59 protein-coding genes, 1 tRNA gene and 1 pseudogene (1 of these 61 cut by a window edge) are annotated in these 56,434 nt (G+C 66.8%); 33 read left to right on the forward strand and 28 right to left on the reverse strand.

What is annotated here, in order from left to right; translation table 11 throughout:
* From ACZY0B_RS17975 to ACZY0B_RS17990, 4 genes and pseudogenes are all read left to right on the forward strand, one after another.
* Positions 1-594 (forward strand): DUF1214 domain-containing protein (locus ACZY0B_RS17975; RefSeq protein ID WP_463765541.1); only part of this gene is annotated, 594 nt, incomplete at its 5' end.
* A gap of 113 nt (positions 595-707) precedes the next feature.
* Positions 708-2,021, forward strand: a complete 1,314-nt coding sequence (locus ACZY0B_RS17980; RefSeq protein WP_463765543.1) for a hypothetical protein — start codon at positions 708-710, stop codon at positions 2,019-2,021.
* Between the two features lie 74 nt (positions 2,022-2,095).
* Positions 2,096-3,457 (forward strand): annotated as a pseudogene (locus ACZY0B_RS17985) (molybdopterin-dependent oxidoreductase); the annotation flags it as partial.
* Between the two features lie 310 nt (positions 3,458-3,767).
* On the forward strand, positions 3,768-4,082 hold the full coding sequence (locus ACZY0B_RS17990) for a molybdopterin dinucleotide binding domain-containing protein (protein WP_463765635.1): 315 nt from the start codon (positions 3,768-3,770) through the stop codon (positions 4,080-4,082).
* A 4-nt stretch (positions 4,083-4,086) separates the two neighbouring features.
* On the opposite strand, the gene ACZY0B_RS17995 is transcribed toward ACZY0B_RS17990, so the two are convergent.
* Positions 4,087-4,956, reverse strand: coding sequence for an FkbM family methyltransferase (locus tag ACZY0B_RS17995; RefSeq protein ID WP_463765545.1), 870 nt, complete (start codon positions 4,954-4,956; stop codon positions 4,087-4,089).
* Between the two features lie 639 nt (positions 4,957-5,595).
* Here ACZY0B_RS17995 and ACZY0B_RS18000 point away from each other — a divergent pair.
* From ACZY0B_RS18000 to ACZY0B_RS18015, 4 genes are all read left to right on the forward strand, one after another.
* Positions 5,596-6,189: a TetR/AcrR family transcriptional regulator gene (locus ACZY0B_RS18000; RefSeq protein WP_463765546.1), complete on the forward strand. Its 594-nt coding sequence runs from the start codon at positions 5,596-5,598 to the stop codon at positions 6,187-6,189.
* A gap of 94 nt (positions 6,190-6,283) precedes the next feature.
* Complete coding sequence (locus ACZY0B_RS18005; protein WP_463765548.1) at positions 6,284-7,015, forward strand: cysteine hydrolase family protein; 732 nt, start codon at positions 6,284-6,286, stop codon at positions 7,013-7,015.
* A 27-nt stretch (positions 7,016-7,042) separates the two neighbouring features.
* The gene (locus ACZY0B_RS18010) at positions 7,043-7,987 is read left to right on the forward strand and encodes an aldo/keto reductase (protein WP_463765550.1); all 945 of its coding nucleotides are present in this window, start codon (positions 7,043-7,045) and stop codon (positions 7,985-7,987) included.
* A 65-nt stretch (positions 7,988-8,052) separates the two neighbouring features.
* Positions 8,053-9,057: a zinc-binding dehydrogenase gene (locus tag ACZY0B_RS18015; protein WP_463765552.1), complete on the forward strand. Its 1,005-nt coding sequence runs from the start codon at positions 8,053-8,055 to the stop codon at positions 9,055-9,057.
* Positions 9,058-9,068: 11 nt separating this feature from the next.
* Here ACZY0B_RS18015 and ACZY0B_RS18020 read toward each other — a convergent pair.
* Positions 9,069-9,154: transfer RNA gene (locus tag ACZY0B_RS18020), tRNA-Tyr, on the reverse strand.
* 69 nt (positions 9,155-9,223) lie between these two features.
* On the opposite strand from ACZY0B_RS18020, the gene ACZY0B_RS18025 reads away from it, so the two are divergent.
* From ACZY0B_RS18025 to ACZY0B_RS18040, 4 genes are all read left to right on the forward strand, one after another.
* Complete coding sequence (locus tag ACZY0B_RS18025) at positions 9,224-9,715, forward strand: YajQ family cyclic di-GMP-binding protein (protein WP_463765553.1); 492 nt, start codon at positions 9,224-9,226, stop codon at positions 9,713-9,715.
* A gap of 147 nt (positions 9,716-9,862) precedes the next feature.
* Entirely contained in the window at positions 9,863-10,372 is a 510-nt protein-coding gene (locus tag ACZY0B_RS18030) for a hypothetical protein (RefSeq protein WP_463765555.1), read from the forward strand.
* Positions 10,369-10,983, forward strand: a complete 615-nt coding sequence (locus ACZY0B_RS18035; RefSeq protein ID WP_463765557.1) for an RES family NAD+ phosphorylase — start codon at positions 10,369-10,371, stop codon at positions 10,981-10,983. Before ACZY0B_RS18030 ends, ACZY0B_RS18035 begins: the two co-directional genes overlap by 4 nt.
* Positions 10,984-11,067: 84 nt before the next feature.
* A complete protein-coding gene (locus tag ACZY0B_RS18040) occupies positions 11,068-12,579 on the forward strand; it encodes a flavin-containing monooxygenase (protein WP_463765558.1) in 1,512 nt (503 codons plus the stop codon).
* 28 nt (positions 12,580-12,607) lie between these two features.
* Here the strand turns inward: ACZY0B_RS18040 and ACZY0B_RS18045 are convergent, their stop codons facing one another.
* The 3 genes from ACZY0B_RS18045 to ACZY0B_RS18055 form a co-directional block, all read right to left on the reverse strand.
* A complete protein-coding gene (locus ACZY0B_RS18045; RefSeq protein WP_463765559.1) occupies positions 12,608-14,071 on the reverse strand; it encodes a trypsin-like peptidase domain-containing protein in 1,464 nt (487 codons plus the stop codon).
* A gap of 135 nt (positions 14,072-14,206) precedes the next feature.
* The gene (locus tag ACZY0B_RS18050) at positions 14,207-15,394 is read right to left on the reverse strand and encodes a PPE family protein (RefSeq protein WP_463765561.1); all 1,188 of its coding nucleotides are present in this window, start codon (positions 15,392-15,394) and stop codon (positions 14,207-14,209) included.
* A gap of 18 nt (positions 15,395-15,412) precedes the next feature.
* Positions 15,413-15,715, reverse strand: a complete 303-nt coding sequence (locus ACZY0B_RS18055) for a PE family protein (protein ID WP_463765562.1) — start codon at positions 15,713-15,715, stop codon at positions 15,413-15,415.
* A 471-nt stretch (positions 15,716-16,186) separates the two neighbouring features.
* Between ACZY0B_RS18055 and ACZY0B_RS18060 the strand changes: the two genes are divergently transcribed.
* Positions 16,187-17,212 carry an NAD(P)H-dependent glycerol-3-phosphate dehydrogenase gene (locus ACZY0B_RS18060; protein ID WP_463765563.1) on the forward strand — a complete coding sequence of 342 codons (1,026 nt, stop codon included), beginning with the start codon at positions 16,187-16,189 and terminating at the stop codon, positions 17,210-17,212.
* A gap of 9 nt (positions 17,213-17,221) precedes the next feature.
* Here ACZY0B_RS18060 and ACZY0B_RS18065 read toward each other — a convergent pair whose 3' ends face one another.
* From ACZY0B_RS18065 to grcC1, 3 genes are all read right to left on the reverse strand, one after another.
* Complete coding sequence (locus tag ACZY0B_RS18065) at positions 17,222-17,578, reverse strand: type II toxin-antitoxin system HicB family antitoxin (RefSeq protein WP_463765565.1); 357 nt, start codon at positions 17,576-17,578, stop codon at positions 17,222-17,224.
* Positions 17,579-17,739: 161 nt separating this feature from the next.
* Positions 17,740-18,600: a zinc metalloprotease HtpX gene (gene htpX / locus ACZY0B_RS18070; RefSeq protein WP_463765566.1), complete on the reverse strand. Its 861-nt coding sequence runs from the start codon at positions 18,598-18,600 to the stop codon at positions 17,740-17,742.
* Positions 18,601-18,717: 117 nt separating this feature from the next.
* A complete protein-coding gene (gene grcC1 / locus ACZY0B_RS18075; RefSeq protein WP_463765636.1) occupies positions 18,718-19,734 on the reverse strand; it encodes a nonaprenyl/(2E,6E)-farnesyl/geranylgeranyl diphosphat synthase in 1,017 nt (338 codons plus the stop codon).
* 51 nt (positions 19,735-19,785) lie between these two features.
* Here grcC1 and menJ point away from each other — a divergent pair, with 51 nt between their 5' ends.
* From menJ to ACZY0B_RS18090, 3 genes are all read left to right on the forward strand, one after another.
* The gene (menJ, locus tag ACZY0B_RS18080; RefSeq protein WP_463765568.1) at positions 19,786-21,015 is read left to right on the forward strand and encodes a menaquinone reductase; all 1,230 of its coding nucleotides are present in this window, start codon (positions 19,786-19,788) and stop codon (positions 21,013-21,015) included.
* Between the two features lie 85 nt (positions 21,016-21,100).
* Complete coding sequence (locus ACZY0B_RS18085; protein WP_463765569.1) at positions 21,101-21,775, forward strand: class I SAM-dependent methyltransferase; 675 nt, start codon at positions 21,101-21,103, stop codon at positions 21,773-21,775.
* A gap of 44 nt (positions 21,776-21,819) precedes the next feature.
* Positions 21,820-22,227, forward strand: coding sequence for a DUF732 domain-containing protein (locus tag ACZY0B_RS18090; protein WP_463765570.1), 408 nt, complete (start codon positions 21,820-21,822; stop codon positions 22,225-22,227).
* Here the strand turns inward: ACZY0B_RS18090 and ACZY0B_RS18095 are convergent, their stop codons facing one another.
* Positions 22,228-22,920, reverse strand: coding sequence for a demethylmenaquinone methyltransferase (locus ACZY0B_RS18095; protein WP_463765571.1), 693 nt, complete (start codon positions 22,918-22,920; stop codon positions 22,228-22,230).
* A gap of 71 nt (positions 22,921-22,991) precedes the next feature.
* On the opposite strand from ACZY0B_RS18095, the gene ACZY0B_RS18100 reads away from it, so the two are divergent.
* The gene (locus tag ACZY0B_RS18100; protein ID WP_463765572.1) at positions 22,992-23,816 is read left to right on the forward strand and encodes an SDR family oxidoreductase; all 825 of its coding nucleotides are present in this window, start codon (positions 22,992-22,994) and stop codon (positions 23,814-23,816) included.
* A gap of 10 nt (positions 23,817-23,826) precedes the next feature.
* Here ACZY0B_RS18100 and ACZY0B_RS18105 read toward each other — a convergent pair whose 3' ends face one another.
* From ACZY0B_RS18105 to ACZY0B_RS18130, 6 genes are all read right to left on the reverse strand, one after another.
* Entirely contained in the window at positions 23,827-24,987 is a 1,161-nt protein-coding gene (locus ACZY0B_RS18105) for a glycosyltransferase family 4 protein (RefSeq protein ID WP_463765573.1), read from the reverse strand.
* Between the two features lie 77 nt (positions 24,988-25,064).
* Positions 25,065-25,589: a DUF3592 domain-containing protein gene (locus ACZY0B_RS18110; protein ID WP_463765574.1), complete on the reverse strand. Its 525-nt coding sequence runs from the start codon at positions 25,587-25,589 to the stop codon at positions 25,065-25,067.
* Positions 25,586-27,244, reverse strand: a complete 1,659-nt coding sequence (gene menD, locus ACZY0B_RS18115) for a 2-succinyl-5-enolpyruvyl-6-hydroxy-3-cyclohexene-1-carboxylic-acid synthase (RefSeq protein ID WP_463765575.1) — start codon at positions 27,242-27,244, stop codon at positions 25,586-25,588. Before menD ends, ACZY0B_RS18110 begins: the two co-directional genes overlap by 4 nt.
* A 98-nt stretch (positions 27,245-27,342) precedes the next feature.
* On the reverse strand, positions 27,343-28,125 hold the full coding sequence (locus ACZY0B_RS18120) for an alpha/beta fold hydrolase (RefSeq protein ID WP_463765576.1): 783 nt from the start codon (positions 28,123-28,125) through the stop codon (positions 27,343-27,345).
* Complete coding sequence (locus ACZY0B_RS18125; protein ID WP_463765637.1) at positions 28,122-29,039, reverse strand: o-succinylbenzoate synthase; 918 nt, start codon at positions 29,037-29,039, stop codon at positions 28,122-28,124. The genes ACZY0B_RS18120 and ACZY0B_RS18125 overlap by 4 nt, the downstream gene beginning before the upstream one ends.
* 62 nt (positions 29,040-29,101) lie before the next feature.
* Positions 29,102-30,718: an amidohydrolase gene (locus ACZY0B_RS18130; protein ID WP_463765577.1), complete on the reverse strand. Its 1,617-nt coding sequence runs from the start codon at positions 30,716-30,718 to the stop codon at positions 29,102-29,104.
* Between the two features lie 77 nt (positions 30,719-30,795).
* Between ACZY0B_RS18130 and fadD8 the strand changes: the two genes are divergently transcribed.
* A complete protein-coding gene (fadD8, locus tag ACZY0B_RS18135) occupies positions 30,796-32,397 on the forward strand; it encodes a fatty-acid--CoA ligase FadD8 (protein ID WP_463765578.1) in 1,602 nt (533 codons plus the stop codon).
* Positions 32,398-32,515: 118 nt separating this feature from the next.
* On the opposite strand, the gene ACZY0B_RS18140 is transcribed toward fadD8, so the two are convergent.
* Positions 32,516-32,941 (reverse strand): nuclear transport factor 2 family protein, encoded by a 426-nt coding sequence (locus ACZY0B_RS18140; protein WP_463765579.1) that lies wholly within the window; start codon positions 32,939-32,941, stop codon positions 32,516-32,518.
* 169 nt (positions 32,942-33,110) lie between these two features.
* The gene (locus ACZY0B_RS18145; RefSeq protein ID WP_463765580.1) at positions 33,111-33,845 is read right to left on the reverse strand and encodes an SDR family NAD(P)-dependent oxidoreductase; all 735 of its coding nucleotides are present in this window, start codon (positions 33,843-33,845) and stop codon (positions 33,111-33,113) included.
* A gap of 126 nt (positions 33,846-33,971) precedes the next feature.
* On the opposite strand from ACZY0B_RS18145, the gene ACZY0B_RS18150 reads away from it, so the two are divergent.
* Complete coding sequence (locus tag ACZY0B_RS18150; protein WP_463765581.1) at positions 33,972-34,622, forward strand: TetR/AcrR family transcriptional regulator; 651 nt, start codon at positions 33,972-33,974, stop codon at positions 34,620-34,622.
* A gap of 97 nt (positions 34,623-34,719) precedes the next feature.
* On the opposite strand, the gene ACZY0B_RS18155 is transcribed toward ACZY0B_RS18150, so the two are convergent.
* The 5 genes from ACZY0B_RS18155 to ACZY0B_RS18175 form a co-directional block, all read right to left on the reverse strand.
* Positions 34,720-35,910 (reverse strand): YceI family protein, encoded by a 1,191-nt coding sequence (locus tag ACZY0B_RS18155; RefSeq protein WP_463765582.1) that lies wholly within the window; start codon positions 35,908-35,910, stop codon positions 34,720-34,722.
* The gene (locus ACZY0B_RS18160; protein WP_463765583.1) at positions 35,907-36,287 is read right to left on the reverse strand and encodes a DoxX family protein; all 381 of its coding nucleotides are present in this window, start codon (positions 36,285-36,287) and stop codon (positions 35,907-35,909) included. Before ACZY0B_RS18160 ends, ACZY0B_RS18155 begins: the two co-directional genes overlap by 4 nt.
* A 265-nt stretch (positions 36,288-36,552) precedes the next feature.
* Positions 36,553-36,978, reverse strand: a complete 426-nt coding sequence (locus tag ACZY0B_RS18165; protein ID WP_463765584.1) for a nuclear transport factor 2-like protein — start codon at positions 36,976-36,978, stop codon at positions 36,553-36,555.
* A 46-nt stretch (positions 36,979-37,024) separates the two neighbouring features.
* A complete protein-coding gene (locus ACZY0B_RS18170) occupies positions 37,025-37,960 on the reverse strand; it encodes an SDR family oxidoreductase (RefSeq protein ID WP_463765585.1) in 936 nt (311 codons plus the stop codon).
* Between the two features lie 96 nt (positions 37,961-38,056).
* Positions 38,057-38,680 carry an NADPH-dependent F420 reductase gene (locus ACZY0B_RS18175; protein ID WP_463765586.1) on the reverse strand — a complete coding sequence of 208 codons (624 nt, stop codon included), beginning with the start codon at positions 38,678-38,680 and terminating at the stop codon, positions 38,057-38,059.
* A 96-nt stretch (positions 38,681-38,776) separates the two neighbouring features.
* On the opposite strand from ACZY0B_RS18175, the gene ACZY0B_RS18180 reads away from it, so the two are divergent.
* A complete protein-coding gene (locus ACZY0B_RS18180; protein WP_463765587.1) occupies positions 38,777-39,244 on the forward strand; it encodes a MarR family winged helix-turn-helix transcriptional regulator in 468 nt (155 codons plus the stop codon).
* A gap of 88 nt (positions 39,245-39,332) precedes the next feature.
* On the opposite strand, the gene ACZY0B_RS18185 is transcribed toward ACZY0B_RS18180, so the two are convergent.
* Positions 39,333-39,875, reverse strand: a complete 543-nt coding sequence (locus tag ACZY0B_RS18185) for a TetR/AcrR family transcriptional regulator (RefSeq protein ID WP_463765588.1) — start codon at positions 39,873-39,875, stop codon at positions 39,333-39,335.
* 81 nt (positions 39,876-39,956) lie between these two features.
* Here ACZY0B_RS18185 and ACZY0B_RS18190 point away from each other — a divergent pair, with 81 nt between their 5' ends.
* The 12 genes from ACZY0B_RS18190 to ACZY0B_RS18245 all read left to right on the forward strand — a co-directional run bounded on the left by ACZY0B_RS18190 (position 39,957) and on the right by ACZY0B_RS18245 (position 50,059).
* Positions 39,957-40,898: an aldo/keto reductase gene (locus ACZY0B_RS18190; RefSeq protein WP_463765590.1), complete on the forward strand. Its 942-nt coding sequence runs from the start codon at positions 39,957-39,959 to the stop codon at positions 40,896-40,898.
* Positions 40,899-40,912: 14 nt separating this feature from the next.
* Positions 40,913-41,362 carry a nitroreductase family deazaflavin-dependent oxidoreductase gene (locus tag ACZY0B_RS18195; RefSeq protein WP_463765591.1) on the forward strand — a complete coding sequence of 150 codons (450 nt, stop codon included), beginning with the start codon at positions 40,913-40,915 and terminating at the stop codon, positions 41,360-41,362.
* Between the two features lie 13 nt (positions 41,363-41,375).
* The gene (locus tag ACZY0B_RS18200; RefSeq protein WP_463765592.1) at positions 41,376-42,278 is read left to right on the forward strand and encodes a 1,4-dihydroxy-2-naphthoyl-CoA synthase; all 903 of its coding nucleotides are present in this window, start codon (positions 41,376-41,378) and stop codon (positions 42,276-42,278) included.
* A gap of 32 nt (positions 42,279-42,310) precedes the next feature.
* Positions 42,311-43,207, forward strand: coding sequence for an SDR family oxidoreductase (locus tag ACZY0B_RS18205; protein ID WP_463765593.1), 897 nt, complete (start codon positions 42,311-42,313; stop codon positions 43,205-43,207).
* Positions 43,208-43,259: 52 nt separating this feature from the next.
* Positions 43,260-43,895: a maleylpyruvate isomerase family mycothiol-dependent enzyme gene (locus tag ACZY0B_RS18210; protein WP_463765594.1), complete on the forward strand. Its 636-nt coding sequence runs from the start codon at positions 43,260-43,262 to the stop codon at positions 43,893-43,895.
* Between the two features lie 21 nt (positions 43,896-43,916).
* Positions 43,917-44,324 (forward strand): VOC family protein, encoded by a 408-nt coding sequence (locus ACZY0B_RS18215; RefSeq protein WP_463765595.1) that lies wholly within the window; start codon positions 43,917-43,919, stop codon positions 44,322-44,324.
* A gap of 97 nt (positions 44,325-44,421) precedes the next feature.
* Positions 44,422-45,636 carry an anion permease gene (locus tag ACZY0B_RS18220; RefSeq protein ID WP_463765596.1) on the forward strand — a complete coding sequence of 405 codons (1,215 nt, stop codon included), beginning with the start codon at positions 44,422-44,424 and terminating at the stop codon, positions 45,634-45,636.
* A complete protein-coding gene (locus ACZY0B_RS18225; protein WP_463765597.1) occupies positions 45,633-45,932 on the forward strand; it encodes a hypothetical protein in 300 nt (99 codons plus the stop codon). Before ACZY0B_RS18220 ends, ACZY0B_RS18225 begins: the two co-directional genes overlap by 4 nt.
* 52 nt (positions 45,933-45,984) lie before the next feature.
* Positions 45,985-46,308 (forward strand): DUF3349 domain-containing protein, encoded by a 324-nt coding sequence (locus ACZY0B_RS18230; RefSeq protein WP_463765598.1) that lies wholly within the window; start codon positions 45,985-45,987, stop codon positions 46,306-46,308.
* 44 nt (positions 46,309-46,352) lie between these two features.
* Entirely contained in the window at positions 46,353-47,453 is a 1,101-nt protein-coding gene (gene menE, locus ACZY0B_RS18235) for an o-succinylbenzoate--CoA ligase (RefSeq protein ID WP_463765599.1), read from the forward strand.
* Between the two features lie 11 nt (positions 47,454-47,464).
* On the forward strand, positions 47,465-48,817 hold the full coding sequence (locus ACZY0B_RS18240) for a hypothetical protein (RefSeq protein ID WP_463765600.1): 1,353 nt from the start codon (positions 47,465-47,467) through the stop codon (positions 48,815-48,817).
* 6 nt (positions 48,818-48,823) lie between these two features.
* Complete coding sequence (locus ACZY0B_RS18245; RefSeq protein ID WP_463765601.1) at positions 48,824-50,059, forward strand: APC family permease; 1,236 nt, start codon at positions 48,824-48,826, stop codon at positions 50,057-50,059.
* 66 nt (positions 50,060-50,125) lie between these two features.
* Here ACZY0B_RS18245 and ACZY0B_RS18250 read toward each other — a convergent pair whose 3' ends face one another.
* The 3 genes from ACZY0B_RS18250 to ACZY0B_RS18260 are packed head-to-tail and all read right to left on the reverse strand — an operon-like array spanning position 50,126 to position 53,193.
* Positions 50,126-50,788 carry a TIGR04282 family arsenosugar biosynthesis glycosyltransferase gene (locus ACZY0B_RS18250; RefSeq protein WP_463765602.1) on the reverse strand — a complete coding sequence of 221 codons (663 nt, stop codon included), beginning with the start codon at positions 50,786-50,788 and terminating at the stop codon, positions 50,126-50,128.
* Positions 50,785-51,441, reverse strand: a complete 657-nt coding sequence (locus ACZY0B_RS18255) for a glycosyltransferase family 2 protein (protein ID WP_463765603.1) — start codon at positions 51,439-51,441, stop codon at positions 50,785-50,787. Before ACZY0B_RS18255 ends, ACZY0B_RS18250 begins: the two co-directional genes overlap by 4 nt.
* A 15-nt stretch (positions 51,442-51,456) precedes the next feature.
* Complete coding sequence (locus ACZY0B_RS18260) at positions 51,457-53,193, reverse strand: DUF7159 family protein (RefSeq protein ID WP_463765604.1); 1,737 nt, start codon at positions 53,191-53,193, stop codon at positions 51,457-51,459.
* A 315-nt stretch (positions 53,194-53,508) separates the two neighbouring features.
* Here ACZY0B_RS18260 and ACZY0B_RS18265 point away from each other — a divergent pair, with 315 nt between their 5' ends.
* On the forward strand, positions 53,509-55,050 hold the full coding sequence (locus ACZY0B_RS18265; RefSeq protein WP_463765638.1) for a DUF7937 domain-containing protein: 1,542 nt from the start codon (positions 53,509-53,511) through the stop codon (positions 55,048-55,050).
* A 6-nt stretch (positions 55,051-55,056) separates the two neighbouring features.
* On the opposite strand, the gene ACZY0B_RS18270 is transcribed toward ACZY0B_RS18265, so the two are convergent.
* Both ACZY0B_RS18270 and ACZY0B_RS18275 read right to left on the reverse strand, forming a co-directional pair.
* The gene (locus ACZY0B_RS18270; protein WP_463765605.1) at positions 55,057-56,097 is read right to left on the reverse strand and encodes an NAD-dependent epimerase/dehydratase family protein; all 1,041 of its coding nucleotides are present in this window, start codon (positions 56,095-56,097) and stop codon (positions 55,057-55,059) included.
* Positions 56,094-56,434, reverse strand: the final stretch of a protein-coding gene (locus ACZY0B_RS18275; protein WP_463765606.1) for an S-methyl-5'-thioadenosine phosphorylase. The gene runs 436 nt beyond the window's last position; 341 of the gene's 777 nt are visible here — the last part of the coding sequence; its start codon lies off the right edge, out of view; the stop codon is at positions 56,094-56,096. The genes ACZY0B_RS18270 and ACZY0B_RS18275 overlap by 4 nt, the downstream gene beginning before the upstream one ends.

The following is a 56,434-nucleotide window of genomic DNA, read 5'->3' on the forward strand; positions in this document are numbered from 1 at the left end:
GATCCCAACGACGATGCCGACGTGAAGATTGTTCATCAGCTACAGGACGCCGTCGCGGTGAGTCAGGACAACGCCGGCACTTTCGAGATTCCGCAGTGGGATCCCGTCAGCCAGAAGACAGTGCGGGATGCTCTATTGCACCTGTCGGCCACGTTGCCCGACTCCCACCGGATGTTCGGCACCCGCGCTGACACCGACCCGGTGCGCCACCTGGCGGGCTCGGCGTCGGGATGGGGTGGCAATCCCGAAAGAGACGCCATGTATTTCGGCGCTCACCCGCCCAGAAACGACGGCAGCACGGTCTATCGGCTGACCGTGGGCGAGGTGCCGGTCGACGGGTTCTGGTCGGTCACCGTCTACAACAACGACGGCTATTTCACGCCGAACCCACAAAACTCCTATTCGCTGAACAACATCACCGCGCACCGCGACACCGATGGCACAATCACCATTCAATTCGGCGGCTGCGATGCCGGCACATCCAACTGCCTGCCGATCACTCCGGGATGGAACTATTTGGTCCGGCTTTACCGACCGCGCGAACAGATTCTCAATGGCGATTGGATATTCCCTCAGGCCCAACCGGTTTCGTGATCGGTATTGTGAGAAAGACCGCACGAGTCGCGGTCGCACCGAACCCGCCTTACGCTCATTGGTTACACGAAGTTAACGGGGGTTTGCTGATGCGTGCGGTCCAGGGGCGACGTATGCCCGGACACCGGCTTGCCCTGCTCGGGCCGGCCCTCTGCCTGGTCATCGCGTCCTGTTCGGAGACGGCGTCTCCCCCGGCGGTCACAACGACGACCTCGACGTCTACCTCGACGACCGCCACCAGTTCGGCTCCCCCACCGCCGCCGGTGACCGGTCCCTTGGAGAAGGATTGGAAAAGCTACGGCGGAACAGCCTACTTCGGTTGTCCCGAGGAATTCTCGGTCAGTAAATCCGCGCTCGAGGACATTCGCCCCAAAATATTCGATACCAGAACAGGACAATACGTAGCTCCGTCCCTACCCACGATTCCCGTCGGCGAGAACGTCACCGGCGCCATCTGCGCGCTGGCGGGCACGGCGGACGACATGAAGGTCGTCTATGTCGTCACGACCGTCAAACCGGCGCAGGCACCGGCGCCCGAAGTCGCCAAGGCCACCGCGTACGCCTTCGACTTCAAGACGGGACAGCAGGTGGCGACGAAAGAACTGCAGCCACCGGTTCCCGAGTTGCGACTGAACGAGGCGAAGCAATGGCGGCTCGGCGCAACGACATCCGGTGCGGCATGGCTCAACGCTTTCACCGACGGACATGCCACTGCCTCACCGCCACGAACGGTTATTCTTTCCGGTAGTGATTTGGCCATGGCGTGGAACGACCCTGCGCCCGCACGCGTCTGGCAGGACGTGCTGTCATTTCAGCGAAACACACAGCCAGGCAAGTCCTCTGGAGCGGAGCTGCGCCGCCCGTCGGGGGAAGCGATCTACCAGGACAACGATGTAGTCACGGTGGACGCCGAATTATCCGACGGGCCAGACAAATTGGTAAAAATCACCCATCGAGACTCACCCACCGTCGTGTCGACGATGTTTTTCGACCTGAACGCCAAGGCCATCATCAAGGTGGGTGACTCCGACCGGATCTCCGGCGGTGGACTGACCACAACGTTGTCGGACGGAAAGCTATTCATCGATGGTCGCGACTCGGCCGATTCGCAGTTCGGATTCGGAGTGTGGAACCTGCGCACCCAGCACTGGGACTTGCTGAAGAATCGAGAGGAAGCCAAGAAGCTGCCGATCTCCAAAATGGCGTTCTTCGGCGATCATCTCTACACCACGAACATCGGCGGAACCTATTCGGTGCTCGCCTTGCCCGCTCCCGATCCGGTCGCGACGAACTGGTCCATCCGGCCCTTCGAGCGGATATCGGGATGGACGCTGGTCTGCCGCGGCGAAACCACCGCCGGCGGCGACTGCAAGGAAATCGTGATGGTGCAAGACCAGGACGGGCACTACCCCGGCCCCTGGTTCTAGGGCCTGCGCCCGGGAAATGCCATTACCAAAAAGGTGATAGTGCTTCTCCGATTGCGAGAGTACGTTACCGATGTATGAAAACGGTGCGCAGCTTCTGCCGCATTTGCACGTCGGTATGCGGCATTCTCGTCGACGTCGACGGGGACCAGGTGGTCCGCGTTCGCGGCGACCAAGACCACCCGTTTTCGCACGGTTACTGCTGCCCAAAGGGCCGGGCGCTTCCGGAGCTGCACCACCACCCGGACCGGCTGGAACGACCGCGGATTCGGGTGGAAGGCCGGCTGCAAGACACCACCTGGGACGCCTGCCTCGACGACCTGGGCACCCGGCTGAAGCACATCATCGACCGCCACGGGCCCCAGTCGGTCGGGTTCTACTTCAGCACCATGGAGAGCGCCGGGTTCCGGATGGCCGAAGCCTTACACGCCGCGATCGGCACGCCGGCGAAGTTCAGCCCGCTGACCATTGACGGCACCGCCAAGCCGCTGGTCTCCGATTTGGTGGGCGGATTCATGGGCCTGTCCGGCCGAACCGATTTGGACGAGTGCGATTTTCTGATGCTCGTCGGCGTCAACCCGGTCGTCTCGCATGGCCACGCGATCTCGATGCCCAACCCGACCGGCACCGTGCGCGAGATCGCCAGGCGCGGGCAGGTCTGGGTGATCGACCCGCGGCGCACCGAGACCGCGCGGCTCGCTTCGGGCCATCTGGCGCCGCGCCCCAGCACCGACCACGCGGTGCTGGCCTTTCTGGTCCGCGAGATTCTGCGCGACGGCAGGAAAACGGATGTGCCGGTTCAAGGTATCGACGAACTGACCGCCGCGGTCGAACCGTTCACCCTCGAACACACCGCGGCGTTCGCCGACGTACCGGCGGCGGAACTGACGCGGCTGGGTGAGGCGGTACGCGCCGCCAACTGCGTCGCGGTCGAGACCGGCACCGGCGTCACCATGACGGCCGAACGGGCCAATGTCACCCAGTGGCTGGCCTGGGTGCTGATGATCCTCACCGGAGCGATGAACCGTCCCGGCGGCACCTGGTTCCATCCCGGATTCGCTTACCAGCTAGAAACTTTCGGCGAGTTACTGCCGATCACACCAATCGAGGGATCGTTCGGCCCCGGGCCACGCAGCCGTCCCGAGGCCCAGGCATTCATCAACGAATGGCCGTGCGCGGTACTGCCCGACGAGATCGCGGCCGGAAACATCCGCGCCCTGATCAACGTCGGCGGCAGCCTGGTCACGTCGTTTCCCGAAACGGGCAAGTTGATCCCGGCGCTGCAGAACCTCGAGGTGTTCGCGACCACCGAGATCATCAACAACGAGACCACCGAGTTGGCGACCCACGTGCTGCCGACCAAGGATCCCCTGGAACGCCCCGACATCACCATTCACGACATCCTGAGCTCGCAGGTATCCGTGCAATACAGTCCTGCGGTCGTCGAGCCGGTTGGCGAGCGGCGATCGATGTGGTGGGTCTTCGCCGAACTCGGCCGGCGGCTCGGCTACGACCTTGGCAACCTCGGAAACCCGGACAGCAGCACCGACGACGACGTGCTCGCCGTCCTGCTCGCCGGGGCCCGCACCAAGTACGACGAAGTGGCCGCCACGGGTTGGGCAGAAGTGCCCCGCGAGCTGCCGGCGGCGTGGGTCGACGACCACATCGGGCGGATGGGCGGCTGGCGGCTGGCCCCACCGCTGCTCGTCGATCAACTCGCCGCGCTCGAGCCGCCCCCCGCCCCTGGTAATGGTGCCGCGCCGGCAACGTCGAAAGCTGAACGGGCAACTCGACTTTCTCGGCGAAGCCGCGGAGATCCTGATCAACCCCGAGGACGGCGCCGCCGCGGGCGTCGTCAGCGGTCGGCGCGTGACCGTACGCAGCGCCAACGGAGAACTGACCGGCATCGCGAAGGTCGACGAAGCGATGCGGCGCGGAGCGGTGTCTATTCCGCACGGCCACCACGAGGCCAACGTCAACAGACTGACCAACAAGGACGACATCGACGTGGTGACCGGCATGGTGCGCTACTCCGGCATAGCCGTCAGCCTGCACCCGGCCTGAAAAATCAACCGGCCGCCAAAATGTCCAGATAGCGTTGCTGGATCCCGGGCTCCACCGCTAGCCGGTACTCCAGCAGCAGCGCGCAGCGCAATGCCAGGTCGAATGATCGATAGCAGTAGTGCGCGATCAGGGCCAGGTGTTTAAGTTGCTCATTGCTCATCGAGTCCGGGTGGGTGAAGTCACGCACGTAGACAAGGTCGGCCTCCAGGACCTGGTTGGTGGGCTGGCGCGGATCCACGAACGGCGAAATCGGCCAGAGCTTGATCTCGGGGAAACAGTGCGGAAGGAATCCCTGGCTGCGCAGCTCAGAGTCGATGTCGCCCAGCGTTGGCTGATCCTTGTACAGCGTCACGAAGGAAACCTCAGTCTGGATCGCGACCGCTTCGGCGAGTTTGGCTGTGCCGCCTCGAAATACCGCGAGTTCGCCCCCTTGAATGTCGATCTTCAGGAAGTCGACGTGGTGAATCTCGGCAATGTCATCGAGCCTGCGGGCTTGCACGGGTACGCGTTCGACCACCTGCCCCGGCAGCTTGAGGTACTCGAACACGTCCAGCGCCGCCGGGTCCAGTTCGAACAGGCTTGTCATTCCGGATCCGCGACACACGTTGAGCGTGTGCGCGTCGCCATCGCCCACCACATATGGCAGATAACGCTCGTGTGGGCCTTCGTTCTCCTGCAGCTTATGCAGCGCCTCGTGCTGAGGCTCGAACCCCGTCACATGACATAGTCCAACGGCAAGCATGGACGTGTAGGGCGGCTCGGTATCGATCGGATTCGCACCGACGTCAACGATCTCGGTGAGGCGCTGCGGGGACACAAGGTTCCAGAAGTCGGCGATTTTGCCGGCGCCATCTGGAAGGTCCGCCGCCACCACGAAATCAAGTATAGGTCTCCGACGTTTGCTGCCTCGAAAAAGCGAATCGCTCGATGATTTCCCAACGCGACACGATCCGGCGCCAATCTCTCTGGACTGCAGGATGATTCGAGGCGCCGACGCTGTGGACGCCGGCATTCGGCGGCGGCGTCCACAGCGTCAACGTCACCTCTTTTTGACGAACCGTCAGCAGGACGGGAAGGAACGCGTTACGACATCGACGCTAACCGCGCACCATTCGCGCGACCTTTTCGCAAGCTATGTATCGATTATGTTGCGACTGGGCTGCGGCAATGTCGCACCGTGTTTAAAGTGAATAACTGTTGGCGTGGGAAAGCGCCGCATGAAAAATGCTCATGTAATTTTGATTAAGTCGCCCAACGTTGGACGATTCCCCCGACTCCCCAGGATGGAGGAATCCAATGTACAAACGTGAAACCGAACAATGCCGGAAGTGCCAGGGGCTGGCCGATGCCCTCGTCTGGTACCAGTACTCCTCGCGAGGAGACACGGTCGGACGGATCATCCACCGTATCCGCTGCCGCAGCAATTGCATGGGACTGGTCGTACAGGGACCTGGCGCACGCGGTTAGACCAGCAGAAATGTAGATAGGCGACCGGTCGGCTAACATTGTCGGCATGCCCCGGCCGCCAAACCCCGATGTGCGCCGCCGCCTGCTTGCGGCGGGACTCGAACTCGTACACGCGCGTGGCTTCTCCGCCAGTGGCGTCAAAGACATCACCGATGCGGCCGGTGTGCCGAAAGGCTCCTTCTACGCTTACTTTCCGAGCAAAGAGGCTTTCGCGGCCGCGATCCTCGACTGCTACTGGTCCGACATCGAAATGCGGCTGCTGCCGATCCTTGACGCGGACGGATTGGCTCAGCAACGCATCACTCGCTTCTTCCATGCACTCGCCGATGAACATGAAAAGGGCGAATTCCTGCTCGGCTGCCTGGTCGGCAACCTGTCGCTCGAGCTCGGCGGTTCCAGCGAGCCGGTTCGCGCCGAGCTCGTTCGCATTCTCGACCGCTGGGACGCGGCCCTGACGGCGTGTGTGCGTTCCGGCCAGGCCGGCGACTCCGGCGACATCCGCGCAGATCTCGATGCGGCCGAGCTCGCCTCGCTACTGATCGAATCGTGGGAGGGCGCGGCCCTGCGCGGGAAGGTGACCCGCAGTCGCGCACCCTACGAACGGTTCGAAACGGTCACCGTGCCGGCGCTGCTGCGCTGATCCGGCTACGACCAAAACACGGGTCCGATACCTCTTGATTAATAGACGACTGGTCATCTATTATGATGAAATCACGAGCGTAAGGATGACCTCGATGACAGACCTGCCCGGGTACGCCGAGCCGCAGAACCCCGCGCTGCCGAGCGCCAACTTCAAGCTCGACCATCAGCGTGCCGCACTCGTCGTTACCGATCCGCAGGTCGATTTCCTTAGCCCCGAAGGAGTTTCGTGGCCGGTGTTCGGTGAGAGCATCCGCGACAACGACACCGTCGCCCACATCGGTGAACTGTTCGACGCTGCGAAGCTTGCGGGAATCACCGTCGCGGTCTCGCCGCACTACTTCTATCCGACGGACAGCCAGTGGCGGTTCGGTGATCCGCTCGAACAGTTCATGACCAGTGTCAGCATGTTCGAGCGCCGGGGCGCATACACGACTGACGGCTTCGCCGGCTCCGGTGCCGACTTCCTGCCTACCTACCAGCACCAGATTCACGACGGGCAGACCGTGATCACCTCTCCGCACAAGATCGTCGGCCCCGAGTCCAACGACCTGGTGCTGCAGTTGCGTAAGCGCGGCGTCAGCCAGGTCGTCCTGGCGGGCATGGCCGCCAATCTGTGCGTCGAAGGCCACCTGCGCGAACTCATCGAGCAGGGCTTCGAGGTCGCCGTCGTCAAGGACGCCACGGCGGGCCCGCGCCTGCCCGAAGGCGACGGTTACCAGGCCGCGCTGGTGAACTTCCGGTTCCTCGCCAGCGCGGTCTGGACTACCGCCGAAGCCGTCGACTGGCTAAAGAAATCCATTGTCGCCGAGAACCTTTCGCGCTGAGTATGATCAACGAGGAGGCCGAACAACATGGAAGCCATTGAGAAGCTGTATCAGCACAAATTCGCATTGAACAACGGTGGCCAGATTCCGGCGCTGGGGTTTGGGACGTCGCTGTCCGATAACCGGAAGACGCGCGACGCCGTCAAGGCCGCGGTCGAGGTAGGGTTCCGCCATCTCGACGCCGCCGAACGGTATCGCAACGAAGCGGAGGTCGGCGCGGCGCTCAGGGAGTTGTTCGCCGCGGGAACGGTCCGCCGTGAAGACCTTTTTGTGACCACAAAGCTGTGGAACAACAACCACCGACCCGAGCGGGTCCGGCCCGCGCTGCGGGCCAGTTTGAACAGACTCGGGATCGACGCCGTCGATCTGTATCTGGTGCACACGCCGTTCGCGTTCCAGCCGGGCGACGACCAAGATCCCCGCGACGCGCACGGAGCCGTCATCTACGACCACGGGATCACGCTGGAGGAGACCTGGGGCGCAATGGAGGACCTCGTCGGCGATGGGCTCACCCGAGCGATCGGGCTGTCCGACATCGACGTCGAAGGCACCCGAAAGATCATCGACGCCGCCCGAATCAAGCCGGCCGTCGTCGAAGTCGAGTCGCACCCCTATCACCCGCAGTGGGAATTGCATGAGTTGTGCAAGACCCACGGCATCGTGCTGCTGGCCTTCGCCTCACTGGGGCATGCGCTGGAGCCGCGGCTGCTCGATGACCCACTGATCGTCGACATCGCTGCGCGTTACGGCAAGACTCCCGCACAAGTGTTGCTGGCCTGGGGAATTCAACGCGGCAGCGCAGTTCTGACGGGATCCGTCACTCCGTCACGCATCCGCGAGAACTTCGATGTCACCGCGCTGCCCCAGAGTGCGATCGACGAGATCAACGAGCGGCTCAACACTCGCATTCGATTCAATTCCGTTGCGGACGCCGGAGTTCCGGGATTCGCTGAAGTGCCTTTGGACAAGTGAGACGAAGGGGCCAGTCTTGAGGTAACCCCGGGGCAACCCGTCGGGTACACCGCTAAGGTGGGATCGTGAAGGCTTGGCAGGTCCGCGGAATCGGTGAGCCGGCCGATGTTCTACTCCAATTAGACCGGGAGCTGCCGAACCCGGGCGCGGAGCAAGTGAGAATCGAGGTCGCGGCGGCGGGACTCGGATTACCCGATGTGCTGATGTGTCGAGGCACCTATCCGCTCACACCCCCGCTGCCGTTTACGCCCGGGCAGGAGTTGGTCGGCACCGTCACGGCGGTCGGACCGGGGGTCGATATCGCGATCGGCACCCGCGTGCTGGGCGTCAGTGACTTCGTCAGCGGCAACGGGTCATTCGCCGCCGAAGCTCTCGCGCACACGGGCAGCGTCTTCCCCGCTCCCCCCGGCCTGGACGACTCCGCCGCGGCCGGATTCTGGATCCCCAACATGACCGCGTGGATCGGTCTGGTCGATCGCGGCGGACTCAAAGCGGGACAACGCCTGGCGGTGCTGGGAGCCGCGGGCGGCAGCGGAATCGCGGCAGTCCAACTCGGGAAGGCTCGGTACGCGGAGGTGCTTGCCGTCGTCAGCGACGAACAAAGGGCCGAATTCTGTCGGTCACTGGGCGCCGACCACGTTGTCATCGCCAAGGGCGACACCGCCGCTGACGGAACACCACTCGCGCACGCACTGCGAGAAGCAACCGACTGGGTTGGTGTCGACATGATCTTCGATCCGGTCGGCGGTGCGCAGGGCACCGCCGCCATGGGCGCGCTGGCTCGCGATGGCCGGCATCTGGCCGTCGGATTCGCCAGTGGTACCTGGGTAACGCCCGACGTCCAAATGATGGTCATGACGAACACGACGTTGGTTGGTGTGCTTGCGGCGGGTTACAGCCGTGAGCATCTCGAAGGAATCCTGCGCAGCCTCTCGGAATTGGTCGACACCGGTGCCATCCGACCCGTGGTAAGCGAGACGGTCTCGTTCAAGGACATCCCCGAAGCGCTCACGCGACTTGGCGAACGAAAAGTCCTCGGCAAGATCGTCGCGGAAATCGACGGCACCTGACTTATGAACTGTGGTGGCAGGTACTGGATTCGAACCAGTGTAGGCGTAAGCCGACGGATTTACAGTCCGCTCCCATTGGCCGCTCGGGCAACCTGCCGCCTAGCAGGGTACAACGAGCGGGTAGACATTTCACAAACGGCTAGCAGCAACGAGGAAGGACGATCGCATGGCGGACTCATCGTTCGACATCGTCAGTAAGTTCGATCGGCAAGAGGTGGACAACGCGCTTAACCAGGCCGCCAAGGAGCTGGCCACCCGCTTCGACTTCCGCGGCACCGACACCACGATCGCCTGGAAGGGCGACGAGGGCGTCGAGCTGATCTCGTCGACCGAGGAGCGCCTCAAGGCCGCCGTCGACGTGTTCAAGGAAAAGCTGATTCGCCGTGACATCTCGATGAAGGCCTTCGACGCCGGCGAGCCGCAGGCCTCCGGCAAGACCTTCAAGGTCACCGGGACGCTCAAGCAAGGCATCGACAGCGAGAACGCCAAGAAGATCACCAAGCTCATCCGCGACGAGGGGCCCAAGGGCGTCAAGTCACAGATCCAGGGCGACGAAATACGAGTCTCCAGCAAGAAGCGTGACGATCTGCAGGCGGTCCAATCGCTGCTGCGCAGCGCCGACCTGGATGTGGCAGTGCAGTTCGTGAACTACCGCTAGCTCGGTCGTCTTGGCCCGCGCCGAGCGTGACGGCACTGCGAAATTGGGTTCGGTTTTTCGCACTGGCGTTACGCTCGCGCCCAGGGAGGTCTTTCGTGCGGCTCGTGCAGTAAACTGGCCTGCACGAACCGAACGCAGGAGCTGGCCATGACACCCACGGTCGCCGAGCTGGACGCCGCGAACCGGCGGCTGCGCGAGAGCGCCCACGCCGTGGGCGTCGCCCTATCGTCGGTCACGACGTATACCGAGCCCGCCGTCGCGCGGGCCGTGCAGGCCGAGCTCAACCTCTACGCCCGCATCGAGGCCGAGTTCGGGATGCTGACCAGCACCGAAGCGGGCAAGCGGATGGGGTCGCGGTCCAGCGCGCCGCGGAACCTGGCCACCACCGCGCGCCGCAACAAGACGCTCGTCGCGGTCCGCCAGGGCAATTACCTCTCCTACCCCGGCTTCCAGTTCGGCCCGGACGGAAAGCCGTTGGTCGTGATCGCCCGCTTGCTCCAGGTTGCCGACGACAGCGGCTGGTCGGAAGCGGGTCTGGTCCAGTGGCTGTGCTCACCCACCACTTACCTGGACGGGGACCGGCCCGTCGACCACCTCATCACTGATCCGGACCGCGTCGTCGCGGTCGCCGGGGAGGCCCTGGCCGTGTCGTGGTGAATCGACCGCCTGATCCCTTCGAAGCGGCCATTGACACCCTGCCGGAGGGGCATCTGCTCTACCGGGTCCTATCGGCCACCCGAACCGCCACCGACTTCAACCCCGGCTACGGGGCGCGGACCCGATTCGGCTTCTTCGGCAAGCCAGTGGTGCCGATCATGTACGCGGCGGACACCGAGGACGCGGCTATCGCCGAGACGCTGCTGCACGACATCCCGGCCGAGGGCGGCCTGCTCCCCTACGACCAGTACGCCACCAAGGTGCTGGTCCGGCTGAGAGCCGAGCAGCAACTCCGCGTCGCCGTTCTGCACGGCACCGCGCTGCGTCGCCTGAAGGCCACCGCCGGCGAACTCACCTCGAGCCCGGCATCCAGCTACGCCACCACGGTGCGCTGGGCCCAGGTCGCCCACGACGCCGGGTTTGACGGGTTGGTGTGGATGTCCCGGCAATGCAACGACACCAAGGCATACGTCTTCTTCGGCGACAGGTGCGCGCAAGCGTTTACCCAGGACCCGTCGCACGCCCGTATCTTCGCCAGCCCGGCCGACCAAATCTGGCTGATCGACCGGTGCGCGCCCTGGCACGTCGACGTGCTGATGGAGCCGTCGTAACACGGACGTGTCGGGCCTGCTCGTCCCACCAATCGGTCGGTGCCTAATGTAGTGACGAGTCCCACACCCCAAGCGAGGTTCACGATGACCGTGACTCCCCAGAAAGCCACCGGTGGCGCGCCGGCCGCGGCCGGCTACTACGACGTCGTCATCATCGGTGCCGGGATCTCCGGCATCGGCGCGGCCTACCGGATCGCCGAGCGCAATCCCCACATGACCTACGCCGTGCTGGAGCGCCGCGAGCAGATCGGCGGCACCTGGGATCTGTTCCGGTATCCCGGTGTGCGCTCGGATAGCAGCATCTTCACGCTGTCGTTTCCCTTCGAGCCCTGGACCCGGAAGGAAGGCGTCGCCGACGGCGTGCACATCCGCGAGTACCTGGCGGCCACCGCGCACAAGTACGGCATCGACCGGCACATCAAGTTCAACAGCTATGTCCGTTCCGCCGATTGGGATTCGTCGACCGACACCTGGACGATCACCGTCGAGCAAGCCGGCGTGCCCACGATTTACCGCAGCCGGTTCGTGTTCTTCGGCTCCGGCTACTACAACTACGACGAGGGCTACACCCCGGAGTTTCCCGGCATCGAGCGGTTTGGTGGCACCGTCGTCCATCCCCAGCAGTGGCCGGAAGACCTGGACTACGCGGGCAAGAAGGTCGTGGTGATCGGCAGCGGCGCTACCGCGGTCACCCTGCTCCCCTCGCTGTCGGACCGGGCCGCGAAAGTGACCATGCTGCAGCGCTCGCCGACCTATCTGATCTCGGCGTCAAAGTACCGCAAGCTCGACGATATCATTCGTTTCCTGTTGCCGCCCAAGGCTTCTCATCTAGCCATCCGGATCTACACCGCCTTCACCGAGGCCGTGTTCTTCTTCATCTCGCGCAAGATGCCGGGCTTGGTCAAGTCGCTGTTGCGGCGCAAGGCAATCGAAAGTCTGCCCGACGGCTACGAGGTCGACGTCCACTTCAAGCCGCGATACAACCCGTGGGACCAGCGGATGTGCCTGATCCCCGACGCCGACCTGTACAACTCGATCGCCGAGGGCCGCGCCGACGTCGCCACCGATCAGATCGACCATTTCGACGCCACCGGTATCGCGCTGAAATCCGGCACGCACCTCGACGCCGACATCATCGTCACCGCCACCGGCCTGCAACTGCAGGCGCTGGGCGGAGCCGCGATCAGCATCGACGGCGAAAAGGTCGACCACCGAGAGCGTTTCGTCTACAAGGCACACATGCTCGAAGACGTCCCCAACCTGTTCTGGTGCGTCGGCTACACGAACGCGTCCTGGACGCTGCGAGCCGACATCACGGCCCGTGCCACCGCAAAACTGATGGCACACATGGCTTCTCACGGCTACACCCACGCCTACCCACACCTTGGAAACGAGCCGATGGCCGAGAAGCCGGCCTGGGACATCGCGGCCAACTATGTGAAGCGGTCGGCGCATCAGCTGCCCAAGTCGGGCACCAAGCGGCCGTGGAATGTGCGCCAGAACTACCTCGCCGACGCCCTCGATTACCGGTTCGACCGCATCGAGGAGTCGATGGAATTCGGCCGCGTCGCCGACCGGGCACCCGTAGCAGGCTAAGTTGACCCCCCACCAGAGAGTCTGAGCGTCAAGATATTTGACCGGTTTCCGGCTCGGGTTCTAAAAGAGAAATGTGCCTACCGCAGTTGGGGCAGAAGTTCTCGGCAGGATGGTGCTGCGCTCCACAATTGGCACAATAGTGAGGCTCCGCGGCAGCCAAAGGCGGTTCGGCGGCAGCGCCGTTCCCGGGCTCGGGACCACCGGAAACCTCTGGCGGGCCGGTAGCGCGCACTTCGGCGAGCCGCTGCCGACGGATTTTGAGCACCATGAACGCCACCCAGCCGCCAACGACAAGCACCATCAGACCGCCGCTTACGATGTACCACAACAGGTTTGAGCTATGGAACACCGAGACATCACCGTACTGCTGCCGCAGATTTACCGCACTCGTCTTCAGATCCGCCAGTCCGGGATAATCGGGTGACAACGCCGCGGCCTGATCGAAGTTCTTGATCGCGTCGCTGTAGTGGCCGGAGTAGTAGTTGTTGAGCCCCTTGCGGTAGTACCCGTCGGCGGGACCGAGCATCGGCTTGACCGCCTTGCCCGCCAGTATCGCCGCCACACGATCTGCCGGCGCGATGAAGTTGAATGCCTGTGGTTCACCGACGGGGCCGAAGCTGTTCACGCCGATCACCTTGCCGTCCAGGGCAATCGTCGGGCCGCCGCTCATGCCTTCGGAAACCGCGGCGTCGATTTCATACTCCGGCATGGTCCGGATCGTCGACTTCTTGTTCACCTTGCCGCTCTTGTTCGTCGGATCCAGCGTGGGACCGGTGACCCGTTGGGTGGTTTCGGGGAAACCCACCGCGAGAATCGGTGTACCGATGTTGACGTTGGCATCACTAGCCAGCTCGGACGACGGCATGTTGTGCTGTTCCACCTTGAGCAAAGCGACGTCACCCTTGCTCAGGGGCCGGAAATCCACCACGCTGGCGGGCAACTTCGCAGTGAGTTTTATCCCCGTGCCGTAGAGCAACGTGATGGCGATCTCGGGGCCCCGGTCGGGGCTGTTGCCTTCGACCCGCGCATTTTTCCGAAGCCACTCCGCCGTCGCAACCGGGTCCTGACCCGTGGGCGAGTCCGGAAACTGATCGATATAGGCCTTCGCGGCACCCTTCGCGATGAAATCCTTTGCGGTCTCCGGATCAACACAGTGACCTGCGGTAGCGATCCAGCCGTCGGGGTTCACGACGAAACCAGTGCAGGACCAGGTCGCATCGAAGGGAAGATTCAAGCCGGGCCCGAATGGAGACAGCAACTGCCCGTCGGGCAGCCGCATCTGCCCGTAGGTTTCGACGCTGAGATAGACCACGGCGGGCCGTATCATTGCCGCCGCCCTCTCCTCCGGGTTTGCCTGTGGCCGGCCACCGTCGGCAGCCGCGACACCCGACGATCCGGTCAACAGCACGACAGCAGCCACGGACATGAGCGCGAACGCCCGGCCGCTGCGAGATACGAACCCCTTTTTCGTCAGGTTCGCTCGTCGGGACATGGTTCCTCCTCGATGAAGCGCTGACCTTGACGATCCGGTGCCGAGGGCGCTATCGGGTAGGGACCGAAGTCCCCTGCTCGGAGGTCGTTGGTGTGGAGTTCATCGGCGGCAGGCGCCGGTGGCGGGCAGAATTGCCTATCCGGCTGCCGGCGGCTTGGCCATCACCGAGGGCTTGAACCCGTAGGTCGGAGTGTTGCGCCAGACGTTTTGTCCGCCCATCGGCCCGAACGGTGTCATCGGCAAAGCGTGCATCCCGTCCGCAGCGGCCGGGGCCCCGGTCGTCGCGCTGACCAGCGTGGCCACCCCCGGGTTGGTCACGGCGTTGACCGGAGCCCAGCTCGGCGGAACCGATAGCGCTCCCATCGGAAGCGCGCGCCCCACCCCCGCTGCCACCGACCCGGCGTTGCCGAGACTTGCGCCGGCCGCGCCCAGCGCATTGGCCCCGCCCTCGGCCGCCTTGGCCGCCGCCGATGCCGCCGGCGCCAGACCCTTGGCGAACGAGCTCATGGCCGTGATGCCATTGCTGATCTGGCCGAAGGACTGTGCGGTCTGCACGCCCACCTGGCCCGAAGAGACGTAGGGGACAAAGTATTTGGAGTACATCCCGGCGATGTCGTCGAACGGAGTATTGGCCGAAATCCAATCATCGATGGGCTTGAGGTTGCCGAAGGTGGGCTGCGCCAGATTCTGCAATGTGTTGGGCACCTCGGCGTTCGCAGCTGCGTCCTGCGCACCCGTCTGGGCTGAATTGGCGACCGCATTCGCGACGGCGGCTTCCTGTTCGGCCGACGCGGCCGGGTTGACCGCTTCGGTTGGCTCCTCGAAATCGGCCAACTGGGTTGCCGTCGCCGAGGACGCCGCGTAGCCGTACATCGCCGCCGCGTCTTGGGCCCACATCTCGTAGTACTGCGCCTCAACGGCGGCAATGGCCGCGGTGTTCTGTCCCAACACGTTTGTCGCGATCAGCTCCGCCAGCAGCGTCCGGTTGGCGGCGATCATCGGCGGGGGCACAGTCAACACGAATGCCGTCTCGTAGGCGGCCGCGGCCGTCGCCGCCTGGGTAGAGGCCAGTTCGGCGCTCGCGGCGCTGGTTTGCAGCCACGCCACACACGGAGCCGTCGCCGCCGCCAGCGCCAGCGCCGCCGGACCCGACCACGGTCCACCGGTCAGCGCGGTAATGACCGACTGGAAGGAGGACGCGTTGAGGTGCAACTCGGCGGCCAGCCCATCCCAGCCCGCCGCGGCGGCCAACAATGAACCCACCCCCGGGCCGGCATACAGACGCCCCGAGTTGATCTCCGGCGGCAACAGCGCATAGTCCACGTTGCTATCCCCGCCCGTTCACAGGGCCGACGCCGCGGCGCTCGCGGCCTCGGTAGCCGCGTAGGACCCCGCGCTCTGCGCCAGCGTGGCCGCCAGCAGCTGATGAATCGCGACGGCCCTGGCCGCCAGCGCCTGGTATCGCGCCGCGTGGGTAGCAAACTGCACCGCCGTCAACGCGGACACCTCGTCGGCGGCCGCGGGAACGACTCCGGTGGTCGGGCCGGCAGCGGCCGCATTGCCGACGCCCAGCGCCGCGGTGATCGACTGGAGATTGCTCGCCGCCGATGACAGCGTCTCTGGATAGACAGTTACGAAGGACATACCGTTTCCCTTCAGCGATTCATGTGTCCGGTTGCTGCGAAATGCTAAACGAGGGCCGGCAAATTCAAGGCGTTCGATTTCTTCGAATTGACTCTGAACTTGCGCTTTCGTCAATGTTCATACTGATTTTTAGTCACGACTGTCCTGGCCAGTGCCATTGGGCGGCTTGGTATTTGGATGAAATGCCGACGGATGCTTATTCTATGATTCCGGCATGAGCCTCATGCCATTTACCATTTCGGACGTCATCCATCTGGTCGCGAAGTTATGAAATATCCATGGGCTCTCACGTGCAGGGTGGATTTCTCGGCCTGGCTTCTCATTAGACGCAAAAGTTGTCGCGGATAGATATGAATTCGGTATGGACTACCGGCGACGCAGTGACCGGCCGCTCGCGGTATGCAGACCCGGCGGCCCGCCGACCCGGTGAACGTCTACTAAATGTGAGGTTTCGGCAATACGCTGAACCCCATGGCAGCCGAGAAGCGCGAACCCAAAGTCGTTGTCCTTGGCGGTGGTTCCTGGGGAACCACCGTGGCGTCCATCTGTGCACGCCGAGGGCCGACGCTGCAGTGGGTGCGCTCGGACGACACCGCCAACGACATCAACGAAAAGCACCGCAACACGCGCTACCTCGGTAATGACGTCGTGCTGAGCGACACGCTGCGCGCCACCACCGACTTCGCCGAGGCCGCCAACTGTGCCGACGTCGTCGTGATGGGCGTGCCATCGCACGGATTCCGCGGCGTACTAACCGAATTGGGCAAAGAGCTACGGCCCTGGGTGCCGGTGGTGTCGCTGGTCAAGGGACTCGAGCAGGGCACCAATATGCGGATGTCGCAGATCATCGAGGAAGTACTGCCGGGGCATCCGGCCGGCATCCTGGCCGGGCCGAACATCGCGCGCGAGGTGGGCGAGGGCTATGCGGCCGCGGCCGTGCTGGCCATGCCCGACCAGCATCTGGCAACCCGGTTGTCGGCCTTGTTCCGCACCAGGCGATTTCGCGTGTACACCACCGACGACGTGATCGGCGTCGAAATGGCCGGCGCACTGAAGAACGTCTACGCCATCTCGGTAGGCATGGGTTACTCCCTGGGCATCGGTGAAAACACCCGCGCACTCGTCATCGCCCGCGCGCTGCGCGAGATGACGAAGCTGGGCGTGGCATTGGGCGGGAACCCGGAAACCTTCCCCGGACTGGCCGGTCTCGGCGATTTGATCGTCACCTGTACCAGCCAGCGCAGTCGTAACCGTCACGTCGGTGAACAACTCGGCGCGGGCAAGCCCATCGAAGAGATCATCGCAGCGATGAACCAGGTCGCCGAGGGCGTCAAAGCCGCCAGCGTGATCATGGAGTTCGCCAACGAGTTCGGGCTCAACATGCCGATCGCGCGCGAGGTCGACGCGGTGATCAACCACGGCTCGTCGGTCGAACAGGCCTACAGCGGCCTGATCGCCGAGGTCCCGGGCCACGAGGTGCACGGCTCCGGGTTCTGACCCGGTCCGCTAGTCGAGACCGAATAGCCCTAAACCGCTCGGCAATTCGCGACCACTGAGCTTGTGAACAACCCACTGGTTCATCGAAACGTGTTGCTCGACGGCCTCGCGGGCCAGGCGCGCGTGCAGTTCGCGCGAGGTCCTGACCACGAACGTGCCGGTATATCGACGTTCGCTCAGCGGTGCGGGTACAGGATCGCCGAACTCTTTCATTTCGGCCAGTTTTCGATCGACGGCCGCCGCGATCGCGGTCATCGCGTCGTGCGCCGTGGGCGCGCGCTCCACCAGAAACGGCAACTCGAGACACACGCCCACGTACTCGGCATAGTCGGGCGACCATTCCACGCGGTAGGTGTAGTGGTTCACGCAGGAACTGGTAGCACAACGGCCATCGATTTCGGCAGTCACGCCCGGCGAGAGCTGTGGAGGACCTCTTCGGACCATGAGGCTGTTTCCGAATCCGATATCACATGCGATATCGGAAACGAGAAGACATGCATGGTCCGGACAGCTCCCGTGCTGGGACCTTAGCCGCGTGCCATCGCTTCCAGCCGGCGGATGCGGTCCTCGATCGGCGGATGCGTCGAGAACATCAAGCCGATGCGCTCACCGGCACGGAACGGGTTGGCGATCATCAGGTGTGCCTGGCTGGCCAGCTGCGGCTCGGGCGGCAACGGGGCCGCCTGCACGCCGCCGGAAATCTTGCGCAGGGCCGATGCCAAAGCCAGCGGGTCACCGGTCAACAGCGCGCCCGACTCGTCGGCCTGGTACTCCCGGGATCGCGATACGGCGAGCTTCACCACCGTCGCCGCGATCGGCCCCAGTAGCGAAACCAGCAGCAGCGCAAAGGGATTCCCACCGTCGCGGTTGCCGCCGAACATGCCGGCCCACATCGCCATGTTGGCCAGGGCGGTGATCACGCCCGCCAGCGCACCGGCCACACAGGAGATCAGGATGTCGCGGTTGTAGACATGCGACAGCTCGTGGCCCAGCACGGCGCGCAGCTCGCGCTCGTTGAGGATGTCCAGGATGCCGGTGGTGCAGCAGACGGCGGCGTTGCGCGGGTTGCGTCCGGTGGCGAAGGCGTTGGGGGCGTTGGTGTCGCTGATGTAGAGCCGGGGCATCGGCTGGTGCGCGGCGGTGGCCAGCTCGCGCACGATCCGATAGATCATCGGCGCCTGTAGTTCGGAGACCGGCTGGGCGTGCATCGCCCGCAGTGCCAGCTTGTCGCTGTTGTAGTACGTGTAGACGTTCATGCCGATGGCGAACAGCACCGCCAGCCACATCATCGTCGGACCAAACAACCGGCCCACGAACACGATCATCGCGGACATACCAGCCAACAGCAGGAAGGTCTTTACCTTGTTGGCATGCGGATGCCAGGTCATCGGTGTCCTCCTTGGGAAGACCGGGGGAACTCGCTCATTGCTTGACTGCTGTCAATTGAACGCCCGGGATGACCTTCCGGGTTCCGCCGCGCCACACCGAAAGCACGGCAATTGGCGCTAACCGTGCCGGCTGATCGTGTAGTCGACCAGCGTCTGCAGCGCGCGCCGGCCGGCGACATCGGGCAAAAGCCCCAGTTCATCGCGGGCTTTGGCGGCGTACTGCGCCAGAAATTCCTTGGCCTGGGCCATGCCGGGCGATGCCCGCAATAGCCCCAGCGCCTCGGCCACCGCGTCGTCGTCTTCGACGGGTCCGGCCAGCAGCTCGCGCAGGCGGTCCCCCTCGGGCCCGGGTTGTTGCAGCGCGTAGACCATCGGCAGGGTGTGCACGCCTTCGCGGATATCGGTACCGGGCAGCTTGCCCGATTCATGCGAGTCGCTGTCGATGTCGATGATGTCGTCCGAGATCTGGAACGCGGTGCCGACTATGCCGCCGAGCCGGCTCAGCCGGGCGACCTGCTCGTCGTCGGCGCCGGAGAACATCGCACCGAACTGGCCGGCCGCGGCGATCAGGCAGGCCGTCTTCTCGTACACCACCTTCAGGTAGTGCTCGATCGGATCCGCCCCCTCGGCCCCTTTGTCTATGCCCCGGGTTTCGCGCATCTGACCGGTCACCAGCTGAGCGAACGTCTCAGCGATCAGCCGCACCGCGTCGGGCCCCAGCCGGGATACCAGCCGCGACGCCGTCGCGAAAAGGTAGTCGCCGGCCAGGATTGCGACGTTGTTGCTCCAGCGCACGTTGGCGGTCGCCCCGCCGCGGCGCACCTCGGCCTCGTCCATGACGTCGTCGTGGTAGAGCGTGGCCAAGTGCACCAGCTCGATGACCGCGCCGGCGATGGTGACCTCCGCCGCATCCGGGTTCGGCCCGATCTGCGCGGACAGCACGGTGAACAGCGGACGGAACCGCTTACCGCCGGCCTTGAACAGATGCGTCAGCGAATCGGTCATGATCTCGTCCGCGCTGCGCAGCTCAACATCCATGAGCTGCTCAATCTCTGCGACGCCGTCCCGCACCGTGGTGGCGAACGCGGCGTCGCCAAAATCAATGCCCGCCACCACCGTCGCGGGAGTCTTCACCCGACCAGCCATATTCGCCGGAGTACTCACGCGACCAACATACTGGTGGGCGTGGACACGAAGGCCTCCGGAGCCGAAGTGGTGGTCGTGGGCGCCGGACCTGCCGGTTCGGCGGCCGCCGCGTGGGCTGCGCGCGCGGGCCGCGAGGTCCTCGTCGTCGACTCCGCCAGCTTTCCCCGGGACAAGCCCTGCGGTGACGGGCTGACCCCGCGCGCGGTCGCCGAGCTGGAAAGGCTGGGGCTGGGCGACTGGCTGGACACGCGCATCCGGCATCGGGGCTTACGGATGAGCGGGTTCGGCGGCGAGGTCGAAGTGGATTGGCCCGGCCCGTCGTTCCCGTCGACCGGAAGCGCGGTGGCCCGTCTCGAACTCGACGACCGGATCCGCAAGGTCGCCGAGGAGTCCGGGGCGCGCATGCTGCTCGGCACCAAAGTCGTTGGTGTGCATCATGACTCGTCGAGACGGGTGACCTCGCTGCTGTTGGCCGACGGCACCGAGGTGGGCTGCCGACAGTTGATCGTCGCCGACGGGGCCCGCTCCACGTTGGGCCGCAAGCTGGGCCGGCGGTGGCATCAAGAGACGGTCTACGGCGTCGCGGCACGCGGGTATCTGACCACCGCACGCAGCGAGGACCCCTGGCTGACGTCGCATCTGGAACTTCGTTCCCCCGACGGCGCCGTGCTGCCCGGGTACGGCTGGATCTTCCCGCTGGGCAACGGCGAGGTGAACATCGGCGTCGGAGCGCTGTCGACCTCGAAGCGGCCGGCCGACCTGGCGCTGCGACCGCTGATCTCCTATTACACCGACCTGCGCCGCGACGAGTGGGGCTTTACCGGTGAGCCGCGAGCGATCTCGTCGGCGCTACTGCCGATGGGCGGCGCGGTTTCCGGGGTGGCCGGGCCGAACTGGATGCTGATCGGCGACGCCGCGGCCTGCGTGAACCCGCTCAACGGCGAAGGCATCGACTACGGGCTGGAAACCGGGCGGCTGGCCGCCGAGCTGCTCGACTCCGGCGACCTGTCGAAGGTGTGGCCGTCGCTGCTTGCCGACCACTACGGTCGCGGCTTCTCAGTCGCGCGCAGGCTGGCACTGCTGCTCACCTTCCAACGGTTCCTGCCCACGACGGGCCCCATCGCGATGCGGTCCACCACACTGATGACCATCGCCGTGCGGGTGATGGCCAACCTGGTCACCGACGACGACGCCGACTGGGTGGCGCGGGCGTGGCGCGGCGGGGGGCGTTTCTCGCGGCTCATCGATCGCCGAACACCCTTCAGCTGAACCAACTTCTTCCGCCACGCAATCCAACGTGCGTTCTATATCAACCTCATTGACATACATCAGGCTGCTTGATATATCTGGAGGCATGACTCAGCCAACGGATTTCGAGTTCGAAACGGCCTACCGCGGTGAATCCACCCAGCTCGGCGAGGGAGCGCGCCCGCCATGGAGCATCGGCGCAGCACAACCCGAGCTGGCCGCCCTCATCGAGCAGGGCAAGTTCCACGGCGACGTGCTCGACGTGGGTTGCGGCGAAGCCGCCATCTCGCTCACGCTGGCCGGACAGGGCCACACCACGGTGGGTCTTGACCTGTCGCCCACCGCGATCGAGTTGGCCCGCCAGGAGGCCGCGAAGCGGGGCCTGACCAACGCCACCTTCGAGGTCGCCGACATCAGCACCTTCACCGGGTATGACGGCCGGTTCGGCACCATCGTCGACAGCACCTTGTTCCACTCCATCCCGGTCGAGGCACGCGAGGGCTACCAGCAGTCGATCAGCCGCGCGGCCGCTCCCGGCGCCTCCTACTTCGCCCTGGTCTTCGACAAAGCGGGCGCACCGGAAGGCCCGATCAATGCGGTGACCGCCGACGAACTGCGCGACGCGGTGGCCAAGTACTGGGTGGTCGACGAGATCCGCCCGGCCCGCATCTACGCCAACCTGCCGGACGGCTTTCCCGAAATGCCGTTCGTCGGAGTCCGCGACGAATCCAACGGTCTGAAGTCGGTCAGCGCGTGGTTATTGACGGCCCATCGGGACTGATCGTCCGCGAGACCGAGCCATTATCGCGGTGTATAGTCCGGCTAATGAGGGGTACCAAGCTGCTTGCAAGCGTCGCCCTGGCGGCGGCCGCCATTTCGCTGGGCGTGCCGGCACTGGCCGATCCGACGACGCCGCCGCTGCCGCCACCGGCGCCGACGCCGCTCAGGACTCCGTCGCCGCCCAGCGACTACGACGCCCCGTTCAAGCAAACCGTCAACGGCTTCGGCATCTATCAGCCGCAGGACCAGCTGGCGTGGCTGGGCAAGATCACCTGCGACCGGTTGGGCCGCGGTGTTGACCACGACGCGTACCAGTCGGCGAACTTCATCCAGCACAACCTGCCGCGCGGCACCAGCCAGGGGCAGGCGTTCCAGTTCCTCGGCGCGGCCGTTGACCACTACTGCCCGGACCAGGTGGGCGTGGTGCAGGCGGCCGGCAACCACCCGAACTAGTCAGCGCAGGGGCTTATGGCCCGCATGTAGGGCCACGATTCCGCCGGTCAGGTTGCGCCACCGCACGCCCGACCATCCCGCTTCTGCCATCTGCTTTGCCAGTGCGGCTTGATCGGGCCAGGCCCTGATCGATTCCGCGAGATACACGTAGGCATCGGGATTGCTCGACACCGCCTGCGCCACCCGCGGTAGCGCGCGCATCAGATATTCCTTGTAGACGGTGGCGAACAGCCCGTTGGTGGGCGTCGAGAATTCACACACCACCAGTCGTCCGCCGGGCCGGGTGACGCGGGCCATCTCACGCAGTCCCGCCTGCGCGTCGGCCACGTTGCGCAACCCGAAACTGATTGTGACGGCATCGAATACACCGTCGGCGAACGGCAGCTTGGTGGCGTCGCCGGCGACCTTCGGCACCTTGCGCGCGTTACCCGCCGCGAGCATCCCGACCGAAAAGTCGGCCGCCACGCACCACGCCCCGGATTTCTCCAACTCCACCGTGGACACCGCGGTGCCCGCGGCCAGGTCGAGCACCTTGTGGCCGGCCCCGATCCGCAGCGCCGAGCGGGTGGCTCGCCGCCAATACCGATCCTGCCCCAGCGACAGCACGGTGTTGGTCAGGTCGTAGCGACGGGCGACGCCGTCGAACATCGACGCGACCTCCCGGGGGTCCTTGTCCAAGGCCGCGCGACTCACGACGAAGACGCTACCCGGCCCAATCCGGCCGACTCGGGAATGGTGCGCCGACGAACGCGTTACACATCGGCGTGAGTGAAAAAGTTTGGTTTATCACCGGTACATCACGTGGATTCGGTCGGGAGTGGGCGATCGCCGCGCTGGAACGAGGCGACAAGGTTGCCGCCACGGCGCGTAACACCGCATCGCTGGACGATTTGGTCGCGAAGTACGGCGACGCGCTGTTGCCCATCGGGCTCGACGTCACCGACCGCGACGCGGATTTCGCCGCGGTCACCCAGGCGCACGACCACTTCGGTCGGCTGGACATCGTGGTGAACAACGCCGGCTACGGGCATTTCGGGTTCGTCGAAGAACTGTCCGAGCAAGACGCACGCGACCAGATCGAGACGAACGTGTTCGGCGCGCTGTGGATCACCCAGGCCGCGTTGCCCTACCTGCGCGAGCAGCGCAGCGGCCACATCATCCAGGTGTCGTCGATCGGCGGCATCACCGCGTTTCCGCTCGTCGGCATGTACCACGCGTCCAAGTGGGCGCTGGAGGGCTTCTCCCAGGCGCTGGCACAGGAGGTCGCGCCGTTCGGTGTGCACGTCACGCTGATCGAGCCGGGCGGCTTCGACACCGACTGGTCCGGCCCGTCGGCGAGGCACTCCGAGCCGCTGCCCGCCTATGACGAGGTGCGCGCCGCCGTCCAAGCCGAACGCGGTCGGCGCTGGGCTGCTCCCGGCAACCCGGCAGCGTCGGCCGCCGCGCTGCTGAAGGTGGTCGACGCCGAGCAGCCGCCGTTGCGGGTGTTCTTCGGCGCTTCCCCGCTGCAGACGGCAAAGGCCGACTACCAGAACCGGTTACGGACGTGGGAGCAGTGGCAGCCGGTGGCCGAGCTGGCCCAGGGCTAGCGGCGAAGCGTCACTCGCCCTGCGCGTAGCGCCGTTGCGAGATGCGGGCGCGCGCCCTGGCGATAGGAGACTGCACGGCCGTGTAGTGGCCGAGCAGTTCGTCGCAAATGGCGGGCCAAGTGCGGGCGAGCACGCTCTTGCGCGCCGCCTGCGAATAGCGGGCACGCTCTTGCAGCAGATGCCCCACCGCATCGGGCAGCCGCTGCTCGAATTCGTGGACTCCCAACAGCAATCCGGTGCGCCACGGAGTGACGAGGTCACGCGGCCCGCCTGCGTCGGGGGCGATCACCGGTAACCCCGAAGCCAGCGCTTCTTGCACGACTTGGCAGAACGTCTCGTGCTCGCCGGTGTGCACGAAGACGTCCATGCTGGCGTATGCCGCGGCGAGGTCCGGTCCGTACATCGCGCCGGTGAAAACCGCTGTGGGCATTGCTGATTGGAGTTTGCGTTGGTCGACGCCGTCGCCGACGATGACGACTTGCACGTCACCGGCGGCCGCTAGCCCGGCGAGCCGCTCCACATGCTTCTCCGGCGCGAGCCGGCCCACGAAGCCGACGATCGGCTTGCCGTCCGGCGACCAGTGCCGCCGCAGCGCCTCGTCGCGCGCCGACGGTGCGTACCCCATGATGTCGACCCCGCGCGCCCAGTGATGGACCCGCGGAATTCGATGGGCGACAAGCGATTCCATCGTCGCCGTGGATGGCGCCAGGGTGCGGTCGGCGAGGCGGTGTAGGTGGCGGAACCACGCCCATGCCACCCGCGTCGTGATCCCGATTCCGTAGCTCTCCGCGAATCCCGGTACGTCGGTTTGGTAGACGGCGACGGTCGGCACCCCGAGGTAGCGTGCGGCTCGTACGCCGCCGTAGCCCAGCAGTGCCGGCGAAGCCAGATGCACTACGTCCGGCTGAAACCCGCGCAGCACCTTGAGTAGTCGCGGTCTGGGCACACCCAGCGGCAGTGTGGTGACCTTCGGGAACATCCGCGACGGCACCCGGTGCACCCGGATTCCGTCGTGAATACGCTCGGCGGGAGCTTCACCGGGCGGGGTGTCGGGAGCGATGACCAGAGCTTCGTGGCCGGTGCGGCGCAGATGCTCCAGCACTCGAATTACTGAGTTACTGACACCGTTGACATGTGGCAGGAAAGACTCTGCGACGATCGCAACGCGCACAAGACCATAGTGTCAGCACTGCCTGTCGATAAGGTTGCCGACGGGCATACGGGGCGCGAAATCTGCTGCTAAACGCCTTATCCGTCTTTGCTGCCCACATTTTCGGCCGCATCGCGCCGGTCCAGTCGCTTGTCTAGCAGCGCCAGGCCTACCAGCACAACCATTGCGACCAGCCAGCTGACCACCGCGAGCGACCCCGCCGGGATTATCGCCAACCCCGCGTTGCGGTGCTGCACCCGCACCAGGTTCGGGTCATTTTTGTTGTATTCGACGTATATCCGCATACCCGTGGCCAATTCGGACGGATACAGCACGCCGAGCTCGGGTCGATAGGTGACTCGCTCAGGTGTGACGAATTCGATGGTGGACCGGCGCGGCCCGGCGCTGAGCACCTCCGCCTGCGCCACTCCCATGTTGTGTTGGATCGCGAGGTCGTCGCGCCAGGCGCCGGCCACCAGCAGCACCGACTGCAGCGTGACCAGACCGGCGATGAGCAGCACCGCGATCCGGGAGATTCGCGACGCAATCCGCACCGGGGTCGTCGGTGATGCATCGCTGCGGCCGTGGATCACAATGCGCAGCAATGTTTTTGGAGACTTCACAAGGCGGCCTTGATGGCGGCATGGAGCCCTCGCAATGAGGACCGATCCGCCTTGACCTCCAGCACCCGCATACCCGCACCGGGTTCGCCCAGCGCCGCGTTCAGCTCGCCGACCTCGATCTGGCGGCTTTCGACGTGGTATGCGCGGCACAGCGCGCCGACGTCCACATCGTGCGGGGTGCCGAAGATCCGCGAGGACACATCGGAGAACCTCGGGTCGCCCTGCTCGAGCAACTCGAAGATGCCGCCACCGTTGTCGTTGGACACCACGATGGTCAGGTGCCGCGGCGTCGGTTCGGTGGGACCGATCAGCAGCCCCGAGCTGTCGTGGACGAACGTCAGGTCGCCGATCAGCGCGATGGTGCGGGCCGGACTGTCGCCCACGCCGCTGCGTTCGTGTGCCAGTGCCGCCCCGATCGCGGTGGACACCGTGCCGTCGATGCCGGCGACGCCGCGATTGGACCGGACCCGGATGCCCTCGGTGTTCAGGCCGACCAGGGCGGCGTCGCGGACCGGGTTGGAGGCCCCGAGCACGAGTTGATCGCCTGGCCGCAGCGCGTCGGCCACGGCGGCGGCGACGTGCAGGCCGGTGGTCAGCGGGTGCGCCGCGAGCTGGTCCCGGACCGCCGCGACCGCGTGCCGATTCACCTCCGCGCAGCGCTGCAGCCACGCCGGGTTGGGCGTCCCGGTGGTCACCGCCCGGGTGCCGGTGGCCTGCGAGTTACCCGAGACGTCCGGCCAGCGGGGCCCGGTGGTCAGCGCATACACCGGCACCTGAGGGTCGGCCAGCAGCGCCGAGACCGGGCGATGCAGGGTCGGGCGGCCGAGCATGATCACCTGCCTCGGGCGCAGCCGGGTCAGTGCCAGCGGGTGCAGCGGGTTTGGAGGGCAGCGACCAGAAAATGAAGTTGGTTCGGCCACGATCGGCAGCTGCGCGAGGCTGGGCTGCAGGCCCGCGCCGTGCCCGGCGATCACGACGGTGTCGGGCGTCAGGTCGATTTCCAGCGGCTGGTCGAAGGTGACCGGCGGCGTGTGGGTCCACGGTTTACCGCCGGGCCGACCCTGCGGCGTCACCGCACCATGGGGTTCGCGGTCCGGCACCAGAGGTTCGCGCAGCGGGATGTCGAACTGCACGGGGCCGGCGTTGGCGCTGCGAGAACCCGTGGCAGCCGACAACACCCGGCAGGTGGCCGACCGCCAGGTCGCATTGAGCGAATCCAGCCGTTCCGGTGCATCCTCGGCCAGACCCAGGCTGATGGCGGCGCGAACCTGCGTGCCGAAGTAGCCCAGCTGCTCCATGGTCTGGTTGGCCCCGGTCCCCAGCAATTCGTAGGGCCGGTTGGCCGACAGCACGATCAGCGGCACCCGCGCGTAATTCGCCTCTACCACCGCGGGACCCAGGTTGGCGACGGCGGTGCCCGAGGTCATCGCGATACATACCGGCGCGCCGGCAGCGATGGCCAGGCCGATGGCCAGATAGCCGGCGGTGCGTTCGTCGATGCGCACGTGCAACCGGATCCGGCCGGAGCGATCGGCGTCGTGCAATGCGAATGCCAGGGGGGCGTTGCGCGAGCCCGGGCATAACACCACGTCGCGGACGCCCCCGCGGATCAGCTCGTCAACGACGACGCGAGCTTGTGTCGTCGAGGGGTTCACTCCTACAGGGTGTCACAGCCCGCTCACCGCCCGCCGAACGTGGAGTTGTCGGGCCGAAGGGCCGCTGTTTCGCTCAACAAGTCGACGTTGGGCACAAATCAAACATCCGCGAAGAACTTCAGCGCCACGCTGTTGATCGCCTCGGGCCGCTCCAGGAACCCCAGATGGCCGACGTCGGGTATCTGCACGTAGCGGCCGTTGGGCAGGGCGTCAGCGACCTCGCGACCCAGGTGCGGCGGCGTGATCACGTCGTCGGAGAAACCCATCACCAGCACCGGCGTGGCGATGCCGCGGTACGCCGCGAGCCGGTTGGTCTGCGGAGACACGCTCAGCTGAGTGCGCAGCCCGGGTGTGCGCTTGACCGGCCAGGTCCGGAACATGGTGATCCAGTCGGCGACGGCCACGTCGTCGTTGATAGTTTTGCGCGAAAAGCTCTCCAGCACACGGACTTTCGCCTCATAGGCGGGCGGCAGCTCGGTGTTCGACGCGTAGAGCTGGGTCTCACCGTCGTGAAAGCCCTCACGGGCGCGGTCCAGGCGGCCGCGGGTGGCCATCAGCACCGCGGCTTTCACCAGCTCAGGGCGGGCCACCATCAGCTCCTGGGCGATGTATGCGCCCATCGACACCCCGACGATGCGCGCCGGGGCGGCGCCCAGGGATTCGATCAGGGCCGCGGTGTCGGCGACCATGGTCTGCGTCGTGAACCCCTCGGCGTTTTCGGTGGCACCGATCCCGCGATTGTCGAAGGTGATCACGCGATATCCCGCCGCAACAAACGCCGGAACCTGATGCGGTAGCCAAGTGCGCCCGGGACCGCCGCTGCCGGCGATGAAGACCACGGGCTCACCGCTGCCGCGGTCGTCATAAGCCAGGTTGATCACTCGAAAGACGGTACAAGGAGCGGATAGCAGGCCTTGACCCGGTCGATCCACCACTGCCGCCGCTCGGGCGGTGCCTGTAGCGCGCGCAGCCGCGACGCGTCAGGCGTGACCGGCCCGACGGCCAGGTTCCCGTCGCCGGACCCGACCACCTCGGCGACGTCTTCGACGAACAGCCCGCCGGTGCCCAGCCCGCAGGCATGGCGCAGCTGCGGTAACGCCGCCGCGGCGGTCAGCCCGGCGGCGATGCCCACCGCCGAGTCGAGGGCGCTGGAGACCACGACCGGGATGTCGATCTGCGCGGCGATATCCAGCAGGGCCGAAACCCCGCCCAGCGGAGCGACTTTGAGCACCGCGATGTCGGCGGCGCCGGCGCGGACCACGGCCAACGGGTCGTCGGCCTTGCGGATGCTTTCGTCGGCGGCGATCGGCACGTCGATCCGCCGGCGCAACTCGGCGAGTTCGTCGACGGTGGCGCAGGGCTGTTCGAGGTATTCCAGCCGACCGTCGGCGGTCAGCGCGGCCGCGGCCACCACCGCCTGCTCGACCGTCCAGCCGCCGTTGGCGTCCACCCGCACGGTCGCAACCAGTTCGCGCACCGCGTTGACCCGGTCGACGTCGTCGGCCAGCGTCTGACCCGGCTCGGCGACCTTCACCTTGGCCGTCCCAGCACCGGGAAAACGGGCCAGCACCTCGCTCACCTGGGCGGCGGCCACGGCCGGCACGGTGGCGTTGATCGGGATGCGTTCGCGGCACACCGGCGGCGGCTGCCGGTAGGCGCCCTCGATGCCCGACGCCAGCCAGGCCGACGCTTCGGCGGGCCCGTATTCGACGAAGGCCCCGAACTCGCCCCACCCCGCCGGACCGTCGATCAGCGCGAGCTCACGGGTGGTGATGCCGCGGAACCGCACCCGCATCGGCAGCGCCACCACATGCAGACGCTCCAGCAGGTCTTCGAGACCGGGCAGCCGCGCAGGCCTCACTGGCCGTAGACCTGGCGCCCCGCCAGATACGTCGCACGCACGTCGAGATCGGCGATCTGCTCGGGCGGCACCGTGCGGGGATCTGCCGACAGCACCACCAGGTCCGCGTACTTGCCGACCTCCAGCGAGCCGACCACGTCGTCGGCGAACAGCTGCCAGGCCGCATCGATGGTCTGGGCGCGGATCGCCTGCTCGACCGTCAGCCGCTCCTCGGGCCCCAGCACCCGACCGCTCGGCGCCGTCCGGGTCACGGCCACGCTGATGTTGCGCAGCGGCTCCTCCGGTGTGACCGGCGGGTCGTTGTGCAACGAGATGCGCATCCCGGTGGCCACCGCGGATCCCGCCGGCATCCAACGTGATCCGCGTTCCTCGCCGAACAGTCCGTCGACGATGACGTCGCCCCAGTAGTGGATCTGGTCGACGAAGATGCTGCAGGTGACCCCGAGGTCGGCGGCACGCTGCAGCTGCTCGTTACGGATGGCGCCGACGTGCTCGAGCCGCAGCCGATGATCATCACGCGGATTGCTGCGCAGTGCCTCTTCGTAGACGTCGAGGATGGTGTCGACGCCGGCGTCGCCCTGCACATGGCAGGCCATCTGCCAGCCCCGCGGGTAGTACGCGCCCACGATCTCGCGAAGTTGGTCGGCGGTGTAATTGGCGCAGCCGCACGAACCCGGCTGCACGCCGATCGTCCGGGTGGCCTCGGTGTCCAGGTAGGGAAACGACAGCGCGATGTTGCCGATCCACGGCGACCCGTCGACCCAGATCTTGATGCCGACCTGGCGCAGCATGTCGTCGCCCTGGCCGGGTGTGGCGGTCGTGGCCATCTGCGGATTGGAGACCTCATAGGTGCGCAGCCGGACCGTGAGCTCATCGCGCAGGCCCTCGACCAGCGGCCCGAAGTTCGGGTCGAACGCCATCTCCGAACAGGTGGTCAGCCCGGCCCGGTTCAGCCGGGCGCACTCGTCGAGCAGCATCGCCGGGTAGCTATCGGCCTGGATGGCCGCGCCCAGCAGCGGGAACACCGCGGCGATCTCCTCGGCGGTGCCGTCGAGGTTCCCGTTGGCGTCGCGCCCGTACTTGGCGCCCTTGGGGTCCGGGGTGTCGCGGGTCAGCCCGTTGAGCTGCGCGGCGTGCGAATTGAAGAAGGCCTTGTGCCCGGAGTTGTGGATGATCACCAGCGGGTTGTCCGGCGCGATGTCGTCGAGCCAGGCCAATGTCGGTTCGGGCAGGCCGGACTGCAGCAGCGCGTCCCAGCCGTTCAGGTAGGCGCCCGCCGATCCGCGCTGGGCGACCTCGCGGCGGATTGCCGCGACGACGTCGTCGGGGCCGGGGACGGTGACCGGGCGAATGTCGACGATGCGGTCCGACAGCGCGACGGCCTCCATCAGCGGATGGCCGTGTGCCTCGATGAATCCCGGCATGACGCAGCCGTCGCCGATGTCAATGGTTTGGGTGTCGGCGCCGACGAAGCCGGCGACATCCGATCGGCTGCCGACGGCGATGATCCGCCCGTCGGCGATGGCGAGCGCCTCGGCGGTGGGCCGTGCGTCGTCGACGGTCAATACGGTTCCGGTGATGACTAATTCAGCGACGGGGTCTGCATTGGCCATGGGCAGAAAGCCTAGTGCTGCGGCCGCCGTTCGAGGGGGTAGCAGACAAGAATTGCAACACGTTCTAGTCTGGCCACATGAGTGACGATCTGTTGCGCCATCCGACCCACAACGGCCACTTGCTGGTGGGCGCGCTCAAGCGCCACAAGGACCGCCCGGTGCTGTTCCTCGGCGACACCACGCTGACCGGTGGCCAAATGGCCGAGCGGATCAGCCAGTACACCCAGGCGTTCGAGGCGCTGGGCGCCGGCACCGGCGTGACCGTGGGCCTCCTGTCGCTGAACCGGCCCGAGGTGCTGATGATCCTCGGCGCCAGCCAGACCCAGGGCTATCGACGCACCGCCCTGCATCCGCTGGGGTCGCTGGATGACCACGCCTACGTACTCTCCGACTGCGGGGCCAGCTCGCTGATCGTTGACCCCAACCCGATGTTCGTCGAGCGCGCGCTGGGGCTGCTGGAGAAGGTGGACTCGCTCAAGCAGATCCTCACGATCGGCCCGGTGCCCGAGGCACTGAAGGGCGTGGCGGTCGACCTGTCGGAAGAGGCGGCCAAATACCAGCCCAAGCCATTGGTGGTCGCCGAGCTGGCACCGGACCACATCGGGGGCATGGCCTACACCGGCGGGACCACCGGCAAGCCCAAGGGCGTCATGGGTACCACCGGGAACATCGCCGCCATGACCCAGATCCAGCTCTCGGAGTGGGAGTGGCCCGAGCACCCGCGGTTTCTGATGTGCACTCCGCTGTCGCACGCCGGTGCGGCGTTCTTCACGCCCACGGTGGTCAAGGGCGGCGAGATGGTGGTGCTGAGCAAGTTCGATCCCGCCGAAGTGCTGAAAACCATTGAGGAGCAGAAGATTACGGCAACCATGCTGGTGCCGTCGATGCTGTACGCGCTGATGGACCACCCGGATTCACACACCCGGGACCTGTCGTCGCTGGAGACCGTCTACTACGGCGCCTCGGCGATGAACCCGGTGCGGCTGGCCGAGGCGATCCGGCGATTCGGCCCGATCTTCGCCCAGTACTACGGCCAGTCCGAGGCGCCGATGGCGATCACGTACCTGGCCAAGGCAGACCACGACGAGAAGCGGCTCACCTCGTGCGGGCGCCCGACGCTGTTCGCCCGAGTGGCGCTGCTGGGCGAGGACGGCAAGCCGGTGCCCGACGGCGAGCCCGGCGAAATCTGCGTCAGCGGACCGCTGCTGGCGGGCGGCTACTGGAATCTGCCCGAGGCGACGGCCGAGACGTTCAAGGACGGCTGGCTGCACACCGGCGACATGGCGCGCGAGGACGAGGACGGCTTCTACTTCATCGTCGACCGGGTCAAGGACATGATCGTCACCGGCGGCTTCAACGTCTTCCCCCGCGAGGTCGAGGACGTTATCGCCGAGCACGCGGCGGTCGCGCAGGTGTGCGTGGTCGGCACGCCGGACGACAAGTGGGGGGAGGCCGTGACCGCGGTGGTGGTGCTGCGGTCCGACGCACCGACCGACGACGCCGCGATCGAGGCGATGACCGCCGAGATCCAGGCCGCGGTCAAGGACCGCAAGGGTTCGGTGCAGTCGCCCAAGCGGATCGAGATCGTCGACGCGCTGCCGTTGACCGGGCTGGGCAAGCCGGACAAGAAGGCCGTCCGGGCGCGGTTCTGGGAAGGCGCCGGCCGCGCCGTGGGCTGAGTCTCGGCGCCCAGCGCCCGGCCAGCCGGGCACTCGCGTCCCCGCGCTCGGCTGGCCGGGCGTTCGGCGGGTTGATCGGGCGATCCCCGCGACCAGCTGGCCGAGCAGGCGTTCGTCGTTACTCGATATCGGTGCGGAGTTCCCAGGGCTGCATGCCGAGTGCATCTGCAAGGTGCCTCTGCACCTGGACGCCGGACGGCAGCGGGCGCCAAAATATGGTCACCTCGGCGATCTTGCCGTCCGCGTCGAGCAGGATGTAGTCCATGCCGTTGACCACGGTGTCTTCGATCTGCAGCCGAAAGTGCGCGGCGTGGTGCGTCTCGCCGCTGAGGACTTCCGTATAGGTGAGGTCGGCCGCCACCGCGCCGACCCCTCGCATGGCTTCCAGGACTGCCTCGCGGCCAGTGGTTGGATCGTCGCCGAGCGGGCTGTACAGCACCACGTCCTCGGCGAGGATGCCGGAAAGACCGTCTTTGTCTGCGCCGCCGTGCATGCAGTCGACGAAGGATTCCACGGTGTCGCGGTGCGGGGCGAAGGTGGTCATGGCTACTCCTTGTGTGCTTCTACTTTGTTGCGTGTGAGACCCGGTCGGTGCGCTCCACCGGCTCGAGTCGGTGTGCCAGGTCATCAAGGTGAGATGAGGATCACCGGAAATCGGAAGGCCGGTCCGGTGCGACGACGTCTTTGTCGGCGTACGTCCCGGTGTCTGGCACTCAGATCACTGTGGTGCCGCCGTCGACCACCAGCTCCATGCCATTGACATAGCTCGAGTCGTCGGAGGCGAGGAACAACGCGGCCGACGCGATCTCCTCTGGGCGGCCCATCTCTCGCCGCGGGATCACCGACTCGAACTGCGCCTTCATCTCCTCGTCCATCACCTCTTCCAGCATCGGTGAGGCGACCTGGCCCGGGGTCAGCACGTTCACCCGAATCTTCCTGTCCCTCAACTCCGACACCCACACCCGTGCGTAGGCGGGCAGCACGGCCTTGCTTCCCGCATACACACTCCAATTGGGGTAGCCCCGCAGCGAGGCGTTTGACCCGGTCATGAAGATCGAACCGCCATCGTTGAACAGCGGGAGCGCCTTCTGCACCGTGAACAGCGTGCCGCGCGCGTTCAACCAGAAGGCGTCATGGAAGTCCTCCTCGGTGATCTCACCGAGCTTGTTCTGCTTGCCCACCCCGGCGCTCGCCCACAACACGTCGATCGCGCCCTTTTCCTGCTTGACCTTGTCGAACAAACGGTCCAGATCGCCGAGGTCGGCCGAATCGCCCTGCACGCCAGTCACGTTCCGCCCGATCTGTTCGACGGCTTCTTCCAGCGCGTCCTTCCGTCGGCCCGTGATGAAGACGTGAGCTCCTTCGTCAACGAACAACTTGGCACCGGCCAGCGCCATACCACTTGTCGCGCCGGTGATCACCGCGACCTTGCCATCGAGCTTTCTCACGATCACTCCATTCATTCGAAGGTGCAGATGTTATGTACACCGATCTGTGTGCTTACCGTATCGGACGGTTATGCGGAATGCAAGCTATGCACACCGATCTGTACCCAGCAGGGCTACGCTGGGTGTATGACGGAATTAGAGAAGGGGCCGCGAGGCCTGCGCCGCGGCAGGGGCGCACGAGAGCGCATCCTCGGCGCTTCACAACAACTGTTCCGCGATCAAGGCATCAACCGCACCGGCCTGGACCAGCTCTGCGCGGTGGCCCAGGTGTCCAAGCGCACGTTCTACCAGCACTTCACCGGCAAGGATGAGCTGATCGCCGAACACCTACGCCGATTCGATCCCGACATCCTGCCCGAAGTGTTCGACCGCACCGACCTCACACCCCGCGAACGGCTCCTCGCCGCCTTCGACATTCACGCGCCCCTGTGCCCGTTCATCGCGGCGGCCGTCGAAATCCACGACCCGAGCCACCCCGCACGCCTACGCGCCCGCGACTACAAGAACGCTTTTGCCGCGCGGCTCACCGAAACCGCCCGCGAGGCCGGCGCCACCAACCCCGAACAACTCGGCGAACAACTGGCGCTGCTCTTGGATGGCGCGTCGGCCCGCAACCGAGTCCTCAGCACCGAAACCTTCGCCACCGCCGCCGCCATCGCAGCCGTCCTCGTCGACAACGCCATCCCAAGGGCAGCGGTACCACCCCGCGCAGGCGGGAACCTGTCAACAGGGACGGGGACGCGTGCCGGATCCGGCGGCGAGCTCAGCCGAAGTTGACGATCGCCAGCCGGAACGCAAGCTACAGATGAATCAGTCTCCTCGTGTCCGGTTCCGCAGCTTGGCGGAGCACTCCGTGTGCGGTGGCTTCGCCACTTCATCCCGTCGGCGCGGAGGGTTCCTTGACCGCCTCTACGCAGACGGTGATCTCGACAGTGTCCCCGACCAGCGGGCCGCCTCCGGTTAGCACGGGAGTGTCGGTCAGGACGCCGAAATCACTACGCTTCAGCTTGATCACACCTTCGAACCCGGCCACTTCACCGCGACCCATGCCAGGGCTCACGCCGAGAAACGAGAACTCCAGTGGTATGCGTTTGGTGGTTCCGCGCAGGGTGAAATCAGCCACGAGCACCCAGTCGTCCTTCCCGGTGCCGTGCATGTCGACCGAGACGAGGGTGGCAGTGGGGAACTCGTCGGCCCCGAAGATGGCGGGTGCCCGTAGGTGCTCGTCGCGGTCCGGGTTGCCGGTATTCACCGACCCGACCGCTACCGTGACCGCAACGCTCGGAGTTCCGTTCTCCGGCACCGTGATCGCACCGGAGAAGTCGCCGAACCGGCCACGTACCCTACCCACCACCAGGTGGCGGACCGAGAACGTGATGGAAGAGTGGACGGGGTCGATCGTCCACGTACCGGGGGTGAGATTTCGCCCGGCAGTCGAGTCCACCTGGATGCTCTTTTCGAGCTCGGTCGGTAATTCGTAGAGATTGCGCAAGACCAGGGCGTTGCGGGCTTGGATGAGTACGCCACCCTCGTCGATACGTCCGAGTTCGATCGGGGCGAAGCCGAGATCGGTGCACAGCCCGGCTACTACCGCGCTCGCCGCGGAGTCGTTGCTGGACACGAAGACTACGCGTCTCCCGAACTCGAACGGGCGCTTCTCGGCGAGCTGCCTAGCAGCGGTTTGGTTGAACGACTTGACCACCGCGGCGCCGGGGAAGGCCTCGGCGTTGAAATCAGTCGACAGCTGGCCGCCCAGGATTTCCTCGGAGTTGGGCACCAGAAACGCGTTCGCCGTGTCGACGACGATCTTGCCGGACCATTCTGCGCGGCGCCGACCCAACTCGCGGACCTGCAAGAACGGTATGGCCAGGATGATCACGTCCGCATCCAGGGCTGTGTCGAGGGTGACCGGCGAGATCGAGGCGGACAGTTCGGTGACGTCGATCGTCTCCGGACCTCGCGTGTTAGCGAAGAGTGCCGGGACGTGGTGGTCGGAGAACCGTTGCGCCAGAAGCGCGCCGATGCTGCCGGTGCCCACGACGGCGTACTGCAGAGCGCTGGTCATCGCACGACCTCCGAGGTCCGAGCGGCCGCGATAAAGACCGCCATTGCCAGGAACACGGCGTTCACGGGCCACTGCTTGTACTCCGCGCGTCGACCCTGGAACACCGCCGCGCCCACCTGCAGCAGCGCGAGGCCCACAGCTGCGGCGGGCGTCAGGATGGGCGCGATGCCGGTGAGCCACGGGAGGATAAGACCGAGAGCGCCGGCCACCTCGACGCCGCCGATGAGTTTGAGCGACGTCGCGGACAACGCCTCGGCGGCGGCAGCCATGGAGGGGTTGTTCGCCAGGCGCTCCTTCGGCGTCAACAGTTTCGTGCCACCGGCGAAAAGATATGCGGCGGCGAGTAATCCGGACGCGATCCACACCGCGATGTTCACGCGTGCTCCTTGAAGACGTGTGTGTGCGAACAGGGGCGACGGCCCGACCGGTCGCACCCGCGAGCGACGGCGCTGGCCATGTTCCCGGTGCCGATGATGCTGACGTTGCTCATGAAATGTCCTGTCTTGGTTGATGTTCGAAAAGTTTGACTCCTCCACCTTGAGCCCGCCTGAGTGCCGTGTCAGCAAAGCGGGGAGGCGTGGAGGCTTTTGGAAATCGACCGAACCGGCGGAGCCCTCGTGAAGGAGGGCACGGCCTCGGTTGTTACTCCCCATTTGTGCGCAGTTCCCAGGGCTGCATGCCGATCGCATCCGCAAGGTTGCGCTGCAGCGCGACGCCGGCCGGCAGCGTGCGGTAAAAGATGCTCACCTCGGCGATCTTGTCGTCCTCGTCGAGCAGGACGAAGAAGATTCCGTTGACCGCGGCGTCTCCGACTTGCAGCCGGAAGTGCGCGGCGTGGTGCGTCTCGCCGCTGAGGACCTCCAGATAGGTGTCGTCGGACGACAGTCCGTTAACGGTCTTTATTGTTTCGACAGCGGCCTTACGGCCGACGACTGGCTCATCGCCGAACGGGCCGTACAGCCGCACATTCTCGGCGAGCAAAACTGTGAGGGTGTCTTTGTCTGCGCCGCCGTTGATGCAGTCGACGAAAGACTCCAAGGTGTCGCGGTGCGGGGCGAACGTGGTCATCGTTACTCCTCGTAGCGGGTGAGACTCGGTCGGCGCGCTTAGGCCGTCAGCCGGCCGGGAAGTAATTGCCGTTGTCCAAATCGGCGAACAGGCCGGGCTGAGCGGGTTCCCAGCCCAGCGTCTGGCGCGTGATAAGGCTGGTCGCCGGGAAGGACCCCGTGACCAAATTCGTAAGGGGCCCAAAGTATCCCGGCAGCATCAGAACGTCCACGGGAACGCTCACGGCGGGTAAGTCCAGATGGCTGCCAATGGCCTCGGCGATCTCACGGAACGGGATGCCCCCTTCCGCAATCGCGTGCCAATATTTGCCGGCCGGACCCTTCTCCAGCGCCAAACGGAACACGGAGGCGACATCGCGAATGTGCACGGCGCACCACAGGTTCGCGCCCTCTCCGGGGTAACCGGCGACGCCCTTCTCCTTCGCGGTCCCGATCAGCCCTGGGAGGAACCCGGCACTGTCGGTCGTGCTGTGCGCGATGAGCGGAAGCCGCACGATCGAAGACCGCACTCCCTGCTCGGCGAGACCGACTACGGCGCGTTCCACGACGTTCCGAACCCGCAGGGTGCCCTTGTACTCATCGCCGCTGGGCAGGGCCGGGTCCTCCTCGGTGGCCGGTCGGCCCAGGACCCCGGCCGAGCCTATGCTGCCGGCCGCGACCAGCGGCTTTCCGGTCCCCGCCAGTGCCTCGCCGTACGCGAGCATGATCGGGAGCTCCGCATCGGCCACGGCGTCCATTCCGCCGGAAGGAAGCAAGTCTTGCCTGTGTGCGACGTGGATGACGCCGTCGGAGTCCGCGGCCGCCTCCTTGAGCCCGTCGAGATCCTCGAGGCTGCCGCGACGCACCTTCGCCCCGACCGCGGACAGGGCCGCTGCGGACATCTCCGACCGGGCCAGACCGGTGACCTCGTGTCCGGCGGCTATGAGCTCGGGGACGATGTACGAACCGGCATGGCCGGTCCCTCCGGTAACGAAAACACGCATGTGGCTTTCCTTCTGACGGTAGGTGGAGTGGGTGTTCTTCTCGTGCCGCAGAACGACTGGCGTCATGGAGCGCAAGAAGTGGTGGTGCTGGTGCGCTCAGCTGAGAATGTTGACGCCGAGGCAGAAGTTGGTGTGCTTGACGGAATGGGTCATGAGGCCCATCTCCAAGAGGCCCGCGCCCTCCAGCCAGTGCGCCATGCTCAGGTCGCCGGTGTCCAGCGGGCGCAGTCCGAGGCTCGTGATGAACGCTGACACGCTCGCTTTGGCCTGCGCGTCATCGCCGGCCATGAACACGTCCAGCGGGCCGCCTGCAGCCAGGACGTCGCGGAAGAGGGTGTTGAACGCCTTGACGACATGGGCGCTTTCGGTTGCGGCCTTCGCGATCTCCTGCGCGCCGGAACTGCCGTCGGGGGTGACAAGGCCCTTGGCGTCGGGGGAGAAGGTGTTGGTGATGTCGACGATGATCTTTCCGGCCAGCGCGTCCCCGTACTGACTGACGACCGGCACGGCGCTGTCGAACAGGACGGCGAGGATGACGATCTCGCCGGCAGGGGCGGCGCCCCACGTTCCGACCGTGGCGCCGTTGCCGATCTCCTTGGCCAGGGCTGCGGCCTTGGCTGGATCGCGAGAAATGACTTCGACGGCGTTGCCGCCCTTGACGGCCAGGGCGCCGATGGCACTGGCCATGTTCCCCGAGCCGATGATGCTGACGGTGCTCATGACGTACTCCCGTCTTGATTGACGATCGAAAAGGTTGACTACTCAACCATATGTAGAAATGGGTGATGCGTCAACCAATCGGGGTAGCATGGGCTGATGGAACCGACCTGGCTGAGCCCTCGTGAAGACCGCGCCTGGCGGGCCTTCCAGCACGCGCATCATCAGCTCGGCGCGCACCTGAACCGCGGCCTGCAGGAGTCGGGCTTGTCGGGGGCCGACTACCAGGTCCTGGCGGTGCTCTCGGAGCACGACGGGGACCGCATGCCCGCGCGCCAACTGTGCAATGCGCTGGGCTGGGAGAAGAGCCGTGTCTCCCACCAGGTGCGGCGCATGCAGAACGACGGGCTGATCTGTCGCGAGCCCAACCCCGACGACGCCCGCAGCACCATGGTCTGCCTGCTGCCGGCTGGCCGCGCCGCCGTTGAGAAGGCGGCGCCGCGGCACGTGGAGGACGTCCGCCGGAACTTCATCGACCTGCTTACCCCGGCCGAGCTCGAAATGCTCGCCGCCCTCAACGAACGAGTCCTGCGCCACCTGGCCAAAGACGACGACTCCCCCGCCTAAGACGAGCCCTCATAGCCTTCATCGGCCGTGAGGTGTTGACCTTCATGCTGGCTTGAAAGCTGGCTTCACGCTCGGCAGGGAGGCGGGGCTAGCACGCGATCCCTGCGACCAGCAGGTCGAGCATGCGGCCCCGCTGCTCCGGCGAACTGCTGGCCAGAAAGATGCCGATCAGACTGGACACCACATCGTCGGCCTGCACGTCGGCGCGCAGGGTCGCGTCGTCGGCACCGGCCCGCAACAGCATCTCGACGGCACCCACAATGCTGTCGCGAGTCTGACTGGGCTCCATGGCGCCGGAGTCGAAGATCGCGTGCAACGACTCGGCCATCCCGCGCTTGGCGGCCACGAAGCCGGCGTAGCGGTCCATCCAGCGCCGCAGGGCTGTCTTCGGCGGATGCCGCTTGAGCAGCTGCTCGGCCGCCGCCGCGACCTCGGCGAGCTCCGCCCGGTAGATCGTCTCGACGAGGGCCTCGCGGTTGGGAAAGTGGCGGTACAGCGTGCCGATCCCGACGCCCGCGTCGCGGGCAATCGACTCGAGCGAAACCGGCCGCCCTTCCGCGGTGGCGAATGCGGCGGTGGCCACCTCAAGCAGTCTTTCGCGATTGCGGCGCGCATCAGACCGTTCAGCCAAAGCGGAGGTTCCTCCGTTTCTGCTACGTTGAGAGAAGCGGAGGGACCTCCGCATTTCTCCAGTCTGGCACAAGGGAGCACCATGACGGACAAACCACAGCCCGGCGGTACCAGTGATATCGGCACGTTCACGGTGAGCCGCGTCGGCTACGGCGCCATGCAACTGTTCGAGGCCGCGTCTGTCGAGGACGCGGCCGCCGTGCTGCGTCGCGCCGTCGAACTCGGCGTCAACCACATCGACACCGCGTCGTTCTATGGCCCCGGCGAGGTGAACCGCCGGATCCGCACGGCACTCGCTCCCTACCCCGACGACCTCGTCATCGTCAGCAAGGTCGGCGCGCGATACACGGGCGAAGATCCGATACCCCTGACCGCCGCGCAGAAGCCCGCCGAGCTGCGTGCCGCCGTCGAGGACGACCTGCGCGAGCTCGGCCTGGACCGCATCCCGGTGGTCAATTTGCGGCGCATGGATCTCGGCCCCGGTGTGGGTGCCGAGGGCGACCAGATCGTCGACCTCGACGACCAGCTGGCCGAGATGATCGCGCTGCGCGATGAGGGCAAGGTCGGCGAGATCGGGATCAGCAGTGTGCCGCTCGAGGTGCTGCAGAGCGCATTGCCGGCGGGCATTGTGTGCGTGCAAAACGCTTACAGCCTGCTCGACCGCTCCCAAGAAGAGATGGTCGACGTCTGCGTGGACGAGGACATCGCGTGGGTGCCCTACTTCCCGCTCGGGTCGGCGTTCCCGGGCTTCCCCAAGGCCACCGGCAACCCCGTGGTGGTCGACATCGCCGGCGAACTCGGCGCCACACCGGCCCAGGTCGGGTTGGCCTGGTTGCTCGCTCACGCGCCGAACGTGTTGCTGATCCCGGGAACAAAGTCGGTCGCGCACCTCGAGGAGAACATCGGCGCGGGGGACGTCACGCTGAGCGCCGAGGCGATCGCCCGGTTGGACGCCGTCACCACCCCGGGGGCAGACCCGTGGGCGCTCGGTGTCGAACCCTTCCTGGAGGCGCCGCAGACCTGACTACTGTGACAAGCATGGCTGAACGGATCACGCCGCCCTGGTGGCTGAAACCGGCGAACAAAGTTTTCATCCAGATGTCGCGGCTGGGAATGAGTTTCGGCGGCGAGAGCCCCGTCGTGCTGACGGTGCCGGGACGCAAATCGGGACGCGAGCGCTCCACGCCGGTGACGCCGATGACCGTCGACGGCAAACAGTACGTCGTCGCCGGCTTTCCGGGCGCCGACTGGGTGGCCAACGCGCGGGCCGCCGGGCTGGCAACCGTGGCACGCGGTCGCCACACCCAGCGGGTGCGGATGGTGGAGTTGTCCGCGGCCGACGCGCGACCGATTCTGCGGGTGTTCCCTCAAGAGGTGCCCACCGGTGTGGGATTCATGAAGCGGGCCGGCCTGGTCACCGAAGGCCGTCCCGACGAGTTCGAGGCGCTGGCCGGCCGTTGCGCCGTGTTCCGTCTTGACCCGGCATAGGAGTTGAACAGCCTTGAGTGACAACCCATTTGATGCGCAAGCGTGGCGCCCCGTGGACGGCTTCGGCGATCTGACCGACATCACCTACCACCGCCACGTCGACGACGCCACGGTGCGGGTGGCCTTCAACCGTCCCGAGGTGCGCAACGCGTTTCGGCCGCACACCGTCGACGAGCTGTACCAGGTGCTCGACCATGCCCGGATGTCCCCCGACGTGGGCGTGGTGCTGCTGACCGGCAACGGCCCTTCGCCGAAGGATGGCGGCTGGGCGTTTTGCTCCGGCGGCGATCAGCGCATCCGCGGGCGCTCGGGCTATCAATACGCCTCCGGCGAGACCGCCGACACCGTCGACGCCGCCCGCGCCGGGCGGCTGCACATCCTCGAAGTGCAGCGGCTGATCCGGTTCATGCCCAAGGTGGTCATCTGCCTGGTCAACGGCTGGGCCGCCGGCGGCGGGCACAGCCTGCACGTGGTCTGCGACCTCACCCTGGCCAGCCGCGAGCACGCCCGCTTCAAGCAGACCGACGCCGACGTCGGCAGCTTCGACGGCGGCTACGGCAGCGCGTACCTGGCCCGTCAGGTCGGCCAGAAGTTCGCCCGCGAGGTCTTCTTCCTGGGGCGCCCCTACAGCGCCGAGCAGATGCACCACATGGGCGCGGTCAACGAGGTCGTCGAGCACGCCGAGCTGGAGCAGGTCGGTATCCAGTGGGCCGCCGAGATCAACGCCAAATCCCCTCAGGCGCAACGGATGCTCAAGTTCGCATTCAACCTGCTCGACGACGGCCTGGTGGGCCAGCAGCTGTTCGCCGGGGAGGCCACCCGGCTGGCCTACATGACCGACGAGGCGGTCGAGGGCCGCGACGCCTTCCTGGAGAAGCGCGCCCCGGACTGGAGCCCGTTCCCGCGCTATTTCTGAGCGGCCGGGGCCGCCGCCTAGACTGCGGGCCTGTGAGCAAGAGTCCGCTTCGCCGGTTCGCCGACCAGATAGTGCTGGCCAGCATGCGGCCGCCCATGTCACCGCAAGTGCTGGTCAACCGCCCCGCGATGAAGCCGATCGACCTGGACGGGAAGCGGATCCTGCTGACCGGGGCATCGTCGGGCATCGGCGAAGCCGGCGCCGAACAGTTAGCCCAGCACGGCGCCACCGTGGTGGTCGTCGCCCGCCGCCAGGACCGCCTCGACGCGCTGGTGGACCGGATCACCGCCGCGGGCGGCACGGCGCTGTCGATCCCGTGCGACGTCTCGGACATGGACGCCGTGGACGCGTTGGTCGCCGACGTCGAAAAGCGTCTCGGCGGGGTCGACATCTTGATCAACAACGCCGGCCGGTCCATCCGGCGGCCGTTGGCCGAGTCGCTGGAGCGCTGGCACGACGTCGAGCGGACCATCGTGCTCAATTACTACGCGCCGCTGCGGCTGATCCGCGGGCTCGCGCCGGGAATGCTGGATCGCGGCGACGGCCACATCATCAATGTCTCGACCTGGGGAGTGCTGTCGGAGGCTTCACCATTGTTCGCGCCCTACAACGCATCCAAGGCCGCGCTGTCAGCAGTGAGCCGCGTCGCCGAAACCGAGTGGGGTCGACGCGGTGTGCATTCGACGACGCTGTACTACCCGCTGGTGGCCACTGAAATGATCGCGCCGACAAAGGCCTACGACGGGTTACCGGCACTGACATCGGAAGAAGCCGCCGAGTGGATGGTCACCGCCGCCCGCACGCGGCCGGTGCGAATCGCCCCGCGGATGGCGATCGCGGCCAGGGCGCTGGACACCGTCGGGCCCCGCTGGGTGAACACCCTCATGCAACGCCAGAACCTGCAACCCAACCGCGAAGGCGATAGCTGAGGCCGCAGGCGAGTGTTACGGTCGCGACGAGCCCTACCTTCGGGAGGTTGCCATGTCCGATCTGTGGACCACCATCGCGAAAGAGCGCGGCGCGCTCGCCGATGATCTCGCCGGCCTGACGCCGCCGCAATGGGATACGCCGTCGCTGTGCCCGGATTGGACGGTCCGCGACTTGGTCGCGCATCTGTCGGCGACGGCCTCACTGAACCCGGCCACCTTCCTGCTGAGCATCGCCAAAGCCGGCTTCAACTTCGATCGGTTCGCCAACGAGCAGATCGGTAAGCACCGCGGCCCCGATCCGGCCGCCACCCTGAGCGAGTTCCGCGGACGGCAGAACTCCACCTCGGCACCGCCGGGCCCCAAAGCCTCCTGGCTCGGTGAGGTGGTGATCCACGGCGCCGACATCCGCCGCCCGCTGGGCATCCCGCACACCTACGACGTGGGCACCGTTCGTCAGGTACTCGACTTCTACAAGGGCTCCAACATGCTCATCGGCGCCAAGAAACGCATCGCCGGGCTGACCCTGCACGCCACCGACGACGACTGGCAGCACGGACAGGGCCCCGCGGTCCAGGGGCCGTTGCTGTCGCTGTTGCTCGCCATGACCGGGCGGGCCAGCGCGTGCGACGACCTCGCCGGCCCGGGCGCGGCCACGCTGCAAAGCCGATGCGTCGGGGCGGCCCGATAGCGACGTGATAGACACGACGCTATGGAGATCCTGGCTAGCCGGATGCTGCTCCGGCCGGCCGACTATCAGCGGTCGTTGAGCTTCTACCGCGACGAGATCGGGCTGGCTACCTTCCGCGAGTATGGTGCCGGCACAGTGTTTTTCACCGGCCAGGGGCTACTGGAGCTCGCCGGTTACGGCTCCCCCGACCATTCCCGGGGACCCTTCCCGGGCGCACTGTGGCTACAGGTCCGCGACATCGAGGCAACCCAGGCCGAGCTGATCGGTCGCGGGGTGCCGATTGCCCGCGAGGCGCGGCGTGAACCGTGGGGGCTGAAGGAGATGCACGTAACCGATCCCGATGGGATTACGCTGATCTTCGTCGAGGTCCCGGGTGACCACCCGTTGCGCCGAGACACCCGAGGTGAACAACAGGGAAAGTCCGGTTAACTGACAGGTAACATCTGGCGACGAGTCAATATTTACTTGAGTTTCGCCGGTGCCAGCATTCGACAATTTAATTCCCCAACCACCAGAATCAGGCGCTGTGGACATACAACTGTTCCTCTTGATCATTGTCGTAGTCACGGCATTAGCCTTCGATTTCACCAACGGTTTCCATGACACCGCGAATGCAATGGCGACCTCCATCGCCAGTGGCGCGCTGAAGCCCAAGACGGCCGTCGCGCTGTCCGCGGTTCTCAACCTGGTGGGGGCCTTCCTGTCCACCACCGTCGCGGCGACGATCGCCAAAGGCCTGATCGATTCGAGCGTCGTCACACTGGAATTGGTCTTCGCCGGCCTGGTCGGCGGCGTCGTTTGGAACCTGCTGACCTGGCTCCTCGGTATCCCCTCGAGCTCCTCACACGCACTGATCGGCGGCATCGTCGGTGCCACGATTGCTGCCGTCGGCGCGCACGGGGTGATCTGGAAGGGCGTGATGTCCAAGGCGATCATCCCGGCCGTCGTGTCGGTGTTCCTGGCCATCCTGGTCGGGGCGCTCGCGACCTGGTTGGTCTACCGGATCACCCGGGGCCTGCAGAAGGAGCGCACCGAGGCCGGCTTCCGGCGCGGCCAGATCGGTTCCGCGTCGCTGGTTTCGCTGGCGCACGGCACCAACGACGCCCAGAAGACGATGGGCATCATCTTCCTGGCGCTGATGTCTTACGGGTCGGTCAGCAAGAGCGCCGCGGTCCCGCCACTGTGGGTCATCGTGGCTTGCGCCCTGGCGATGGCGACGGGTACCTACCTGGGCGGCTGGCGCATCATCCGCACCCTGGGCAAGGGACTCGTCGAGATCCAGTCGCCCCAGGGAATGGCCGCCGAATCCTCTTCGGCCGCAGTCATTCTGCTCTCCGCACACTTCGGCTACGCGCTGTCGACCACCCAGGTCTGCACCGGTTCGGTGATGGGCAGCGGGCTGGGCAAGCCCGGCGGTGAGGTCCGCTGGGGCGTCGCCGGGCGAATGGCCGTCGCGTGGCTGGTGACGCTTCCGCTGGCCGGTTTGGTCGGGGCCGTCACCTACTGGATCGTCCACTACATCGGCGGCTACCCCGGCGCCGTCGTCGGCTTCGCGCTGCTGGTCGCGGTGTCGACCGTGATCTACCTGCGGTCGCGCAAGACCAAGGTCGACCACACCAACGTCAACGCCGAGTGGGAAGGCGACCTGACCGCCGGACTGGACTCGGACAGCCAAAAGCCACCGAGCGATCAGGGTCCTCGGGTGGGCGACGACACGGTCAGTGCGGGGAGCGCTTCATGAGTCACTTCGGCGATTGGTTCAACTACGAGGCGACGCTGAAGATTCTGCTCTTCAGCATGCTGGCCGGCGCCTTCCTGCCGGGGCTGTTCGCCGTCGGAATCCGGCTGCAGGCTCTCGGCGCCGGAGGAGTTGGCGCTGACGGCGCCACGGCGCAGCGGAATCCGGTGTTATCCGGCCTGGCGTGGCTGATTTACGCGCTGGTCGTCACGGTGATCGTCATCGGGGTGCTGTACATCGCCCGCGATTTCATTGCGCACCACACGGGGTATCCCTTCCTAGGCGCCAAGATTAAGTAGCATCGAATCGTCGTCCACCGAACTACCGAGCCCCCCGGGCGGAGTTGATCGAATGAACCGATTCCTTACCTCGGTTGTCTCGTGGTTACGCGCGGGCTATCCGGAAGGAATTCCACCGACCGATACGTTCGCCCTGCTGGCCCTGCTGGCCAACCGATTGTCGAACGACGAGGTCAAGCTCGTGGCCAACGAGCTGATGATGCGCGGCGATTTCGACAAGATCGACATCGGCGTGATGATCAGCAAGCTCACCGACGAGCTGCCCTCCGAGGAGGACGTCGAGCGGGTACGCGCCCGGTTGCAGGCCCAGGGCTGGCCACTGGACGACCCGCACGACGATGAGTACGACGAGCTCGATGGCGGAGCCCACGCATAGCTGTTCTGCGTGGACTCACCGTCTCCCCCGGCTCCTCGGCCTCAGTGCTGCTACCCGCCCTGGAGCGGGTGCTGGCCGGTCGTGACCCGGCTTTCGTTGCGGCACCACCGGATTCCGCGGCCGAGCTGCAGGCCTTGCGCGTAGGCGAGGCCATCGACGACGACATTGCCCTGGTGGCAACGACTTCGGGTACCACCGGTGCACCCAAGGGCGCCATGCTCACTGCCGCGGCCCTGGCCGCCAGCGCGGCCGCCACCCACGACCGTCTCGGCGGACCGGGCGGCTGGCTGCTGGCGTTGCCGCCGTATCACATCGCCGGAATCCAAGTGCTGGTGCGCAGCGTGCTCGCCGGTTCGGACCCCGTCGAGCTGAACGTCTCCTCCGGGTTCGACCCCGGCGAATTGCCGCGCGCGGTAGGCAAATTGGGGCCCGGACGGCGGTACACGTCGCTGGTTGCCGCCCAACTGGCCAAGGCGCTCGGTGATCCGGCGGCCGCGGCTGCGCTCGCCGAATTGGATGCCGTATTGCTCGGCGGCGGGCCGGCTCCGCACCCGGTGCTCGACGCCGCGGCGGCCGCAGGGATCGCGGTGGTCCGCACCTACGGCATGAGCGAGACCGCCGGGGGCTGCGTCTACGACGGTGTCGCGCTGGACGGTGTGCAGTTGCGGCTGCAGGCCGACAGCCGCATCGTGATCGGCGGCGCCACGGTGGCCAAGGGCTATCGCAACCCGGTTGATCCCGACCCGTTCGCCGAGCTCGGCTGGTTTCGCACCGACGACCTGGGCGCCGTCGACGAGTCCGGCGTGTTGACCGTGTTGGGCCGCGCCGACGACGCGATCAGCACGGGCGGCTTGACGGTGCTGCCGCAGCCGGTCGAGGCGGCGGTCTGCACCCACCCCGCCGTCGGCGACTGCGCGGTGTTCGGAATCGCAGACGACCGGTTGGGGCAGCGGGTGGTCGCGGCCGTCGTGGTGCGGGACGGTTTTCCCCCGCCGACGCTGGACGCGCTGCGGGCGCATGTGGCGCTCACCCTGGACAGCACCGCCGCGCCGCGCGAGTTGCACATCGTCGACGCGTTGCCGCGCCGCGGCATCGGCAAGGTGGACCGGACGGCGTTGATGCGCCGGTTCGCCGCCAATCAATAGGCTGGTCGATCGTGAGGGTTGCTCGCCGAGAGATGCTTGCCGTCGCGGCCGGTGCCGGCCTGGTGGCGGCCGCGGTCGTGCTGCCGTCGCTGGATTGGGGGGTCCGACCGCGCCTCGACATCGGCCCGGAGCGCTTCGCCACGCACGCCCAAGCGGCCCCACTGTTCGGGGCCTGGGAGATCCACGCCAGCTGGGGAACCGTGCCGGCGATTCTGCTCGCCGTCGCCGCCGTGGCCTGGGGACCCCTTGCAGCTCAACGCCTTTCGTGGCGGACGCTGACGCTGGGCACCTGGGCGCTCGGCTGCGGGTGGGCGTTCGCGCTGGCGATGATCGACGGGTGGCAGCGCGGCTTCGCGGGCCGGTTGACCACCAGGGACGAGTACGTGACGCAGGTGCCCGGCATCACCGACATCCCGGCGACGGTGCGCACGTTTTCCAGCCGGATTCTCGACTACCAGCCCAACTCCTGGATCACCCATGTTTCCGGGCATCCGCCGGGCGCCCTGCTGACATTCGTCTGGCTGGACCGGATCGGCCTGCACGGCGGCGCGTGGGCGGGGCTGCTGTGCCTGCTGGTCGGCTCCAGCGCGACGGCGGCCGCGGTGATCGCCATCCGCGCGTTGGCCGACGAGCAGACCGCGCGGCGCGCCGCTCCGTTCGTCGCGATAGCCCCGACGGCGATCTGGGTGGCGGTCTCGGCCGACGGCTACTTCGCCGGCGTCGCGGCGTGGGGCATCGCGCTGCTGGCGGTGGCCGTGCACCGACAGGTTCGGTTCCCCGCACTGGTCGCGGCCGCCGCGGGCCTGCTGCTCGGCTGGGGCGTCTTCCTCAGCTACGGCCTGATGTTGATGGGCCTGCCCGCCGCGGCGGTGCTGGTTTCGGCCAATAACTTTCGAGCGGCGCTGCGGGTCCTGGGCCCCGCCACGTTGACCGCGCTGGCGGTCGCGGTGACCTTCGCCATCGCGGGGTTTTACTGGTTCGACGGCTACAACCTTGTGCAGCAACGCTATTGGCAGGGAATTGCCAAAGACCGGCCGTTCCAGTACTGGTGGTGGGCCAATCTGGCGTGCGTGGTGTGCGCGATCGGGCTGGGCAGCGTCGCGGGCATCACCCGGGCGTTCGACGTTGCCGCCATCCGTCGCCGCTCCGGGTTTCACCTGCTGTTGCTGGCCATGCTGGCCGCGATCGCCTGCGCGGACCTGAGCATGCTGAGTAAGGCCGAGGTGGAACGGATCTGGCTGCCGTTCACCATCTGGCTGACCGCCGCACCCGCGCTGCTGCCGGTCCGGTCACACCGGCTGTGGCTGACGGTCAACGCCGCCGGCGCGCTGCTGGTGAACACCGTCCTGGTCACGCACTGGTAGGCGGACATGACAGAACAGCCCGGACTGGCGCGCCGACTCAATACGACCGACGCGGTCGTCATCGGGCTGGGGTCGATGATCGGCGCCGGGGTGTTCGCCGCGTTCGGCCCGGCTGCCCGGGCCGCCGGCACGGGCCTGCTGATCGGGTTGGCGCTGGCCGCCGTGATCGCCTACTGCAACGCCACCTCGTCTGCGCAACTGGCCGCGGTATATCCAACATCGGGCGGGACGTATATCTACGGGCGTGAACGCCTCGGCCCGTGGTGGGGCTTCATCGCCGGATGGGGATTCGTGGTCGGCAAGACCGCCTCGTGCGCGGCGATGGCGCTCACCGTCGCCGCCTACGCGATTCCCGGGGCAGCCGTGTGGGTGCAGCGAATCGTCGGGATCGCCGCCGTGATACTGCTGACCACGCTGAACTATCGCGGAGTCACCAAGACCGCGATACTGGCCCGAATTCTGTTGGCATGCAGCTTGATTGCGCTGGCCGCCGTGGTCATTGGTATCGCCGCGAGCAAACCGGACGCGTCGCACCTGAGTGGGTCGGAGTTCACGATCTACGGGGTGCTTCAGTCGGCGGGGCTGCTGTTTTTCGCGTTCGCCGGGTATGCGCGGATCGCGACGATGGGCGAGGAGGTGCGCGACCCGGCCCGCGCCATCCCCCGGGCGATAACCCTGGCCCTGGCGATCGCGGTGGCGATCTATCTGGTTGTCGCGGTGGCCGCGCTGCTGGCCGCGGGGCCCGACCGGCTCGCGAATGCCACTGCCCCACTGGCTGAGGCGGTCCGGGCCGCCGGTGCCCCCGCCGCGCTGGTGCCGGTGATATCGGTCGGGGCCGCGCTGGCCAGCCTGGGCGCACTGCTGGCACTGATCGCCGGCCTCGGGCGCACCGTGTTGGCGATGGCCCGGCATCGGGATCTGCCGGGCTGGCTGGCGGCGGTTCATCCGGGCCACCGGGTGCCGCACCATGCCGAGATCGCGATCGGCGTGGTGGTCTGCGTCCTGGTGAGCGCCGTCGATCTGCGTGGGGTGATCGGCTTTTCGTCATTCGGGGTGTTGATCTACTACGCGATCGCGAACGCCGCCGCGTACACATTGCGTCGGCGGCGCGTAGTGAACGTCTGCGGGTTGGTCGGGTGCCTGGTGCTGGTCGCCACGCTGCCGTGGGAATCGGCAGTCGCCGGGCTGGCGGTCTTCGCCGTCGGAATCGCCGGGCGCGCAGCGGCTTTGCGTGTGCGATGACGGCTTTGAGTGGGCAATGACGGCGCCCGGGATGCACACTCGCCGCCCTGGCCGCACACTTGCGACTTACAGTCCGGCCGCTCGGGTTGCTCGCGCGAAGCGACTGTGCGGCCCGCACGCTTCTCGTACCGCGGCGACGTCGTCAGCGACGTCGAAGTCGGTCAGCCGCTCCACTGGTATGACGTCAATACCGTTGTCGCGCAACGCTTTTAACGTCAACTCTCCGGTGTCGGGTTGAGACATCGGCACGGCCCGCAGGCATTCGGCCATCGCCGGGGTCCGCACGCCGAGCACCCACCAACCGCCGTCGTCGGCCGGCCCGAGCACGGCCGGTGCCAGCAGCAGCCGGCGCGCGCAATCCGTCAACAGTGCGGCCGTCACCTGCGGGGTGTCCATTCCGATCTGCAGTACCGGAAAGTCGTCGGCGGCGTCGGCGTGGGCGTTGGCCAGCCGGTCGGCGAAATCGTCACCGCGTTGCTCGATCACCGTGAACGACTCGAGCCGCTGCCGGATCTGCGCGGCGGCGGCGGCCGCGTCCAGGTCGCCGGTGAGCGCCACAACCCGCGACGCCACGGGTGCTGCGGCCACCGCGTCCAGCGTGTCCAGCAACGCCGCGGCGGCGATGTCGGCCGCGACCCGGTCGCCGACCGTCGCGGCGAGCCGCGTCTTGGCCAAGCCGGGCTCCGGCGCCTTGGCGACCACCAGCAGCGTCACCGGTAGGTCCGTCATGAAATCACTTTCCAGAAGTCCAGGATCGCGATGATGCTGCCCCGCAGCGACCCGCTGACTTTCGACTTGCCGCCGGTGCGGGGGCCGTAGCTGACGTCGAGCTCGACCACGCGCCAGCCCGCGGCCGCGGCGCGCACCAGCAGTTCCAGCGGATACCCCGACCTTCGATCGGCGACGCCCAGGCCCAGCAGCGCCTCCCGGCGGGCGACCCGCATCGGCGCGATGTCGTGGACCGGCAAGCCGTGGCGGGTCCGCAACCGCCAGCTCATCACCACCGTGCCGACCCGCGCGACCCACGGCCAGTGCAGCCCGGCAACGGGCCGGCGCCGGCCGATGGCCAGGTCCGCGCCCTGCTCGAGCGCGGCGACCAGCCGCGGCAAATCGGCGGCATCCATCGAGCCGTCGGCGTCGATGACGGCCACGATCGGCGTCGTCGCGGCGACCACGCCGGCGTGCACCGCCGACCCGTATCCGGGCCGCAGCTCGGCGACGACCTGCGCGCCGTGTGCAGTGGCGACTCCCGCGGTGTCATCGGTGCTGTTGTTGTCCACCACCAGTGCCCGATACCCGGCCGGAATGGCCGCCAGCACCGTCGGCAACGACTCCTCCTCGTTCAGACACGGCAGCACCACCGTGACCAGATCGCTGGGCATCATGCCAACCCGGGATCAGAACCCGGACGACGAGTGGCCACCGCCGGACGGCGGCTTCGGGGCCACGGTCTGCGGTGGCTGGGGCGCGACGGTCTGCTGTTGCGTGGGCGGCTTCGGGGCCACCGTCTGCTGCTGGGTCTGTTGCGTCGGCTGCTGGGTCTGTTGCGTTGGCTGCTGGGTCTGCTGAGTCTGCTGGGTCGGCGCGACCGTCGTCGGCGCAACGGTCGTCGGCGCAACCGTTGTCGGCGTAACCGGCGCGACGGTCGTTGTCGGCGTAATCGGCGTGTACGGGGTCGTCGTCGGCGCGACGGTCGTCGTCGGTGTGATCGGAGTCGAGGTCGTCGGCGGCGTGTACGGAGTCGTGGTCGGGGTCGTCGGCGTCGTCGGTGGCGTGTACGGAGTCGTGGTCGGGGTCGTCGGCGTCGTCGGCGTCGTCGGCGTCGTCCAGGTCGGCGGCGTGTACGGCGGATACCAAGGCGGTGGCTGTGGGCGCCAGCCCGGGTACGGAACGATGATCGGCACCGGGATCGGGATCGGCCCATCCGGGTTGGGCACCAGACCAGGGACAACCGGCGCGGGGGCGACCGGTGCCGGGCCCACAGGCGCCTGCGGCGCCGGGGCCGGAATGATCCCACCCTGGTACCCCGCGTTGGGTGCCTCGGGCGGCGGCGGGGGTACCGGCGCCTGCTGCTGCGTCGGCAACAGCGGCATGAACTTGCCGGGCGCGGCGTTCTGGTGTCCCACCACCGGCTCCTGGCTCGCGGTCGGCCGGACGGCGACGACCACCGCGACGGCCAACGACGCCACCCCGATGACCGCGAACGCGACCACGGCATTGCCGACCAGCAACGACCGTCGGCTCAGCTTCAGCGGGCCGGTCTCGGCGTCGGGATCGTCGTCGTAGTAGTCGTCGAATTCGCCGAATTCGCCGTCAAGCAGGTCGGCGTCGTCTTCGGCCATCGAGTAGGCCAGCTGCTGGTCGGCCGCATCCGGAGCGCCGAATCCGGCCGGGGCCATAGCGGTCTCGTCACCGGTGAGCCCCGCCGCGGGGGCCATCGCGGTCTCGTCACCGGTCAGCGCGACCGCCGGAGCCATCGCGGTGGAATCTCCGGTCGGCGGTGCGGCCGCGATCGCGGCGCCGCGGGCCAGCGCGAAGGTGGGGTCTTCGGGAATCTGCACCCGCATCGTCGCGTCGCGAAGCTGGTCGGCGACCCCGGTCAGATCCGACGAGGCGCCCACCAGGTACACGTCGCTCGGGGCATCCGGGTGATCGCCGAGCCGGGCCATCATCGTGTCCAATGTGCCGGCGGCGTCGCCGCCCAGCAGTTCGCTGGCCAACATGGTGGGCGGCGCGTCCGGGTCAGTTTCGGCCGAGCCCACCACCGACAGCGTGGCCGTGTTCTCGTCGACCACCAGCACACCGCCGGAGCGGCCCGCCGCGCGCATCAGGGCCGTGACGGCCTGCGACTGCGACAGCACCGCGACGTTGTGGACGCCGGAATCCTCCAGCGCCCGGCGCAGCTGGTCGGCGCTGGGATGGTCCGTCCAGCACAGTCGGGTCCCGACCAGCCGGTGGTTCTCGTTCGCCAACAGCCGATTGGTGCCGACCACGGTCTCGGTCAGTTGCTCGATCGGGTTGTTAGCCAGGTCGACGACGGATTGATCGATCACGTCACTACCGTCGGGACCCGCTCCGACAAGCGCCAAGCGGGCGACGGGGCCAGTGACAGCGACCCCCAAAACGACGTCCATACCTGCTCTCCTTCGGCTGGCCACCCCAGAACCAGCATGTCCCGGCATCATTACACTTCGGTACCGTCGGCAGTAACAATCATTCAGGCGACCCCGTTCGCCTACAGGCGCAGCGTAACCGCGTTCCCAGACCCGGGGGACGCACTCCCGCGTCGTCCGAACGGAGATTATGTTTCCAAGTAAGCAACGAAGTCGCCTCGGCAGGGGGTTCCCCGGCCGCCTAAGCGAATTTGCGCCGTCCGTAACCGTCCTCGATACCCGGGGGGAACCGTGAGTCAGAGCAGCGACGAGGCGCCTACCGGCCCCGTCAGGGGTGTGCCGGCGCAGCAGAGTGCTCCGGGACCGCGCGCAGCCGGCGCGTCGGGCCGGCAGCGCAACGTCGTGGCCGACCTGACCGCCGCCGTCTTACTCCTGCTCGCGCCGCTGTTGCCGTGGAATCTGTACTTCGGTATTGCGATCCCCGACAGCAACACGACCGTGTTCGCGGTGCTGATCGCGGCGACGCTGCTTTCCCTGATCGCTATCGCGTTGCCCGGCTCCGGGCGGACCACCCGCGGGCTTCGGCTGGCGCTCAACGCGCCCTATTTGCTGCTGGTGCTCGCGTTCGTCGGGTTCGACGTGTTCGAGACCGTCCGCTTCGGTGGGACCGTGACCGTGCCGGGCGGCGTCGGACCGGGAGCCTGGCTGGGCGTCGCCGGTGCGCTGCTGAGCACGCAGTCGGTCAGCAGCGCCGCCACCGCCGACGACGACACGTCCGATGGGCGGCAGCGGTCCGCTCAGATCATCGGCTACGTCGCGATGTTGGCCGCGGCGCTGAGCTTTGGCTTCATCCTGTACTGGCGGGTGAAGTACGCGGTGGGCGACTCGGCCGGCTTCGGCAAGCAGAACATCGCGGTCATCGCGACGGCGGCGGTGTACGGCCTGGTGGCGTTGATCGCGGTGCTCGTCGCCTCGAGGTGGCTGCTTCGCGGCACTCGGGCGTCCAGGCTGGCCACGATCGCGCTGGGCGCCTCGACGCTGGTCGCCGGGATCATCGTCTGGTTCCTCCCGGCCGGCCGCGACATCGACGCATTCCATGGCATCGCGCAGAACACGTCGACGGCGGGCGTGGGCTTCGAGGGTTATCTGGCGTGGGCGGCGGCCGGAGCGATTTTCGTGCCGCGGACGCTGTTCGGCCGTGCCCGCACGGTGTCGTCCGAGGAGGGTGCGTGGCGGGCGTCGGCCCGAACTGGCTTGCTGCTCATCGTCGTATGGTGCCTGGGCTCGATGGCGATGCGGATCACCGACCTCGCCGTCGCGGTGAGCCTGGACTACCCGTACTCGCGGTACGACAGCGTGGTGCTGGCCGTCTTCGATGCGGCCACCGCGGCCCTGGCGATCTGGCTGCGGATCAACCTGCGCAACGAATCCGCCTCCGCACGGTTGATCACGACGCTGTGCGGACTCGTTGCCACGCTGAGCATTTCGCGCGTCATCGTCGGCGTCGTGCTGGCGCCGCGGTTCTCCGAACCGCCTAACGCGGCCAGCCAAAACCCGGTCTACGGAAACGATCTCGCCCAGCAGATCACCAGCACCTTCGATGTCGTGCTGGCTGCGCTGGCGCTGTGCATCCTGGTGGCGGCGATCATCACCGGACACTTCACCCGTCGGCGCCTTCGGCGCCGTGCCGCACGCAGGCGGGCCATCGCGGAGAACGCTGACGCGCCGACCACCCACATCCCGACCGGCGAATCACCCACCACCGCAATACCGCAACTAACCGGCTCGCCGCGGATCTTCCGCGGCGACGACTCGGCCACGGGGCAGATATCCGTCTCCAAGCCCCAGATCTACCGGCCCCCGCAAGAGCCGTCGTAGCGCGGGTTACCGCAGCGGCGCGAACGCGAACTCGCGCAGCCCGTCAAGCGGATCAACCTCCGCGCGAAAGTCCAACACCTCGGCGGCGCGGGCCGGGTCGGCGACGATGTGGCGCACATCGCCGCTGCGGTACTGCCCGGTAATCACCGGGGACACCGCGTCATTGCGCGCATCGCACAGCGCCGCGGCCACCTCCAGGATCGAAATCGGCCGCCCCGAGCAGACATTGGCCGCGGTGAAGCCGGAGCCGCCGGTCTCCAAGAAGTGGGCCGCCGCGAGGTTGGCGGCCGCCACATCGTCGACGTGGACGAAGTCACGCATCTGACCGCCATCCTCGAAAACCCTTGGCGGCTCGCCCCTTTCCAGTGCGGAGCGGAAGATCGCCGCCACTCCGGAGTACGGGGTGTCGCGCGGCATGCCCGGGCCGTAGACGTTGTGGTAGCGCAACGCCACCACCGAGCCTCCGGTCGACTCCGACCACGCCAGCGCGTAATGCTCCTGGGCCGTCTTGCTGGCGGCATACAGGCTGCGCGGCCGCAGGGCAGCGTCCTCGTCGACCAGCCGCCAGGTGAGTTCCTCGCCGCCGAGCGGGCAGCGGTGCTCGAAGGCCCCGGCGTCGAGGTCGGCGCGCCGCCGCGGCAGCGGGTCAACCGTCCCGTGTTCGGGGCACCGGTAGCGGCCCTGCCCGTACACCACCATCGACGACGCCAGCACCAGGCGGCGTACCCCGGCGGCGAACATCTGCGCCAGCAGCACCGTGGTGCCGTAATCGTTGTGGCCGCCATACGCGGGGGCATCGGCCGCGTCGACGCCGGCGCCCACCATTGCGGCCTGGTGACACACCAGATCGACACCGTCCAGCAGCGGGGCCAGCGCATCGGCGTCGCGGACATCGACCCGGTGACATCCGTTCGGCAGCAACGAGTTTGGTCCGTGCGCGGCGGGCAACAACACGTCGACGCCGACCACCTCATGACCCGCCGAGCGCAGCGCCGCATCCACCCGTGACCCGATGAAACCGGCCGCGCCGGTCAGCAACACCCTCATGGCAGCTCGAACGGCAGCGTGACGCCGGTGTGCGCCAGGCAGTGCGTGCAGCTGCGTTCGACGGCCACCCGGCCGATCGCGTCGCGCACCAGCGTCTTGAACAGCTCGATGTTCTTTTCGAACTCCGCGTACACGTCGACGGCTTTCACGCCCTCACCAGCGCTGACGCCGGCGTCCAGGTCGGTCACCAAAGCGATTGCCGCATAGCATATTTCGAGTTCGCGCGCCAGCACCGCCTCCGGGTATCCGGTCATGTTGACCAGGGTGAATCCCGCCGAGGCGAACCATTGGCTTTCGGCGCGGGTGGAAAATCGCGGCCCCTGGATCACCACCATGG

The organism is Mycobacterium sp. IDUB_19 (genome assembly GCF_055419445.1).

Coding starts and splice junctions, on each gene's coding strand:
- ACZY0B_RS17980 (WP_463765543.1), top strand. CDS start 708: ATGCCCGGACACCGGCTTGCCCTGCTCGGGCCGGCCCTCTGCCTGGTC.
- ACZY0B_RS17990 (WP_463765635.1), top strand. CDS start 3,768: ATGGTGCCGCGCCGGCAACGTCGAAAGCTGAACGGGCAACTCGACTTT.
- ACZY0B_RS18000 (WP_463765546.1), top strand. CDS start 5,596: ATGCCCCGGCCGCCAAACCCCGATGTGCGCCGCCGCCTGCTTGCGGCG.
- ACZY0B_RS18005 (WP_463765548.1), top strand. CDS start 6,284: ATGACAGACCTGCCCGGGTACGCCGAGCCGCAGAACCCCGCGCTGCCG.
- ACZY0B_RS18010 (WP_463765550.1), top strand. CDS start 7,043: ATGGAAGCCATTGAGAAGCTGTATCAGCACAAATTCGCATTGAACAAC.
- ACZY0B_RS18025 (WP_463765553.1), top strand. CDS start 9,224: ATGGCGGACTCATCGTTCGACATCGTCAGTAAGTTCGATCGGCAAGAG.
- ACZY0B_RS18030 (WP_463765555.1), top strand. CDS start 9,863: ATGACACCCACGGTCGCCGAGCTGGACGCCGCGAACCGGCGGCTGCGC.
- ACZY0B_RS18040 (WP_463765558.1), top strand. CDS start 11,068: ATGACCGTGACTCCCCAGAAAGCCACCGGTGGCGCGCCGGCCGCGGCC.
- ACZY0B_RS18045 (WP_463765559.1), bottom strand. CDS start 14,071: ATGTCCCGACGAGCGAACCTGACGAAAAAGGGGTTCGTATCTCGCAGC.
- ACZY0B_RS18055 (WP_463765562.1), bottom strand. CDS start 15,715: ATGTCCTTCGTAACTGTCTATCCAGAGACGCTGTCATCGGCGGCGAGC.
- ACZY0B_RS18060 (WP_463765563.1), top strand. CDS start 16,187: ATGGCAGCCGAGAAGCGCGAACCCAAAGTCGTTGTCCTTGGCGGTGGT.
- htpX (WP_463765566.1), bottom strand. CDS start 18,600: ATGACCTGGCATCCGCATGCCAACAAGGTAAAGACCTTCCTGCTGTTG.
- ACZY0B_RS18085 (WP_463765569.1), top strand. CDS start 21,101: ATGACTCAGCCAACGGATTTCGAGTTCGAAACGGCCTACCGCGGTGAA.
- ACZY0B_RS18090 (WP_463765570.1), top strand. CDS start 21,820: ATGAGGGGTACCAAGCTGCTTGCAAGCGTCGCCCTGGCGGCGGCCGCC.
- ACZY0B_RS18125 (WP_463765637.1), bottom strand. CDS start 29,039: ATGCGGGTGCGGTTCCGCGGCATCACCACCCGTGAGCTCGCGCTGATC.
- ACZY0B_RS18130 (WP_463765577.1), bottom strand. CDS start 30,718: ATGGCCAATGCAGACCCCGTCGCTGAATTAGTCATCACCGGAACCGTA.
- fadD8 (WP_463765578.1), top strand. CDS start 30,796: ATGAGTGACGATCTGTTGCGCCATCCGACCCACAACGGCCACTTGCTG.
- ACZY0B_RS18140 (WP_463765579.1), bottom strand. CDS start 32,941: ATGACCACCTTCGCCCCGCACCGCGACACCGTGGAATCCTTCGTCGAC.
- ACZY0B_RS18150 (WP_463765581.1), top strand. CDS start 33,972: ATGACGGAATTAGAGAAGGGGCCGCGAGGCCTGCGCCGCGGCAGGGGC.
- ACZY0B_RS18155 (WP_463765582.1), bottom strand. CDS start 35,910: ATGACCAGCGCTCTGCAGTACGCCGTCGTGGGCACCGGCAGCATCGGC.
- ACZY0B_RS18165 (WP_463765584.1), bottom strand. CDS start 36,978: ATGACCACGTTCGCCCCGCACCGCGACACCTTGGAGTCTTTCGTCGAC.
- ACZY0B_RS18170 (WP_463765585.1), bottom strand. CDS start 37,960: ATGCGTGTTTTCGTTACCGGAGGGACCGGCCATGCCGGTTCGTACATC.
- ACZY0B_RS18175 (WP_463765586.1), bottom strand. CDS start 38,680: ATGAGCACCGTCAGCATCATCGGCTCGGGGAACATGGCCAGTGCCATC.
- ACZY0B_RS18180 (WP_463765587.1), top strand. CDS start 38,777: ATGGAACCGACCTGGCTGAGCCCTCGTGAAGACCGCGCCTGGCGGGCC.
- ACZY0B_RS18190 (WP_463765590.1), top strand. CDS start 39,957: ATGACGGACAAACCACAGCCCGGCGGTACCAGTGATATCGGCACGTTC.
- ACZY0B_RS18195 (WP_463765591.1), top strand. CDS start 40,913: ATGGCTGAACGGATCACGCCGCCCTGGTGGCTGAAACCGGCGAACAAA.
- ACZY0B_RS18210 (WP_463765594.1), top strand. CDS start 43,260: ATGTCCGATCTGTGGACCACCATCGCGAAAGAGCGCGGCGCGCTCGCC.
- ACZY0B_RS18215 (WP_463765595.1), top strand. CDS start 43,917: ATGGAGATCCTGGCTAGCCGGATGCTGCTCCGGCCGGCCGACTATCAG.
- ACZY0B_RS18225 (WP_463765597.1), top strand. CDS start 45,633: ATGAGTCACTTCGGCGATTGGTTCAACTACGAGGCGACGCTGAAGATT.
- ACZY0B_RS18230 (WP_463765598.1), top strand. CDS start 45,985: ATGAACCGATTCCTTACCTCGGTTGTCTCGTGGTTACGCGCGGGCTAT.
- ACZY0B_RS18245 (WP_463765601.1), top strand. CDS start 48,824: ATGACAGAACAGCCCGGACTGGCGCGCCGACTCAATACGACCGACGCG.
- ACZY0B_RS18250 (WP_463765602.1), bottom strand. CDS start 50,788: ATGACGGACCTACCGGTGACGCTGCTGGTGGTCGCCAAGGCGCCGGAG.
- ACZY0B_RS18255 (WP_463765603.1), bottom strand. CDS start 51,441: ATGCCCAGCGATCTGGTCACGGTGGTGCTGCCGTGTCTGAACGAGGAG.
- ACZY0B_RS18260 (WP_463765604.1), bottom strand. CDS start 53,193: ATGGACGTCGTTTTGGGGGTCGCTGTCACTGGCCCCGTCGCCCGCTTG.
- ACZY0B_RS18270 (WP_463765605.1), bottom strand. CDS start 56,097: ATGAGGGTGTTGCTGACCGGCGCGGCCGGTTTCATCGGGTCACGGGTG.